The 57671-nt window shown below is 69.4% G+C and carries 49 protein-coding genes (2 of these 49 cut by a window edge); 19 read left to right on the forward strand and 30 right to left on the reverse strand.

Annotated elements, in window-relative coordinates:
- The 4 genes in view from ACFKCF_RS36085 to ACFKCF_RS36100 are tightly spaced (each overlapping or abutting the next) and all read left to right on the forward strand, a layout consistent with a single transcriptional unit that may run on beyond the window.
- Positions 1 to 167: the 3' end of a hypothetical protein gene (locus ACFKCF_RS36085; protein WP_394499777.1), read on the forward strand. 298 nt of this gene lie to the left of the window's left edge; 167 of the gene's 465 nt are visible here — the last part of the coding sequence; its start codon lies off the left edge, out of view; the stop codon is at positions 165 to 167.
- Positions 164 to 481, forward strand: a complete 318-nt coding sequence (locus tag ACFKCF_RS36090) for a hypothetical protein (protein WP_394499778.1) — start codon at positions 164 to 166, stop codon at positions 479 to 481. Before ACFKCF_RS36085 ends, ACFKCF_RS36090 begins: the two co-directional genes overlap by 4 nt.
- Positions 474 to 1070, forward strand: coding sequence for a hypothetical protein (locus ACFKCF_RS36095; RefSeq protein ID WP_394499779.1), 597 nt, complete (start codon positions 474 to 476; stop codon positions 1068 to 1070). The genes ACFKCF_RS36090 and ACFKCF_RS36095 overlap by 8 nt, the downstream gene beginning before the upstream one ends.
- Positions 1067 to 1330, forward strand: coding sequence for a hypothetical protein (locus ACFKCF_RS36100; protein WP_394499780.1), 264 nt, complete (start codon positions 1067 to 1069; stop codon positions 1328 to 1330). Before ACFKCF_RS36095 ends, ACFKCF_RS36100 begins: the two co-directional genes overlap by 4 nt.
- 695 nt (positions 1331 to 2025) lie before the next feature.
- Here the strand turns inward: ACFKCF_RS36100 and ACFKCF_RS36105 are convergent.
- A complete protein-coding gene (locus ACFKCF_RS36105) occupies positions 2026 to 2733 on the reverse strand; it encodes a GntR family transcriptional regulator (protein ID WP_394499781.1) in 708 nt (235 codons plus the stop codon).
- 175 nt (positions 2734 to 2908) lie between these two features.
- Here ACFKCF_RS36105 and ACFKCF_RS36110 point away from each other — a divergent pair, with 175 nt between their 5' ends.
- The 5 genes from ACFKCF_RS36110 to ACFKCF_RS36130 all read left to right on the forward strand — a co-directional run bounded on the left by ACFKCF_RS36110 (position 2909) and on the right by ACFKCF_RS36130 (position 9522).
- Positions 2909 to 3175: a hypothetical protein gene (locus ACFKCF_RS36110; protein ID WP_394499782.1), complete on the forward strand. Its 267-nt coding sequence runs from the start codon at positions 2909 to 2911 to the stop codon at positions 3173 to 3175.
- Positions 3172 to 4419, forward strand: a complete 1248-nt coding sequence (locus tag ACFKCF_RS36115) for a hypothetical protein (protein WP_394499783.1) — start codon at positions 3172 to 3174, stop codon at positions 4417 to 4419. The genes ACFKCF_RS36110 and ACFKCF_RS36115 overlap by 4 nt, the downstream gene beginning before the upstream one ends.
- 50 nt (positions 4420 to 4469) lie before the next feature.
- Positions 4470 to 6629, forward strand: a complete 2160-nt coding sequence (locus ACFKCF_RS36120; RefSeq protein ID WP_394499784.1) for a hypothetical protein — start codon at positions 4470 to 4472, stop codon at positions 6627 to 6629.
- A gap of 149 nt (positions 6630 to 6778) precedes the next feature.
- Positions 6779 to 7843, forward strand: coding sequence for a hypothetical protein (locus tag ACFKCF_RS36125; RefSeq protein WP_394499785.1), 1065 nt, complete (start codon positions 6779 to 6781; stop codon positions 7841 to 7843).
- A 437-nt stretch (positions 7844 to 8280) separates the two neighbouring features.
- Positions 8281 to 9522: a hypothetical protein gene (locus ACFKCF_RS36130; RefSeq protein WP_394499786.1), complete on the forward strand. Its 1242-nt coding sequence runs from the start codon at positions 8281 to 8283 to the stop codon at positions 9520 to 9522.
- 167 nt (positions 9523 to 9689) lie between these two features.
- On the opposite strand, the gene ACFKCF_RS36135 is transcribed toward ACFKCF_RS36130, so the two are convergent.
- On the reverse strand, positions 9690 to 10436 hold the full coding sequence (locus tag ACFKCF_RS36135; RefSeq protein WP_394499787.1) for a hypothetical protein: 747 nt from the start codon (positions 10434 to 10436) through the stop codon (positions 9690 to 9692).
- 72 nt (positions 10437 to 10508) lie between these two features.
- Between ACFKCF_RS36135 and ACFKCF_RS36140 the strand changes: the two genes are divergently transcribed.
- The 5 genes from ACFKCF_RS36140 (at position 10509) to ACFKCF_RS36160 (ending at position 13630) form a co-directional block, all read left to right on the forward strand.
- Positions 10509 to 11069 (forward strand): hypothetical protein, encoded by a 561-nt coding sequence (locus ACFKCF_RS36140; protein ID WP_394499788.1) that lies wholly within the window; start codon positions 10509 to 10511, stop codon positions 11067 to 11069.
- 59 nt (positions 11070 to 11128) lie between these two features.
- Positions 11129 to 11389 carry a hypothetical protein gene (locus ACFKCF_RS36145; protein ID WP_394499789.1) on the forward strand — a complete coding sequence of 87 codons (261 nt, stop codon included), beginning with the start codon at positions 11129 to 11131 and terminating at the stop codon, positions 11387 to 11389.
- 13 nt (positions 11390 to 11402) lie between these two features.
- The gene (locus ACFKCF_RS36150; protein ID WP_394499790.1) at positions 11403 to 11825 is read left to right on the forward strand and encodes a hypothetical protein; all 423 of its coding nucleotides are present in this window, start codon (positions 11403 to 11405) and stop codon (positions 11823 to 11825) included.
- Positions 11826 to 12002: 177 nt separating this feature from the next.
- Entirely contained in the window at positions 12003 to 12791 is a 789-nt protein-coding gene (locus tag ACFKCF_RS36155; RefSeq protein WP_394499791.1) for a ParA family protein, read from the forward strand.
- Positions 12788 to 13630, forward strand: a complete 843-nt coding sequence (locus ACFKCF_RS36160; protein WP_394499792.1) for a hypothetical protein — start codon at positions 12788 to 12790, stop codon at positions 13628 to 13630. Before ACFKCF_RS36155 ends, ACFKCF_RS36160 begins: the two co-directional genes overlap by 4 nt.
- 56 nt (positions 13631 to 13686) lie before the next feature.
- Here ACFKCF_RS36160 and ACFKCF_RS36165 read toward each other — a convergent pair whose 3' ends face one another.
- The 6 genes from ACFKCF_RS36165 to ACFKCF_RS36190 form a co-directional block, all read right to left on the reverse strand.
- Positions 13687 to 14028, reverse strand: a complete 342-nt coding sequence (locus ACFKCF_RS36165) for a hypothetical protein (RefSeq protein ID WP_394499793.1) — start codon at positions 14026 to 14028, stop codon at positions 13687 to 13689.
- A complete protein-coding gene (locus ACFKCF_RS36170; RefSeq protein ID WP_394499794.1) occupies positions 14019 to 14612 on the reverse strand; it encodes a hypothetical protein in 594 nt (197 codons plus the stop codon). The genes ACFKCF_RS36165 and ACFKCF_RS36170 overlap by 10 nt, the downstream gene beginning before the upstream one ends.
- A 273-nt stretch (positions 14613 to 14885) precedes the next feature.
- Positions 14886 to 15368 (reverse strand): hypothetical protein, encoded by a 483-nt coding sequence (locus ACFKCF_RS36175; protein WP_394499795.1) that lies wholly within the window; start codon positions 15366 to 15368, stop codon positions 14886 to 14888.
- 70 nt (positions 15369 to 15438) lie between these two features.
- Positions 15439 to 16146, reverse strand: a complete 708-nt coding sequence (locus ACFKCF_RS36180; RefSeq protein ID WP_394499796.1) for a helix-turn-helix domain-containing protein — start codon at positions 16144 to 16146, stop codon at positions 15439 to 15441.
- A 112-nt stretch (positions 16147 to 16258) separates the two neighbouring features.
- On the reverse strand, positions 16259 to 16810 hold the full coding sequence (locus ACFKCF_RS36185; RefSeq protein ID WP_394499797.1) for a hypothetical protein: 552 nt from the start codon (positions 16808 to 16810) through the stop codon (positions 16259 to 16261).
- Positions 16807 to 18141 (reverse strand): phage major capsid protein, encoded by a 1335-nt coding sequence (locus ACFKCF_RS36190; RefSeq protein ID WP_394499798.1) that lies wholly within the window; start codon positions 18139 to 18141, stop codon positions 16807 to 16809. The genes ACFKCF_RS36185 and ACFKCF_RS36190 overlap by 4 nt, the downstream gene beginning before the upstream one ends.
- Positions 18142 to 18329: 188 nt before the next feature.
- Between ACFKCF_RS36190 and ACFKCF_RS36195 the strand changes: the two genes are divergently transcribed.
- From ACFKCF_RS36195 to ACFKCF_RS36205, 3 genes are all read left to right on the forward strand, one after another.
- Positions 18330 to 18908: a hypothetical protein gene (locus ACFKCF_RS36195; protein ID WP_394499799.1), complete on the forward strand. Its 579-nt coding sequence runs from the start codon at positions 18330 to 18332 to the stop codon at positions 18906 to 18908.
- A gap of 308 nt (positions 18909 to 19216) precedes the next feature.
- The gene (locus tag ACFKCF_RS36200) at positions 19217 to 20167 is read left to right on the forward strand and encodes a phosphotransferase family protein (RefSeq protein ID WP_394499800.1); all 951 of its coding nucleotides are present in this window, start codon (positions 19217 to 19219) and stop codon (positions 20165 to 20167) included.
- 193 nt (positions 20168 to 20360) lie between these two features.
- A complete protein-coding gene (locus ACFKCF_RS36205) occupies positions 20361 to 21029 on the forward strand; it encodes a hypothetical protein (protein WP_394499801.1) in 669 nt (222 codons plus the stop codon).
- A gap of 131 nt (positions 21030 to 21160) precedes the next feature.
- Here ACFKCF_RS36205 and ACFKCF_RS36210 read toward each other — a convergent pair whose 3' ends face one another.
- From ACFKCF_RS36210 to ACFKCF_RS36270, 13 genes are all read right to left on the reverse strand, one after another.
- Positions 21161 to 21649 carry an XF1762 family protein gene (locus tag ACFKCF_RS36210; RefSeq protein WP_394499802.1) on the reverse strand — a complete coding sequence of 163 codons (489 nt, stop codon included), beginning with the start codon at positions 21647 to 21649 and terminating at the stop codon, positions 21161 to 21163.
- A 2-nt stretch (positions 21650 to 21651) separates the two neighbouring features.
- Positions 21652 to 23166 carry a 2'-5' RNA ligase family protein gene (locus ACFKCF_RS36215; protein ID WP_394499803.1) on the reverse strand — a complete coding sequence of 505 codons (1515 nt, stop codon included), beginning with the start codon at positions 23164 to 23166 and terminating at the stop codon, positions 21652 to 21654.
- Positions 23167 to 23255: 89 nt separating this feature from the next.
- The gene (locus tag ACFKCF_RS36220; RefSeq protein ID WP_394499804.1) at positions 23256 to 23735 is read right to left on the reverse strand and encodes a hypothetical protein; all 480 of its coding nucleotides are present in this window, start codon (positions 23733 to 23735) and stop codon (positions 23256 to 23258) included.
- 77 nt (positions 23736 to 23812) lie between these two features.
- Entirely contained in the window at positions 23813 to 24445 is a 633-nt protein-coding gene (locus ACFKCF_RS36225) for an IPT/TIG domain-containing protein (RefSeq protein ID WP_394499805.1), read from the reverse strand.
- Positions 24446 to 24637: 192 nt separating this feature from the next.
- Entirely contained in the window at positions 24638 to 25510 is an 873-nt protein-coding gene (locus ACFKCF_RS36230; protein ID WP_394499806.1) for a hypothetical protein, read from the reverse strand.
- A 405-nt stretch (positions 25511 to 25915) separates the two neighbouring features.
- The gene (locus ACFKCF_RS36235; RefSeq protein WP_394499807.1) at positions 25916 to 26167 is read right to left on the reverse strand and encodes a hypothetical protein; all 252 of its coding nucleotides are present in this window, start codon (positions 26165 to 26167) and stop codon (positions 25916 to 25918) included.
- 4 nt (positions 26168 to 26171) lie between these two features.
- Positions 26172 to 26363, reverse strand: coding sequence for a hypothetical protein (locus ACFKCF_RS36240; RefSeq protein ID WP_394499808.1), 192 nt, complete (start codon positions 26361 to 26363; stop codon positions 26172 to 26174).
- Positions 26364 to 26376: 13 nt separating this feature from the next.
- Entirely contained in the window at positions 26377 to 40056 is a 13680-nt protein-coding gene (locus ACFKCF_RS36245; protein WP_394499809.1) for a helicase-related protein, read from the reverse strand.
- A gap of 69 nt (positions 40057 to 40125) precedes the next feature.
- On the reverse strand, positions 40126 to 41007 hold the full coding sequence (locus ACFKCF_RS36250) for a hypothetical protein (protein ID WP_394499810.1): 882 nt from the start codon (positions 41005 to 41007) through the stop codon (positions 40126 to 40128).
- 61 nt (positions 41008 to 41068) lie between these two features.
- A complete protein-coding gene (locus ACFKCF_RS36255) occupies positions 41069 to 43411 on the reverse strand; it encodes a phage portal protein (RefSeq protein ID WP_394499811.1) in 2343 nt (780 codons plus the stop codon).
- Between the two features lie 15 nt (positions 43412 to 43426).
- Positions 43427 to 43645: a hypothetical protein gene (locus ACFKCF_RS36260; protein WP_394499812.1), complete on the reverse strand. Its 219-nt coding sequence runs from the start codon at positions 43643 to 43645 to the stop codon at positions 43427 to 43429.
- Between the two features lie 87 nt (positions 43646 to 43732).
- Positions 43733 to 44137 carry a hypothetical protein gene (locus tag ACFKCF_RS36265; protein WP_394499813.1) on the reverse strand — a complete coding sequence of 135 codons (405 nt, stop codon included), beginning with the start codon at positions 44135 to 44137 and terminating at the stop codon, positions 43733 to 43735.
- A 327-nt stretch (positions 44138 to 44464) separates the two neighbouring features.
- Positions 44465 to 47347, reverse strand: a complete 2883-nt coding sequence (locus tag ACFKCF_RS36270; protein WP_394499814.1) for an LAGLIDADG family homing endonuclease — start codon at positions 47345 to 47347, stop codon at positions 44465 to 44467.
- Positions 47348 to 47524: 177 nt separating this feature from the next.
- Here ACFKCF_RS36270 and ACFKCF_RS36275 point away from each other — a divergent pair, with 177 nt between their 5' ends.
- Complete coding sequence (locus tag ACFKCF_RS36275; RefSeq protein WP_394499815.1) at positions 47525 to 48136, forward strand: hypothetical protein; 612 nt, start codon at positions 47525 to 47527, stop codon at positions 48134 to 48136.
- Between the two features lie 49 nt (positions 48137 to 48185).
- Here the strand turns inward: ACFKCF_RS36275 and ACFKCF_RS36280 are convergent, their stop codons facing one another.
- The 5 genes from ACFKCF_RS36280 to ACFKCF_RS36300 form a co-directional block, all read right to left on the reverse strand.
- Complete coding sequence (locus tag ACFKCF_RS36280; protein ID WP_394499816.1) at positions 48186 to 49073, reverse strand: hypothetical protein; 888 nt, start codon at positions 49071 to 49073, stop codon at positions 48186 to 48188.
- 122 nt (positions 49074 to 49195) lie between these two features.
- A complete protein-coding gene (locus ACFKCF_RS36285) occupies positions 49196 to 49615 on the reverse strand; it encodes a hypothetical protein (protein WP_394499817.1) in 420 nt (139 codons plus the stop codon).
- A 426-nt stretch (positions 49616 to 50041) separates the two neighbouring features.
- Entirely contained in the window at positions 50042 to 50650 is a 609-nt protein-coding gene (locus ACFKCF_RS36290; RefSeq protein ID WP_394499818.1) for a hypothetical protein, read from the reverse strand.
- Between the two features lie 22 nt (positions 50651 to 50672).
- Complete coding sequence (locus tag ACFKCF_RS36295) at positions 50673 to 51344, reverse strand: hypothetical protein (protein WP_394499819.1); 672 nt, start codon at positions 51342 to 51344, stop codon at positions 50673 to 50675.
- 6 nt (positions 51345 to 51350) lie between these two features.
- A complete protein-coding gene (locus ACFKCF_RS36300) occupies positions 51351 to 51872 on the reverse strand; it encodes a hypothetical protein (protein ID WP_394499820.1) in 522 nt (173 codons plus the stop codon).
- Between the two features lie 333 nt (positions 51873 to 52205).
- On the opposite strand from ACFKCF_RS36300, the gene ACFKCF_RS36305 reads away from it, so the two are divergent.
- A complete protein-coding gene (locus tag ACFKCF_RS36305) occupies positions 52206 to 53561 on the forward strand; it encodes a hypothetical protein (RefSeq protein ID WP_394499821.1) in 1356 nt (451 codons plus the stop codon).
- A gap of 56 nt (positions 53562 to 53617) precedes the next feature.
- Here the strand turns inward: ACFKCF_RS36305 and ACFKCF_RS36310 are convergent, their stop codons facing one another.
- From ACFKCF_RS36310 to ACFKCF_RS36325, 4 genes are all read right to left on the reverse strand, one after another.
- On the reverse strand, positions 53618 to 55810 hold the full coding sequence (locus ACFKCF_RS36310; protein WP_394499822.1) for a hypothetical protein: 2193 nt from the start codon (positions 55808 to 55810) through the stop codon (positions 53618 to 53620).
- 272 nt (positions 55811 to 56082) lie between these two features.
- Positions 56083 to 56415: a hypothetical protein gene (locus tag ACFKCF_RS36315; protein ID WP_394499823.1), complete on the reverse strand. Its 333-nt coding sequence runs from the start codon at positions 56413 to 56415 to the stop codon at positions 56083 to 56085.
- Between the two features lie 90 nt (positions 56416 to 56505).
- Positions 56506 to 57405 (reverse strand): phosphotransferase family protein, encoded by a 900-nt coding sequence (locus ACFKCF_RS36320; RefSeq protein ID WP_394499824.1) that lies wholly within the window; start codon positions 57403 to 57405, stop codon positions 56506 to 56508.
- Positions 57402 to 57671, reverse strand: partial view of a hypothetical protein gene (locus ACFKCF_RS36325; protein ID WP_394499825.1) — the final stretch only. 1062 nt of this gene lie beyond the right edge of the window; 270 of the gene's 1332 nt are visible here — the last part of the coding sequence; its start codon lies off the right edge, out of view — the gene reads right to left on this strand; its stop codon occupies positions 57402 to 57404. Before ACFKCF_RS36325 ends, ACFKCF_RS36320 begins: the two co-directional genes overlap by 4 nt.

The raw sequence follows: 57671 nt of genomic DNA on the forward strand, positions 1-57671 counted from the left end.
CGATCGGTCTGGCCGCCCCACGCCCCGGCCAGCAGCCGCTCATCCGCTACCAGGCCAGCCGCTGCCCCGCATGCCAGGAGATGACCGTCTACCGGCGCGACAGGGCCGCCAACCTGCGCACCACCTTGACCGAGATCGCCTACCACCCGCCCCAGGAGCAGAGATGACCATCACCGAGGAGCCGCCGCCCGGCTCTGTCGTCGCCATCGACTGGGGCGGCCCACGCCAAGAGGTGTGGGTGGCCAACCGCTCCAACCTCGGCAACTGGTACACCACCGACGCCACGTTCGTCGGCCACCCCACGTGGTGGGACGTGCGGCACCGTGCCGAAGGCCGCACCCTCACCCTGCTCGTCGCGGCCAACGAGGACACCTACCGGACCGGCTACCGCGCCGGAGTCGACGCCGCCGGCCAGGCCGTCGCGGAGGTCCTCGACAACCTCCGCTACTCCAACCCGCAGAAGGGCCCCATCCGTGACTGACCGGATCGAGCTCGTCGTCCGGGCCGAAGGGCTCGCCCTCCTCGTGCCCGGCGACGACCCCGCAGAGGCTCACCGCCAGGCCCTGAAGTTCGCGGCCGACGACGACGTCACGGTGGACGACTCCCCGGCCGGCATCTTCATCCGGTCGGTGCGCGGCCTGCCCTTGTGCGGGCCGCTGTGCTGCGGGTGCGGCGATGACGTCCACTACGTGATGGCGCAGGACGGCGACGAGGGCGCGTTCCGGGCCGCGATGGTCGCCTGCCACGTCTGCACCGCCGAGGAGCGCGCCGCGCGGGAGGCGGCCGCCGAGGCGATCCGGCGCGAAACCCGGACGAGCTGGCTCGGCATCGACCTCGGCCAGTGCCACGCCTCCGGAGTCGCCATCATCCAGTTCACTTGCGGTCACGGGTGCGAGCGCGCCCCGCAGCGCGTCTGCGCCATGCACCGTGACGGCGCCATCGAGACGACCAAGGGCACCAGCGGCACCTCCATCTGCCGCTCATGCGAGGAGGCCGGCCGCGGAGACGTGCCGATCCGGCTCCTGTCCTGCAAGCCCCTCACTACCAACGACCAGGAGGTCACGCGATGACGATCATCATTCCCGAGCAGACCACTCCCGCAGCCCCCGCCGCCTCTGGGCGGCCCGAGCGGACTGAGGGGGTGGCGGGGTACGTCGTGGTCGACGCCAAGCAGATCGGCGACGGCTCCGGCTGGATGACCCCGCGCATGCGCGCCACCCGCGAACAGGCCGAGGAAGACCGCGCCTATTGGCGGGAGACCACCCGAACCCTCGACATGGGCCTTCGGGTGGCCGCGCTCGTGCTCCTCGATGAGCCTCCGCTTGCGTGACCATGCGCCTGCGCATCAGCGTCTGCTACGACTCAGAATGCCGTGAACACAAAATGTGATGCAGATCACAAGTCGATCACATCTCGGCCCTCTTAGATCTTGATCTGTCCATATCATTGCTGGTCAGAGCAGGAGGCGATCACAGCGAATTGCCTTAGCAGGCTGGAGAAGGAATGAGAACCCACCTTCTCCAGCTAGGCAACGTCTCTGCCGCGATCATTGCCACCGCCGCCAAGAGACTTCCTTTACCGTAGTGACCAAGCACCTTCTCTTCCCTCGTGCTGGCCGGCTCCGCGCGGGCTCGACCGACACAAGGGTCGTCGATCGATCCCACCCAAAAGAAGGGATCAAGATGGAGGAGAAGAGGCCGTGGTACCGGGACTGGGAACCGCCTAAGCCCCAGGACGTCGCGCTGATCGTAGTTCGCGTGATCCTGCTCGTGGTGGAGGTGGTTCTCAAGGTCGGGCGCTGAGTCGGGAGGCTGCAACCTCTCGACTCAACGCACCAAACCACTGGGGCGGTGTCGCGCAATGCGTCTGGATGGCCACCGGACTTGCGCGGCGCCGCCTCTCCGCCGTCCCGGAAGACGGGCTGGTCACCTGCCCACTAGGGCACCTGACTATCTTTTCGACTTTACCGCTTTGCGCGCATCCTCGTAAGGAGGGTTGCGCTGAGCCTTACGACTGCCTGCCGTTTCAGTCCTCCGTCCCTCGCAGCGGAATCAAGTCGTATTGCAGGCTGGTCCGGTCGCCGCGGTGCACCTCGACCCGCATCCCGATCAGTTCCCGGCCCGCGAGGCCCGCGAACAGCCACACCGTTTGCTCGAGCACCGGCGTAGACCGGGGAAGGCTCAGGAGCTTGGTCTCTTCGTGCGTCGGCATGCGCGCGACCGCGTGAGCCCTTCCCCGGATCGGCTGCAGGCCGGCGCTCACGAGCAGCAGCAGGTCCCCCGTCTCCAACGGGGCCGGCCTGGTCAGCTCCGGAATCCGGTCGGTGATCGTGCGGGCCCAGTAGGTGTCACGGATGCTGTCGCCGACGACGCGCCGCCGGAACACGCCCGGCTCCACCACGTCGGGGCTGGCGTCGGGGCGCTCCATCACCGGCGGGGTATCTACGACGGTGACCTCCACCACGGCGCCGAATTCCCGGTTGATCGCGTCGAGTCCCACCGTCCGCACCGTCCGGTCATAACCTCGCACGAACACACCCTTCTTCGGCACGGTCACCGCCAGGCCCTCGGCGACAAGGTCTTCCATCGCCCGCTGAACGGTGACCCTCGACACCTGGTACAGCTCGCGTAGCGCGTTCTCGCTTGGCAGGGGATCGCCGGGCTTTAGCTCGTGGCGCAGTATGCGTGACCGCAGGTCCTTGGCGATCTCCTCGAAGGGGTGCCCTGCGGCCATGAGTATCCATCCCATCTCTGTCGGTGGTGTCGGCACACCAAGGGTGCCAGCCCTACGTGCCACCGGGATACCGGTCGTGGCTATCACCGTCAACAACCCCCTCTTGTTGATCTACACCTATATAGCTAGCTTGTAAGGTGTAGATAGCCAAGAGATGACCGGAAGGGGCGAGGAGATGAGCGTTCTAATCCCGCCGCGCGAGCCGTGCCCCATGTGCCAGGGCGGCGGCTCCATGAACTACAGCGGGGCGTTCATCGCCCGCTGCTGGGGCTGCTCCGGCAGCGGGCAGACCCGCGATTGGCATGCGTTCCAGCTCGTCGCCCTCCAGGCGTTCGCCCTCCTGGCCGCGTCGGCGGCCGGCGGCGCGTTCGTCGCGTTCCTGAACGGCGACCTCGCCGCCATCGCCAACGCCATGGCCGCGTTCCTGGCGGTGACGCCGTGACGTACGTGAAGGTCGAACCCCCGGAGAGCAGCGCCGACGACGAGGTCATGGTGGAGGAGCACGTACCCGCGTCTCCCCCGGCCGAGGAGCCCGAGCCCATCACCGACTACAGCGCGGCCGCGCCGATGGCGGCGCCGGGCCGGACGCTGCTCGTGGGCGGCCTGGCCACAGCGACGCTGCTCGTCACCGGCCTCTACCAACTCGCCGGAATCGGCGGCCTGGTCGGCGGTGGCGCGGCCGTCGCCGGAGCGGGTGCCGCGTACGTGGCCCACCGCCGCGGCAACCTCTTCCGCAAACGGCCCGGCCGTGGCGGCGCAGGCGGAGACTCGGCCACCGCGGGCGGTTCGCACCGAACTCGTCGCGGCGGCCGGTCCGGCGGGGCGCAGGCTGCGCACCCCAGCGGTGCAGGCAACAGCCGGTCACGCCGAGGCGGCAAAAGCCGCGACGGATGGAACTTCCCACGCGGTAAGTCCAATTGGCCCGGTTTTCGCCGTTCGCCCGCCGGTGGCGGACCCGGCTCCGCGTCGACGACGTCCCGCCACGGCGGCGGCAGGCAGAAACGGTTTGGCCGTGTCCGCGCCTGGGTGGACCGCCGCACCGGCCGCGCGGGCGGCTGGCAGTTCCGGTTCCGGCCCGACTGGTCCGGGACGGCGGCCCGCTACCACGCGTGGGACTCCTCCACCCGGATCGGCCTGCACGCCCTGCTCGCGCGGCTGGTCACGCGGGCCCGCCGCCTCCTCGGCAAGACCGCCTCCCCCACCGAGCAGCCCGACAACCAGACGGTCGCCGGCGCGCAGCCCGGTGAGGCCTCAACCGCCCAGCAGCAGACCAGCCAGCCCACCACCCCCAACCCGACCCATCGGATCAGGAGCCCCCGCATGGACCACGTCACCTACGCCGCCACCGGCGAAAACCCCCTCGTCCTCATGTCCGTCGAGATCCTCAACGCCGCATCGCTGTACGACGTGCCGCGCATGATGACCGTCTCCGAGCACCTCGACTCCATGTTCCAGGTCCCCGAAAACCTGGCCCTCGCCTTCACCCGGTTCGGGCAGCGACTCCAGGCGGCGCACCCGATCCACGCGGTCGTGGTTCAGGAGTTCGCCGAGGTCGTCAAGGGCTTCGCCGCGGTGATCCCCGCGACCAGGCAGCTCGCCGTCACCTTCAAGGGCGTCCACGCCGACGACATCGCCAAGCACGACGCTCCCCGCGTCAACGAGCACAAGTGGGACATCAACGCCTGACCCCGTCCCGCCCGCTCTACCCCCGCGCACCAGCCAAGAAGGAGAAGCACGTGGCCACCACCCCACAGCGCACCAGCAACGGCCGGCAGCCGTCCGCGCTCCAGGGTGTCCTGTCGGCAGCCACCCAGGCGACCGCCGTCCTCGCGACGACGGCCGCCCTCGGCGACGTCTTCGACGTCAATCCGTTCTGGGGGGCCGCCACCACCGTGGTCGGCGCGGGCGGCAGCTTCGTCGCCGACGCCGCCCGGGGCGTCGCCCCTTCCGCCCTGCTGTATCGGCTCGGCTGCTGGTGCGCGGCAGGGTCCTGGCTCACCTGGACCCTGTTCACCAAGTTCTGGCAGATGGAGAGCTTCGCCGCCCTCGGCATCGGCGCGCTCGCCGCCGTCGTTGCCTCCCCGCTGGCCGTCCGCGAGCAGCAGCGGCAGGCAGTAGCAGCGGGCCGAGGCGCGCTCGTGCTGCGCTCCTCCGTACGCCTTGCCCAGGACTGGGAGCGTCGCGTCCTGGCCTGCTGCCAGATGAACGTCCAGATCGAGGAAGTCCGCTGGTGGCCCGGCCGCACCGGCTACGACCTGCTCACGCGGCTCGTCACCCCCGGCCGGTCCCGCGCCGACCTGGAACGCGGCGCCGACACCATGGCCACCAACGCCAAGCTGCCCAACGGCTGCGGCATCGAGGTCACCAAGGGCCCCGACCGGGGCTCGGCCTGGATGCGCGTTGGCATCGTCAACCGGCTCGCCGAGGTCATCCCCTACCCAGAGGACTACAGCGCGACCAGCTTCCTGGACCCGAAGTTCTTCGGCGAGTTCCGCGACGGCTCCCCCGTGCAGGTCGTCCTACGGCAGAAGGCTGGGCTCATCACCGGTCAGCGCGGCTCCGGCAAGACGCTGCTGCAACACGTCCTCACCTCCGAGGCCGGCCGGTCCCGCGACGCCATCGTGATCCACATCGACCTCAACGGCGGTGGCCTGTCGCAGCCATGGCTCGACCCGTGGATCGAGGGCGAGATCGAGCGGTCCCCTCTCGGTTGGGCGGCTTCCAACATCGACGAGGCGCTGCAGGTGTCGCGGGCGATGCTCGCGATCGCCAAGGACCGCAAGCGCTCCACCCGCCGCATCAAGAAGGCCGCCAACTCCCAGCTCCTGCCGATCAGCGCCGACCTGCCCGCGTACGTGATCGTCGTGGACGAGTCGGCCGAGGCGATGGGCCAGTCCGCGGACCCGCGCTTCGCCGAGCTCCGGTCGAACCTGGCCGAGATCCAGCGGATCGGCCGCAACGAGGCGGTTGAAGTGCACTTCTCCGGCCTGCGCGCCACGCAGGACGTCATCCCCGTCAACGTCAAAAAGCAGTCCAGCCTGCGGGTCGGCATGTACGTGCAGGACGCCGAGGAGATCGCCTACCTGTTCGGGTGGGGCAAGGGCCTGTCCCTGGAGGACCTGGACGGGCCGGGCTGCGGCTTCATCCAGTTCGACCAGGAGAAGCCGCGCCCCTTCAAGGCCCCGTTCATGGAGTTCCTGCAGATCACCCGCGCCGCCATCGCGATCTCCCGCATCCGGCCGGAGTTCGACCCGGCCGCCGAGCGGGCCGCCCGCTCGGCGATCGGGTCGGCGTTCGACACCCGGTTCGACCGGATGCGGGCCGCGTTCACCGAACTCGACATTGACGACGACTACGAGGCGCAGGAGGAGGACATGCTGCCCGCGGTCCACACGCCCGCGCCGGCGCCAGCCGTCCCGGGACAGCGGGACTTCACGCTCGTCCTGGGCGGGAACATGGCCGACTGGCCGCACCCGTCCGAGATCGCCGCCGCGCTGGAGAACCGGCCCGTACCGGCGCAGGCGGTTGGTGTGCGGATCGCGCCCGGTGCGCTGCCCGCCAACGACCATGCGCCGGAGCTGATCCGCCGCGCCCTGGCGGTGTTCGAGGCGGCGGGCGACGACCGCATCCATTCGGAGGACCTGGCGGCCGCGCTCGGCTTCCCCAGCAAGACCGAGCTGGCCGCCGCGCTCTCCGAGCACGGGGTGACGACGCTGCCGAACGCGTTCGAGCGGAACGGTCAGCGGCGCCGCGGCTACGACCGCGCCCACTTCGCGGCCGCCACCCAGAGTGGCCGGCAAGTGGGCGGAGACGGGCCGGGGAACCCCCACAACCCCCACGTGGGAGACCCCCACACCCCCACACCCTCCCACGTGGGGGCCTCACACCAGCCCTGACCTACGAAAACGAGGTCGCCGCGTGCGGGTCGTGTGACCCTCACACCCCCTCCCCCGCACACGCCTCCAGCCCTGCCTATCACTACTCTCCCCGACTCCCACACCCCCACAGCCGCCCCGCACACAAACCCCGTTGAAGGTGACTGACAGTGACTAAGGCTCGTGAGTTTGACCGCGACATCCTCGGCGACGTGCTGTTCCTCGGCATCGGCGCCGTGGTGCTGTGGGTGTCGTTTGACACGCTCACCCACCTTGCCGAGCTGGCCGGATGGTCCACCGTGTGGGAGCTTCCGAACGGCTGGAAGATCCGCATGGCGTGGGCGCTGCCCGTGGCCGTCGACTTCTACGCCATCGCCACGGCACGGGCCTGGCTGATGCGACGCTGGTGGATCACCCAGGCCACCCGCGATCACGCCCGCGCCGGCGCCTGGTGGGCGATCGGCGGCAGCGTAGCGTTGAACTCCATCTCGCACGCCCTGACGATGCTCCGGTACCACGCCGAGTCGTTCCACGGTGTGGTCCTGGCGGTACTGATCGGTGCGGTACCGCCCGTGGTACTGGCCGCCATCGCGCACCTGCGGGCCCTGCAGAACCAGGACCGCGCCGAGGCCGCGGACCGGGACCGGACCCGCGCCGAGCGGATCGCCGAGCAGCAGGCCCGCCGCGCCGAGGCCAAGGCCGGTACCGGCAGGCCCGACGCCCGGCCCAAGCCCGGTACCGGCGCGGTACCGGCACCGCTAGGGGCCGGTACCGCTTCTGGAGCCGGTACCGCGCCCGGGAGCACCCTTGTACCGCCGCGCCCCCGTCCCCCTCGGCCCGCCCCGGCTCCCAGGTCCCAGCAGGAGCAGCAGCCCGACCCCGGCAAGACGACGCTGCTCACCGCGAAGGACCTCGACTTCGCCGAGCAGTTCATGGCCGACAACCCCGGCCGGACGCCGACCAAGCAGGACCTCATGGACTGCGGCCTGGGCAGCGGCCGCGCCCTGCGGATCCGCGCCTACATCGAGACCGCCAACGCGGCCGGTCCTGCCGGTACCGCCGCCCAGCCCAGTACCAGCGGTCCCGGGCCCGACTCCGGCAAACCGGTACCGGCCGACGCCGGTACCGCAGCCAACCCGCTCCCCGGTACCGACCCCGCCGGTACCGAGGCCGACTCCCCCGCCGCTGGTACCGAATCGGCCGACGCCGGTACCAACGCCGCCGTCAACGAATGACCCCTCCCGGTACTGCGCGAACGGTACTGGGACCGCCCAGGAAGGAACCCGCCATGCTCAACCTGATCCCCCACAAGCGCACCTCCGCCCCGGCCGTCGAGCCCGCCGACCCGGCGCCAGATCCGCCCCTCTCGGCTCGCTCCCCGACATGCTGACCGTCCGCCGCAAGGCGCTCAACATCGCCACCCAGAACCTCCTCACCACCAGGCCAAAACACCCTGAGCTGCTGATCAGCAAGCGGGCCGCAGCTCAACGTCTGGAGGTGCACTCGGGGTGGCCGCAATTGGCCACGCTCGCCCCTTGCACCAGGCCCTGCGCGGGCGCACCATCAGCGGCGGGCGAGCCGACACCGAGACGGGTGACGTCCACTCTCGGAAGCGCATCGCGAACAACCTGCTCGAGAAATGTGCCAGCCGTCCGCAACCACTGGAGGGGTAATGGCGTACACCATCCAACTCATAGTCTTTGATCGGGGCGATCTCTACACCGCGGGCTTTCCGGCGTTCTCTGGCGTGCTGACCAATATGCCGCCGATCACGACGCTAGTCGCCACCACGACGCCCAAGTCGCTGACGTTGTCGTACCCATCAGCGCCGGACCCGCCGGGCACGCTGGGCCTCCTCCATGTCACCGACCCGACCGGGCCGGGCGACTTCTTCCGCTCGGGCCCGATCACCGCGTGGCCGCCCAGCCCGGCCCTGCTCCAAGTTGGCACTGGCCGCGTGGGCATCCCATTCGAGCGCATTCGTATTCCGATCCCCCCTCCAATCACCATCAACCTCCCCGGCCATGTGGCGGCCATAGTCGGTGCCGCGACCTCAGGAATGTTCATCCCGTTCAAACTGACCATACAGAGGCTGAAGTTAGGCTCGTCGCCGACAGCCGGCGCCATACGCGCGAGGTTCTCCGGCAAGATCTGGTACACCACGCTGATCTTGCCCCGCAAGACTGACTTCAGCGGGACGGTCGATCTAACGCTCACGCCCTCAGGCGATGCCGCAACGCCGACCACGTTCGTCAACGTTACGGCGAGCAACCTGTCGCTCTCGCCCGATTTCATCACACCGCTGTCGACGGGCGCGCTCGCTGCCCTCGCGCCGGCTTTCTCCGACACGCTGTCGGGCCCGCTGACCACACGGATCAACTCGACGATCAGCGACCTGGCGGCGTCGGTGCGCATGAGCGTCCCACTGACGCCATCCGGTCTGCCGCTGTTTTCGCCCGCTGCCACGATCAGCGTCCGGCGGATCGCCGTTGTGCGCAGTGGGCTGGTGGTCGACGCCGTTTTAGGTGAGCTAACCGCCACGCCGGCCAGCCCTCCTGATCCCGCACCCGAGCCTGAGCCTGAGCCTGAGGCGAGGCCGCAGTTGCTGGTGAGGATCGAACCGCAGCCGGAGGAAGAGGTAACGCAGACCTACATGGTGAGCGTCCGGAACGCCGCCGATGGGTCGCCTCTAAAAGACGCCACGATAACCATCACCACGTTCACCCCAGTGATCGGCAACACCGTGACTGCGTCCGCGCTCACGGACGTGCAGGGCCTGGCGGCACTTGAGGTCACGCTGCGCTCGCGGTTCCGCCCAAGCAGTGACCCGACACACACGGGCGAGTTGCAGCGCACGCCGCCGACGCTGCTGGTCACCAAGCAGGGCTTCGAGGACTTCCTCCTGAAACTGTGACCTCTTGGAAGGCCTACACCCAGTCGATCTTCACCGTATGGCGTCGGCGAGAATCACGGTGATCCGCACCAGCCGGGTACGCCCCTAATGAGACTCATCGCCGAGTAACACCACCAGCAGGAAGGGGCGGCAACCCGCGAGGGTGCCGCCCTTCCTCATGCCCAGGGTCAGGCTGCCGGCACTGTCCGAACCGCCACGCCCGCGGCCTCCAGCGCGGCCCGCAGCCTTCGGACGCTGCACCCCAGCTTCGCGGCCGTAGCTCGGCCGCCCAACATGCGCACCATGGCCTTCAGCTCCGCCACCTTCGGGAGCCGCTTGATGCCGTCGCGCTCCAGCGCCGTCTTCACCCTCCCGGCCGAACAGCCGAGCTCGGCCGCCAGGCGACGGATCGAGCTGGCCCGGTCGTACGCCATCGCCAACTCCTCCCCCGCAGGGATCTGCTTGCGGCCGTACCCGAGAGCACGCAGCTCCCGCCGTACGTGCCCCTCCGAGAACCCCGTCATGATGGCGATCGCCGCCGCCGGCCAGCCCTGCGCCGCCAGCGCGGCCGCCCGGCCCCGATCGAACCGGCGCCGCCCACCCGGCGGGCACCCGCCCGCCCGCAGCGGCACCCCAGCCTCCGCCACGATGTTGCGGATCGACTGAGCCGCCACCTTGTGCCGGGCGCGCAGGACGGTCACCCGCTCCCCCGCCACATACCCGGCCACGATCGCCGCCCGCGCCTTCGCGGGGATGCGCTTCACGCGGGAGCCTCGCGGGCGCAGCTGCACGCCAGCATTCACAAGCGCGTCATGGACGGCGGTGTGGGAGAAGCCGAGCCGTTGCCCGACCTGGCGGACGGTCAGCTTGTCATCGAGGTACAAGCGTGTGGCGGCAGCCACGTCGAGAGCCAGCCGGGCAGGGGAGTCGTTCACGCGCACACCATCCCGGATCCGGGCGTTAACGTCGCGCGACCCAAGCGCCCGGCCCGGCTACCGTGCCCACCCATGGCAACCCGTATCAACCGCGGCCTCTCCAAGAAGGTGGCCGCCATGGTGGCCCGCCGCGTCGACCAGGTGGCCGACGACGTCGCCCAGGGCGCCCGCGACAACGCCCCCGCCGCAAAGACGTGGGTCACCGACGCCGACGTGCAGGTCCGCCCCTCCCACCGGAAGGCGCACGGCCAGACCATCCCCGGCAACGTGGACTTCCGGCTCCCCGCGATGGAGTACGAACGCAAGGGGCGCGGACGCAACGGCAAGGCCATCAACGCGGGCGGCGGCTGGAAGCTGCTCGAAGGGGTGTGGGACGTGGCCGACCGGCCGCGCGACCCGCGTCTCCCTTACCACCAGACCGTGGAATGCCGCTGCCAGGCGGCCAACCTGCCGGGCGCGGTCGCCGCCGGCGTGCGCTCGACCCCGGCCCGGCCGAACGGCAAAGCCATCACCGCCACCGTCAGCGTGGAGTTCGAGCGGGTCGCCGAGTCCGAGCACGCCGAGCACGGGGGCGGCTGGCTGGCCGAGGCCGCCCGCGCCGCCGCGGCGAAGCATCGGGCCAGGCGACGTTAACGCGCCCGCCGGGCACCATGTGCCGCGAACTGACCGTCTCACCGATCTCGGGGGAACCGATGTCCGAGCAGTACCACACCCTGACGCTTGCCCACCCGCTGCGCACCGTTGACGCCGAGGAGCTGTGTCTGGAGGCGCGAGTCCACAATGCGGGGGAGAGGCTCACCCTGCTGAAGCGGGATGCCTGGCGGCTGGCCGGCAACGGGCTCGTGCTCGGCGCCGACACCAACAACCGTGCCGCGTGGGCCGATGCGATGCCGCCGGTCAAGAGCAGCCCGTCCAAGCCCGCGCTCAAGGCCGAGTCCGGCAAGGCCGAGTAGGTCGGAGCCTCGCATGCACTCGATCGCTGACGCCGACCCAACCCCGCCCGCCATTGACGTCTTGACCGGCAGCGCCCGCCTGGCGGCCGAGCTGGGCGGCACGGGCCGGGTCGGCGCGCAGCATGTCCCGCCGTACCCGCGTCTGCGGGTACGGCCGACGCCGGGTGGTAGCGAGAACCTTCAGACTGGCGAGATGGTCGTCCGGTTGAAGCTGGAGGCCCTCGATTCGGTCGAGGCGCCGGTGGGGGAGTTCCGGTTGCGTCGCATCCTGTACGTCGCCCTGGAAGAGCTGACCACCCTGACGGGGCTGCCGCACGAGGAGGGCCAGGTCGTCGTCACCGAAGTGCGGTCGGCGGTGGGCGGCGGGCCCGTAGCCGAGGCGGACGGCCGCAGCCGCTACATCGCCACGGCGTCCATCTACTGCCATCCCGGATAGGGCTGTCCCAGATCGGGACGGCAGAAATTCGTGCATCGGGGCGTGTTTTCGTGCCCGATTTGGGGTGTCGGCATTACCAGGAGCCTCTTGGACAGATAGCGTTTCGGTCGCCCGCCCCTTCGGTTCGACGGCCAAGGGGCGGGCGTGGAACACCTAACCGAAGAGAGGCTACACGCCATGGCTGTCACCACCTTCGCCAATCACAAGGGTGGCGTCGGCAAGACCGACGAGGTGGAGGGAACCGCCGCCGAGCTGGCCATACGCGGTCGGCGCGTCCTCGCCGTTGATCTCGACCCCCAAGGGAACCTGTCCCGGCGCATGGGCTACCAAGAGCACGAGCTCGCCGAGCGGCCCACCATCGCCGAGGCCATCCGAGACCAGTCCGAGCGCACCCTCCGCGCCTCGCTCCTGCCGTGCCAGTGGGAACAGGACTGGGCCGCCAACATCACCCTCGTCCCTTCCCGTATCGAGCTGGAGGAGCGCATCAGTGAAGCCGGGGTGCCGCTGTCCTGGCAGCGCCTCGCGGCCTGCCTGACGCCGCTCATCGGCGAGTACGACGACATCCTGATCGACACGCCCCCGACCATCGGCCATCTTCTGCACCTCGCGCTTGTAGCCAGTGACAGCGTGGTCGGCGTCACGACGCCTACCTACGACGCGGTCCGTGGCATCTACCGGCTGAAGGCGTTCATCGAGAACGAGAAACAGCGCGCCGGGCTGGGGCTGCGCTGCCGGTTGATCGGTGTCGTCGTCAACATGAAGCGCACGAACGTCGTGACCCACGAGGAGCGCACCGACGCACTCATCAACAGGTTCGGCGACCTCGTGTGGCAGCCCGCCCTGCCGTTGCGCGCGGCCGTGGAAGACGCGGGGGAGCGGGCCGAACCTCCGCAGAACGCAGGCAAGGAAGTGCGGGACATCTTCGTGGCGCGCGTGGACTCCTACCTGAAGGCGACCGCGGCATGAGCCGCCGCCCCCTGCCCGCGGTAGAGGAAGACATTCCCCTTGACCGCGGTGTCGGCCCTACCGCCACCACCGCGCTGCACGCCCCCGACGCGGAGGAATCTGCCGAGCCTGAGCCAGCACCTCTCCCTACTGAAACCGAAGCGAAGACCGGCGTCATCGTTGAACGTCCGACAGCGCTGTTCGAGCCCCCCACAGGGCCGCAGTTCCAGGCCGCTCCCGAAGGGCTGAACGAAGAGGAGCAGCGAGCCCACTACGAGCGGATCGTGCGGGACGCTCACGCGGCGCACGAGTCGGCCAGCCAGCGGGCAGACCGATACCTGGCGCTGACGGCCGGGCAGGCCTTCCTGGAGATCCGCGCTAGGCGCCTGTACGAAAGCCTCGGCTACCAGAGCCTGGAGGAGTACGTCGAGAACCACCTCGAAATCTCCAGGATGCACGTCTACCGGCTCATGCGCGGCGTGGCCGTGTACCTGGCACTCCCGGAGGTGCTGGAGCTGTCGTTCCGGCAGAAGGATGTCCTGGGACGCGGGAAGGACGCCAACGCGATTCAAGCGATCTGGGAAAAGGCGTCCGCAGCCGGGGACACCAGCCCGGCCGGGTTGAAGGCCGCGCGTGACGAGCTCGCTATCGAGCTGGCGCCGGCCGACAAGCCCGAGAAGGCGGAGGCGGCATCGACAGCGGTGACGTTGCCAAAGGTCCGCAAGGCGCTGGAGCGGTTCTTCAGCGTGGAGGCGCTGGAACGGGTCGCGGCATCAGCCAAGAAGCCCGAGGACGTGGAGGAGATCGCCGCCGCGCTGGAGGTGGCCGCAGCGAAGCTGCGCGAGGCTGCTGGCCACTGAAAACCGCGAACGGGGCCGTGTAACACACCGTGTTACACGGCCCCACGCATGAGAACTCACGCTTGCACGGCCAGGGAAGCCTCGACCCTGACGTAGTCCACCGCCGGGTCAAAGTCGCTGCGTAGCGGCTTCGCCTTCATGACTGTCCACGCTCGGCTTGCGCCCTGCTCGACCACCTGATCGGCCGCCGCGAACGGCCACCACGACGCATCCACCGCGAGCACCCACAAGCCCGGTCCCGACTCCCCGTCCCCGTCCACCTCTGGGCGTGTCACGATCCGGCCCGGCTTCCACTCGCCAACCTCACCAAGCACACCAGCCACAGCAGTCCCATGCGCATCAACACCCGCCGTGCGGCGGCGCAGGCCGAGCATCCGGTTGGCGCCGATCACAGCCATGCGGCGCCCGTCTCGATCGGGTGCGGCGCGCGGCCCGGCCGCTGGTACACGGTGTGGCCCACCCACTCGTCCAGGTCTGCCAGGGTCGGGGGAGCCCCCGCAACCCCCGACCCTGCCGCGGCCTGGCCCGACTCGTAGGTGACGCCCTGGCCCTCGACGTTCACGGACGTGATGAGCCGGATGCCCTTGTCCTGGGCGATCCTGCGGACGATCGGGCTGGCCGATGCCGACCAGGTGACGAACCGGCGCAGCACGCGGCCGTACCGGCGGTCCGACTCCAGGTCGAGCCCGGCCCGGTAGACGATCGTGAACGCGTCTGTCGTCACGCCGGTCACCGGGTGCGTCTCCGGCGTGGCCGACAGGACCTCGATCACCGGCTCGTGGTCGAGCAGCCAGCCGCCGCGCCCATCCGGGACAACCCCCCGCTGCGTGAACGTCTCCGGGACGGGGGAGCGGCCCAGATAGGTGGCCGCCTCATCGAACGCGTCCTGGATCGCTTCCTCAATGGCCGCCCGCACGTCCGCGTCCAGCGGAGTCGGCAGCCCGGCGCGCACCGCGACCTTCTCGGGCGTGACCACATCCATGCCGTTCCCCCGTGATCCATGCGCGCCAGGCTGCCAACGTCTCCGCTCCCGGGCCGGTCAACCAGCCCCGCGCCCCCGATGAGCCGATCGCGTCCGGGGTCCCCACCGTCGAACACAGGAGAGGTCTCGGGTTCGGCTCGCGCTGGGACCGGCCCAGGAGCGTGCTTCCGCGCGGGCCCGGCCGTGTTCGACGCGAGCGCGAGGTTGGTGCCACCCCCCAGAGACACCAACCCTGTGCTGCTCGTCGCCGTCCGGCCAGGCCCGCGCGAGTCTCTATTCGGCGGCGCGCACGGCCGCCAGGTCCTCCCGGATCTTCACCGCGTGGCCACGGTCGATCGGCACACCCGCACCCTTGAAAAGCTGCTCGCCGAGGGTGCCGGCCGCGCCGGGCATGTGGAACAGGCGCACCAGCGGACGGGCCACGGTCACGTACGAGAACTGCGCCCCCGGGTCGTGGAACAGCTCGTCCGGCTTCGCCTTCTCCATCGGCTGGCCGGGAGCGTGGTCACCCCACAGCAGGTCCACGAACTCCGCGCCCGGCGTAGCCAGCATCCGGATCTGCGGCGCCGGCCCAGGGTCCGGGGCGGGCTCGGCAAGCTTGGCGGGTGGGTCGATCGGCGCAGCCTGCGTCGGCTCTGCCGCCGGGCCCGCCTTCACATGCTCGTCCGCATGGCCCTGCTCGGCGTCGGCCGGGGCGGTGTCCGTCGCCTCCGCGCTGCTGCTGCGTGTCTTGCTGCGGCTGGTGCTCGTCGTCACCGCTGCCCTCCCTGACCTGTCCTGCTCGACGTCGCGGCAGACTCAAGCACAATCCGCGCCTTGCGTCGCATCAGCTCGCCACCTGCGCGGGGCGGCCGCCGCGGCGGCCTCGCTTGACGTACGACTTGAGGTGCGAGCCGTTGAGGATGGTCCACACGTATTGCGGGGTCGTGCCCTGGTCAGCGGCGATCCGTGCGAGCGTCCAACCCTCGTCGTCGCGGAGCTTCTTGATCAGCCCGTGGTCGTACTTGCGGGTCGGACGGCGCGGGTCGAGACCGGCCTCGCTGACAACCCGGTTGATGGTGGCCGAACTGGTACGGGCCTGCGCGATGATCTGCACGTGCGACCGGCCCGCCCGCCACGCCTGCACGATGGCCCGCCGCTTCGCCGGGGTGATCCGCGATGCGCGCGGGTGCTTGACGGTGCGCATCTTCACGCCCGCCTCCACCAGGAGCACATGCACGCGGGACCGCGAGTACCCGGTCTTGGCGGCCACCTCCTTCAGCGTGTGCCCGGCCTGGTACAGGGTGGCCGCCTTCGCCACGTTGAACGGGCGGCGGGCCCGCTTCCCCGTCCTGGGCACAGCCTTCGGCACGGCGTCGGCGGGGCGGGTGCTGGGACGGCCACGCGGCCGGAGCTGTACGCCGGCGGCGATCAGTTCCTCGCGGGCGCGGCCGTAGCTGAGGTTGAGGGTGGTCGCGATCTCGCGAATGGATGCGCCTGCCTGGTAGAGCGCGGCGGCGCGGGCCCGGACTTCGGGCGGGAGGGTCGTCGTCATGGCCGGGGACCGTAGCAAGATCCTTCGTTAACGTCTTTCGGGCCGCGGCCTGCGCCGGGATGCCGATCCCCCCGCCGTGGCCGTCCACGATGGGGAGATCGGTGAGCCTGCGTCAGGCGTCGTCGGCGACTGGCGCGGACTGGCCCGCCGGGACGCCGACCGGCCCGTCGAGTTCGTCCTCGAACCCGATGCGGACCCGGCGGGCGAACAAGGTCAAGGTGACTGCCGTCGCCTCCTCGGTCCCGGCCGTGACGGTGATTCGCGAGTCAGCGGGCAGGTACACCGGCTGGTCCTCGATGACGACCTTGGACGGGACGTTGATCGTGTGCGGGCCCTTCCGTTCCTCCGGCGGCGGCGCGGGCCCCTTCTCGTAGATGTCGATGCTGATCGCCCGCACGGACGGCAACTCGACCGGAGCCGGTGCAGGCTCCTCCGCGCTGGGCTCGCCCAGCTCCTCGGCGGCCGGTGGGGCCTCCTCGCTGGCCGTCTCCTCGGGCGGGGTCTCGCCGTCCTCGGCGACAGCGTGCACGTCCAGGTCCGACTCCTGCGTGTCCGTCGCCGTGGCGGGCTTGGGCTTGATGCAGCGGCAGTTGGCTGGGTGCTTGGGGATGGCAGCGTCCGCCCCCGTGGCGGGGGCGGACGGCTGCTCTACCTGCTCGCTCACGCGGCCACGTACGGCGTGAACGTGCCGTACACAAAGCTCTCGGGACGGTCGCATGCGAGGCCAATCCGCTCAGTGGCCTTGATCGTTACCGTTCCCTCGATGAAATTCTGGCCGTGTTCCGTCGAGGCTTGCACCGTCACGGACTCGCGGTCGAACAGCTTCGCGCCGTACCCCCACGCGCCGAGCAGGTATCGGCCCTGCACCATGGCCGGGGTGTCGATCACGGCAAGCCGCCACACCCTCTTCTCCGCGCCGATCGCGACGCTGACGGCCACGCGGAAGCCGCCCTGCTTGTCCTCCTCCAGCTCGATGTCCTCGAAATCGAGCGGGTGCATCACGACGCCCGAAGGGTCGTAGTAGCTGAGGATGGCACGAGTGAGGGCGCGGCGGACCTGGGCGGTCTTCTTGTCCGAGGGGAGACCCGTGTAGAGCTGGAGGCCCGGCGTCTGCGTGATGCCGAGCAGGTTCTCCCCGACGCCGTTGCCGAACAAGATCTGCTCGTCTTCCTTGAGCTTGACCCCGTCGATCAGGTCCCGCTCCAGGATGCCGCGAAGCTGCGACTCGTCAGCCAGCGTATTTTTGTGGATTGTCTCGTAGTGTCCGATTTCGCTGATCGGCCGCGTGTACGGCTCGAACGAGATCTCGGAGCGCTGCAGCCGACCCCACGTGTCGGTCGGGCCGCCCGTGGGCGGGGAGACGCCGTCAGCGGCACGCCGCTCCGGCACCATGCCCGCGTTGTTGACGAACCCGGTCTGCCGGACACCGGAGATGATGTTGGCCGTGGTGCGCGCCGCCGGGAACAGATCGCGGACGCGGTTGGGGCGGCGCTGCCGCTCCGAGATGCCCACCGACTCCTCGTGGCCGAACGCCGGCATCGTGTGGGTGCCACCGCTGAGGGTGAACAGGTCCTTCTGCTCCTCGAAGCTGTAGAGGCCCTGGTCGATGGTGACGACGCCGCGAGGCTCGCGGAAGTCGCGCGACTTCATCTCCTGGTACGCCTCAGACTCGAAGAACGCCTGCGACAGGCTCTTACGCTCCAGACCGCGCTGGCGGTCGGCCGCCATCCGGCCCGCCACAGGCGTGCTCTCCGGCTCGGCCAGATAGGACAGGATGCCCGCGGCCTTCTGCTCGGTGACAATGAACGCCTTGATCTCCTCGGCGCGCTCCACCGACTTGAGGTAGTCGGAGTGCATCTCCTTGGACATGACGAAGTGGCCACGGCCCGTCTCGTCCTTCATGCCGTTCTGGATGCGCTCGATCTTCGCTGCCTCTTCAGACAGGAGCCCCTTGAGCTCCCGGATGCGCGCGTTCTCTGCGACGGCAGTAGTCATCTGCCTTACCCCCCGGTTTGGCTGACACTCGGTGTGCGGTTTTGCGTGATCCGCGCCCGGTCAGCACCGGGACACCCCCTGATCGAGGCCGCAAGGTAGGACGAAACGCCGCTAACGTCGCGCCGCCGCCGCCGCTAAGGTGATCAAGCTCGGGGGAGTGGAACGATCCGAAACCCTTGGAGGTCCTTGTGCGCCTGCACCGTCTCGCCGCACTGCCCGTCGCCGGGTTACTCGCCACGGCCGCCCTCACCACCGTCCCGGCGCCGGCCAACGCCGCGGCGGCGCCGAAGGTGTTGAAGTTCGGCCAGTCGATCCGCATCGCGGGGGAGAAGGGGCGCCCGCTCCGCATCGCTCCGGTCGGCGTCTACTACCACCAGCCCAGCCAGGCGAAGTTCGCCCAGCCGCGAGAGAAGTGGTTCGTCGCCATCGCGGTCAAGGTGACGGCCCTGTCCAAGCCCGAGCGCATCCCGGGCCCCCCAGAGGGCAGCGACTGGCGCATCCGGATCGGCGGCCGCGCCTACACCACCACCTCCGGCAACGCGACCAGTAGCCCGTGGGTAGGCCGTACAGACGGCCCCTGGATCACCATCCAGCCGGGCAGCCCGGAAGTGCTCTACTACTCATTCGACCTTCCCAAGACGGGCGGCACCCTGGAGTGGTCGACGCCGAAAGGCGTGACCCGCTGGAAGATCCCCACCGCCAAGTACGGCAATGCCGCCGTGATCAAGCCCGTCCTCGACGCCATCGCCGACTACGAGGGCAACTAAGAGGGTGTTGCTGAACTTTTGATCTTGGGAACCCGCTGCCTCCGGGATGGGTGAGATCGGGGGCGAGTGCAGTCGTGGCCTCAGAGCGCTGGTGTTCATGCTGAGGGTTGGGTCAGTGTGCTGGTGTGCCGGTGACGGACGGGCGGTGTTGCCCGACCTGTGGGACGCGGCCGTTCTGGATGTCAGCCCCGACACCGCCGCCCGCCGCTACCGCACCTGACGGCGAGCTGGCACCTCATCGAGCGGCGCTCACGCACTGATCGAGAAAGCCTTGGCGTGTGCAGCCGTCGGGATGGTGAGATGGCACGATGATCAACCACGACGAGGCGGCTGTCCGACCGTTGACATTGGCTTGGGTGAGCCGGCATCTGGAGGTCGGCGAACGGATAGTCGAAACCGAGGCGCTGCACGGCGGCATCAATGCCGAGATGCGGAGGCTGACCATCGGCACGCGGCACGGAGGCACCCGTGACCTGGTGCTGCGGACCTTAGTCAACATGGAGTACGCCGAGGACTGGCTGAACAGGGAGGCCGGCGCCCTGACCCTGCTCACGGGGACCGACGTGCCGGTTCCTGGACTGGTCGCGGTTGATCCGACCGCCGCGCATTGCGAGTATCCCTCGCTCCTCATGACACATCTGGCGGGCCGAACGGTCCTCGACGATGAGGGATTGGAGACACGCGTCCCTCTGCTGGCCCGTCAACTCGCGGCGATCCATGCGCTGCGGCCCGCCGAGCGGCCCCGGAAGTATGTGACGCTGACGACCGCCGACACCGTCGTGGTTCCGAAGGGCGCCGACGCTGCGGTATGGGCCGCGGCGATCGACGTGATCCGCAAGCCCGCGCCGCCCTATGAAGGGCGATTCCTGCACCGGGACTTCCAGCCCGGCAACGTGCTGTTCGCCATGTCGCCCCCAAGCCCGGCAGGTGCCCGGATCACCGGCGTCGTCGACTGGGCCGCGACCTCCTGGGGCCCGGCAGACCTCGATGTCGCGCACTGCTCCACCAATCTCGCGCTGCTGCACGGACCGGCGTGGGGTCTGCGGTTCGCTGAGGCGTATGAGGAAGCCGGCGGGGTGCTGGCCGCGGCCACGAGCGAGCGGCTGTACTGGCAGGTGCGGGACGCGCTGGCGGCTTCAGAAGAGGTGCAGGTGGTGTCGCAGCCATGGAGGGAGGCAGGAAGGGCAGAGTTGACGACGCGATCCGTGGAGGAGCGGCTGGACGCCTATGTCATCGCCCTGATGGACGCGCTGGGCTGAGCCCTGGCGGTCCGGCTGCAGCCCGACCCCATCGGAGGTTCGAAAACACCCTCTAAGCCGCCGGGGGTGGTCCGTCGTGACCGCGCCTGCCGCCCGCGCCGGACGCACTCGATCAAAGATACGACCTGCCTGCCGCCCCAACGGGAGTGCAGGCATGCACTACAAGCAACTTCCGTCATGAAAGGAGCCATTTGTGAACATCAGGATTGGTAGACGCGTGACCGCCCTTACGTCATCGGGCGTGCTGGCAGTGGCCCTGCTGTCGGTCGGTGGAGTGGCCACCGCCTCGTCGGCCTCACCGGAAGTCCATGCCTGTGTCAGCAAGGTGACCCGTCTCGTCCGCATCGTCGACTCGGCAGGCTCGTGTCTTCCCACCGAGGCCCACGTCGCATGGGCCGCCGAAGGACCCGCAGGACCGGAAGGCCCTGAAGGGCAGCGCGGCCCCCAAGGAGAGCAGGGTCCCCAGGGCGACACCGGTCCTGCCGGGCCCAAGGGCGACACCGGAGACACCGGCCCGCAGGGACCGCAGGGCGAGCAAGGCACGCAGGGACCGCAGGGACCGCAGGGACCGCAGGGACCGCAGGGACCGCAGGGACCGCAGGGGCCCAAGGGAGACCCGGGCGGCATTCGGGGCGCCGAGGTCAAGACCGGCTTCTTCAGCGGTTCGACGGGGGGAGTGATGTGTGACCCCGGCATGATTGCCACAGGTGGTGGCTACAAGGTCAACAACGGGAATGGGACGGTCTACCAGAGCCTCCCCGTCTTCGGGACAGACATGCGGCCGGACGGCTGGGAGATCATGGTCGGGAGCAGCGGGAGCGCGTCCGGAACGATCTACGTCATCTGCGCGCCATGGGGCTAGCCCTCTACAAACTCCAAGGCGAAACGGCCGAGAGCTGGCTCCTCCGTGACCGCGACTGAGCTCACGTCGGCACGTCCGGCCTGACCAACCCCCGGAGGCCCTCGCCGACTGTCCGGCGGAGGCCTCCGTCACTAAGCCGAACCGGGCGCCTGCCACAGGGTGCGCCCGATCCGCTCCGCGTCCTCATCGCCGCGCGGCCTCGATGGGCAGTTCCACGGGCCGCGCGGCCGCCGCGCCGCGACAGCCTCCCAGCCCGCCGCCTTCAGCGACGCCCCGTTCTCATCGGCCCGCGTGTAGGTGATCATCCGTGTGAAGCCCATCGGTCGCGCGGCCCGCCAGGACGCCGAGTACAGGGCCGAACAGGCGTTGCGGGTGCCATCCGTCGCGCACCGGGTCACTTCCAGCGTCCGGCCGTTGTCGAACAAGCGGGCCACCGGACGACCGACGATCGCGACCCCGACGAGGCTTTCGCCCTCGGCCAGCGTGCCGGTCTGCGGATCGAGCTCATCAACCACAGCGCCGATGGAGAACTTGTGCCCGCGCGGGGCCCGTAAGTGCCGGTGCTCGCCGTCCACGAACGCGCACGCCTGCGCGAACGTGACCGGCACCAGCCGAAGCACGTTCACCCCGCAGCCGCCAGGAACTCGAGGATCGCCTGACCGGCGTGCAGCTGCTCGGCGGTGAGCGTCTTCACCTCTTCTGGCAGCGCCGAGGGGGCGGTCGAGTCGGGGTGAACCATCGGCTCGGGCGGCAGCTCGGGCGGCTGGCGGCGGGTCGGGTCGTGCTCGTCGGGGACGTCGACGCCGGCCTCTCGCATGATCTCCTTGAGCATGTCTACGGCCTGCTGCATCCGTCGCAGGTTGCGGTCGGACAGGACGCGCCCGGCTTTCACCTCCAGGCCGGGGGAGTGGTGTTTGAGGGCCAGGCCGTCATCGTCCTCCGGCGTCTCCAGGTCCTCCACCGGCTCGGCAAGCTCCGGCGCGGCCGCGGGCTGTGCGGGCTCGGCTGGGCCTGCGAGGGGGAAGTCCTCGTGATCGTCCTCGACCGCGAGCGTCAGCGTGCCGAAGGTGACCGGCGTGACCTCCACTGGGGCAGGCATGGGGTTGCCGGGCTGGAGGTAGGTGAGCGTCATGTGCGGGGTGAACCCGTGATCGCCCGCGTACCAGATCCCGGCCTCGTCCAACGCGGCCACGACCTTCTGCCGAAGCTCGGTCAGGCCGGGCACGTCCACCGGCACCCACGCCGGGATGCCGTCGTCGCCCTCGGGGAAGACGCCGACGCCGCCGATGATGCCCGACAGCGGGCCCGCCTCGGCGGCCACCTTCTCCACGATCAGCGCCGCCTCGGCCAGCGCCGCATCGTCCAGGCCCTCACCGAGGTAGGCGAGCGTCACGTGCAGCTCGGCCGCCGGTAGCCCGCCATCGACGGCCACCTGCTGGGCGACGTCGGCGGGGATGGTGAGCGACACCATTGACCGCAGCTCGTCCACGCTGCGCGGCTCCTCGCCCTCGTCGGCGGCGGGTTCGTCGTAGCCGTCGAGCAGGTCGCCCCACCCGTCATCGGCGCCCGGGTCGGCCTTCCGCTCGGTGTCGGGCAGGCCGGACTTCACGCTGAGCGTCATCGTGTGCGAGGCGGCGCCGAACAGGACCTGCGAGTACTCGAACCAGTCCAGGTCGTAGATGCGTCTGATGCCGGTCTTGGTGTCCTTGCGGGCGCCGCCGGGCGGCACCGAGTAGCCGATGCTCCACTCCTGCTCATTCGTCTCGGAGTAGAACTTGGCCTCTTCGTACGCCTGGCAGCCGCGCTTGGTGTTCAGGTTGTAGAACGCGCGTACGAACATCGCGCCCGCCCCCGCAGGCCACGGTTTGCCGTCCTTCGTCTCCTTCGGCAGCCGCGGGTCGCCGGGGAGCCACTCCTCGTACTCCTCTGCGCGGGACACCCACGCCTTGGTGTCGTGGGAGTGGATGCCCTTCGGCTTGCGCAGGGCGATCGTGCGGGAGAACGCGCCGGGCATGATGATGTCGCCGACGTTGTCCTCGATCCCCGTGATCGCGACGAGGCAGCGGATTGTCCCCACGGGGTCATCTGCTGCGGCGGCGATCGGCGAGACCGCCACCGACTTCTGTTCGAGCTGCACCTGCACCTTGGGCCCCCTCCCGGCGTATGAACCGGGGCAGAGTGCCTGAAACCGGCGCTAACGTCGTTTAGGGCACACCTGGAACTGCGTCAGGCTGGCAGGTGTCCTCCGGTAGTTGTGGCGTCGATGAACCGCTCCACTGTTCCCCTGACGTCTCCCGACCGAGTTACCAACTCGTCAAAGGTCTCGACCATGTGCATGTACAAGACAAGATCCATTGCCTGATTCGCGAGTGTGAGTATCGTTTCGTCATCGGTGACCAGTCGAACTCGATAGAGGGCTTGATATGCCGCCACGCGACTGGAAGCCTGCGCCGTTTTCGCCTCAGCGTAGGCGGACGGATTGGAGGAGGACTCCAGGCGGGCCGCCCACTGGTCGGCCTGCCGCGTCCTCAGTTCTAAGACAGCCCCGGCGAAGGCGCTGTACACAGTCATCCGCTCTTGCCGGATTCGCTCGTTGCGCGCGAAATTCTCGTTCCGTACCAGAGTGCGGCCCTGGAAGAAGAAGGTCATTCCGGAGCCGATAAGCGTGCCGAGGACTGCGATGAGCGAGGAGTAGACGGCCTGCATAGTCCGAGTGGAACACAGACTCGGGGAAGGGACGAGAGCGCAACGCACCGCCCCCTTCCCCGAGTACGGGTGTCGGATCAGGCGTAGGTGAAGCCGTTCGCCTTCGATACCGGACCGGCGTCCGTGGTGACCTGCACGGCCACCGCGCCAGCCGCCTTCGCTGGCGTCCGGCACGTGATGGTGGTGTCGTCCACGACGACCACGTTGGTGGCGGCCGTGCCGCCGAACGCCACCGCCGCACCGGGCGTGAAACTGCTGCCCTTGACGGTGACCTGGGTGCCGCCCGCCGCCGCGCCCGTCACCGGAAACACGGACTCGATCGCCGCCGTGGGGAAACACCGGTTGAACACCGACGCGCGGACAACCGCACCGGCTGGGAACCGCAGCGACATGCGGCCTTCCGGGAAGCTCGTGCCGTCCGGCCGGGACCCCTCGTACAGGTCCTCACTGATCTTGATGAGCGGGTCCACCTCCGCGTAGGCGGCCGTCTTCGCGGTGGCCGCCGTCTTGGTGAGCTGCGTGTAGGTGCTGCCGCTCTTGGCGTACAAGGTCATCTCTACCCCCAGTCGTGGTGTGGGGATGGCAGGCGGGTCGGCCGGCACCAGGACGACCACGCGCGGCGCCCACAGCGTCAGGTACAGCAGCAGGAGCGCCGCGCCGAGCATGACGCCGATCATGAAACCGACACGCCACCAGATCCCCGAATCCATGAGGCGGGAGGATGCACCGCCCGGAGGCTTAAGTCATCTCGGCAAGCTCCTCTAAGTGTCCGGACCGACGAGCAAACCTCTCTCTGGTCCGCCTCGATGCCGTACCCAGTTCGGCCAACAATGATCCCGGATGCGGAGAGCGGGGAAATCGGCACTTGCTCGCCACGGTAGACGCCGGACACAGCAGATCAATTACTTGCTGGTTCGCGGATCATCGCTAAGTTTGAAGGTCCTTGGATTAACTTCAAAGAACCTTGGACCATATCTGACGTCGGCAACATACACCCGGTCGAGCGCCTTAAATGACCCAAAGTTCTCCGGCTTATCGCCACCCAGACCCGATATTTTATACCAACTCCCATTATTGTCTATAATTTTCCGAACGATCTTGTCTCCATGCAGGATCACAAGGGCCAATCTGAAGTTGCAGTAATTCTTGTGCGCCATTACAAAGACTTGGAAAACGACCTGCTCACTCTTCTTCAGGCTAACGCTATTCTTCTCGAAATAAGCACCCTGCCACTCCCTCTCTGCGTCCTTATGATACATTTGCGCTAAGGGCTTGGACTGGTCCAGGTCGAAGCCTATACCGATGTTGCCCTCACCGCCCTGCTCGAAGGCGACGAAGGCTGTACCATGGACCGGCACGCACGTCTTTTCCACCTGCATATCAAGTATTCGCACCGGCGACTCGCTACGTCCTTCAACGACCAGCTTCAATGCAAGGCCGCGTGGAATCACTCCGCCAATCTTGGGCATAAGCGCGTCCGCTTGGTCGCTGAAGAGCTTTTTGGTGATCGAACCTACATCCGTTTTGGAGAAATCAGTTCGATCAGGGAAGACCCAAGAGTAATCTCCAGCCTCTTTCCGTTCCACAGTCACAGGCTTGATCGATATAGGAGCCTCCGATGTAGACACCTGCGGAGATGCTGTAGCACCAACTGCTATGCTGGCGCTCGCACGAGTCGTGGGCTCTTCGCTGCCAACAATCTTCTTGGCGGTGTCAGAGACCACCGTTGTTACTGCCGCCGTGATGGCAGCAGCCAATATGCCCGCGAGCCACACCAAAGGCTTCCGCAGCAAGCGTGCCCACGTACTCTCGCGCCTCTTCGGGCGCCGCGGGGGAAGCCTGGCCGAATTCTTCTTCAGGCGCACAGGGACCTCGATCGATGGAGTGAACGCGACTCTCTCACGATCAACTCAAGCACTCTAGATCGCAAGCGATTCTGAGAAAAACAAAATGATCTCTAACGATTCGACTACTACGCCCATGATCGAGACCTTCAGCAGTGCCCTGTCACACAGAAACACGCGCTGACCTGGCAAACCTTATGGCTGTCCCATTTTGGCTGAATTAGGAAGCCTCGATGTGCGACAGTCTGAACCCCACATTTTGGATCTCCAGGCATCAGGCAACGGCTACCGGACTGCTCGGCTTCAACGTTAAGCACCGACGGTTGCAGGTCTGCTTCAGTCCTCTGTCACGTCTACTACCTCGGTCCATGCAGACAATGCAGCCAGCACCGAGGTCGGGTTGTTGACGTCGAGCCGGATCATGGGCCCGTGCGGCACGTCGACCAGGTCGCCGTCGCGGACGCGCAGCAGCGACACCGCCCGAGGGGAGCCGGACACGACGCCGACCGTGTCGGCCGCCTCCGGACGCGGTTCGCCTACCGTCACCGCGTAGGCGACGCCATCGACGTACCCGTACACCTTTTCCACCTGCTCATGCCTCCTGCTCGTCGTAGGCGACCGCCCCGGCCGCCGGGGGCCGCACCTGAAGGTAGGCGTCCACGAACGCGAACCGCTGCGGCCCCTTCGGGTAGGGGCAGGCCGTGATCGGCCGCCCGGCCCACGCCGTGGTGCGGCCCGCGGTGCGGGCGGCGTCCAGCGCCACCCGCGACACGCCATCGCTCATCTGGTCAGCTCCCTTACCGGTTGAAGTCTCGTGCCGCGCGGCCCGCCTGCGCGGCCCGCCGATCCCGTTCCCTGCCGAGCATCTGCGCCTTGAACTCGGTGAAGTTCATCCAGCCGTGCGCGTCGAACCAGCGGCGCAGTTCCTCGGACGCGTACTTGCGGGCGCTGTCGCGGCGGCCCGAGAACAGACTCTTCTCATCGATGCCAGCCGCGACGCCCTGCGGGTTGAGCAGGTAGCCCTTGGTGTCGGCCACCGCCTGAAGGTACTGGTCGTGCACCCACAGGTCATAGTGCCGCCTGGCCATCTGGTCGCGGGTCTCCCCGGCCGCCCGGTCGCCGGCCCGCACGTCGCGTTCCACCTGCTCGTACGACAGGCCGTGAACCTGTGCCCACGCCTCCAGCTCCGGCACGCCCTCGGCGATGAGCTGGTCGACGCGGGCCGACCGCTCGGCAAACGCCCGATCCTCCTCATCCTGCTGGCGCCGCTCGGCTTCCCACGCCTCCATCGCGGCGCTGATCCGGGCCACGCTGTAGTCGTCGTCCACCTGCCCGAGCAGCGCCACCAGGTCGCCAAGGTCCAGCCGTTCGAGCTCGACCCCAGCCAGCGGGTCACCCGTCTTGGCGTCGAGCCGGTCGAGGGCGGCCATCACCTGGGCGACCTCGTCCGGGTTGCCCCACACCTTCGCGAGCAGCACGCGAAGCTCGGCCTCCGACAGCTCCGACAGATTGACGCCGGTCAGCGGGGACCGGCGCGGCCCATCCTGGCCAGTGCCGAGCAGCGCCAGGGCGCCGAACGTGAACGCGCGGTGGTCGGCGTCGTTGTCCGCGTACGTGGACCCGGCCATCAGCGTCTCCACGCCGACCGTGAACAGCTCGAACGAGTTGTCGTTGTATTCGCGGGTGCTGTACGCGTCGTCAAACCCGCCTTCCCGGTAGCGGATGGTCTCGGCGCCGTTCGGCTTCTCCTGGATCGGGTGACGCTCCCGCTCGCCGACAGGCCCGGTCGAGGTGCGATCCCACAGGAACGCCCGCTCGGCCGCCACCAGGCCCGGCACGATCTTCTCCATGTGGTGCCCGAGCTCGTGCACCGATCCGCGGGTCGCGGAGTTGTTGCCCACCATCTGCGACCCGGGCGTCTCTTCCTCCACCCACTGGCCGTTGACGGGGACACTGTTCCGCGCCGCCTCCCACGGCAGCGTGATCCGCGGCTTGCTGCCGAAGATGCCGCGCTCGGCGTAGTTGCCGATCCCCGGTTCGAGGTTGATCGGCCCGTCTTCGCGGGCTAGCGCCAGCCAGTCGGACGGGTAGCCCGCCTCGGCGATCCGCATGGCTTGCAGGAGCCGGTTCGAGTCGAGCAGAGGCACGCCGTACGTGAGGTAGGAGGGACCTTCGCCGCCGAGATTACGCACGCTTGACAGTGCCTCGATGGCGGCCTGGCGGCGGGCCTCTCGGCGGGCGCGCATGTTCGCCATGACGTCGTCGGCGGCGGCCCGGTAGGCGGCGATGGCGTCGTCGCGCTCCTTGGCCTCGTCTGCGTATGCCTCCTCCCACGCCCTCGCGGCCTTGCGCTTCACGTCCGGCGGTGCGCCCGCGTTGAGCGCCCTCATCGAGGAGAACCCGAACTGCTTGGCGACCTTGGTGCGGGTGCGCTTCTTCGCGGCGATCAGGTTCCGGTCAGCGACGTAGGCGTCTTCCCGCAGGGCGCGGGCCCGCTCCGCGATCTCCTCGAACTTGGCCTCGATCCCCTTGGGATCGGCGGCCGCGAGCCGGGCGCGGTAGATCTCGTCCAGGTCCGCGCCGGCCGCGCGCATCACGGCGAGGTGCCGCATCGCGTGCTCGCCAGGCCCGCCATCGGCGGCGACGTCGTCCACCCACGTCGTGACGGTGTCGGCGGTAGGCGCCTGCCCGGCCTCCAGGTTGGCCAGGTTGGTCGGCTGGAACACCGGCCGCTGCACCTGCTTGCGACCCACGTTGGCCAGGTCTTCCGGCAGCGCGGCCCGGTAGGCGGCCATCCTGGCGGGAAGGTCAGCCTCCTTCACGGCGGGCACGTCCGGCGTGGCCGTGTCCGTCACGCCCGCCAGATTGGCCTTGGCCAGGGCCTCGCCCGCCCGCGTCAGCGAGTCGGACGGCGGCATGTCTCGGTACTGGACCATGACCCGGCGCAGTGCCTGATCCCAAGACTCGCCCGGTAGCGGGTCGATCTCGCCGATCGCCGTGACCATGTTCGCCGCGGCCCGGTCGCGCACCTCTGCGACGACGGGCTTCAGGGCGCGGACGATCTCGGCGTGCTGCTCGTCGGTGGGCGGGTTGAGCGCGTCCGCCACCTGCTCGGCCAGGCCCTCGGGTTGCCGCTGCCACACCTCCTCAAGGCGGGTGAGCGCCTGCGAGTACACCTCGTCGTCGCCCCGTTCGCGGGCGGGCACGAGCGGCCTGGTGTCGAGCTCGCCCAGCAGCGTCGCGGCCACCTGCCGGTACAGGCCGGTCTCCGCGTCCGCGAGCGCCCGGGTTACGGCGCGCTTGCGGGCGCGCTGCCCCTGCGCCTCCATCTCGGCGCGAAGCCGCTCCTCGGCCCCGGCGCCGCCCTTCGCCTGCCGGATGATCTCCGTTCCGTCGAGCAGCGGAGCCAGGTCCGTGTCGCCGTCGTAGCCGCGCAGGAATGCCGTGTTGCCGATCTGCAGCCCATCGTCGTCGTAGACGCCCATGAGCGCCGTGACAACACCTGCCTGTGTGTTGCCGGCGGCGTCGGTGACGGTGATCCGGTCGCCCACCTCGACCTGTGTGGGGCTGATGATGCCGTCGCCGCTGCTGTTGTCGATCGCCGCGTCCCACGGCTGCGGTCGAGACAGTTCGCCGCGCCAGGTACGCACCACGGAGGGCCCGCCCCGTGAGGACAGGGTGACCCGCTCCTGCTGGAGTGGGCGGTCGTCGTCGTCCAGGGTGGCGAGATCCACCTGCCACTCTTCGGTGTCGGCGAACGGCTTCGATGTCTTGCGGATCGCCATCACCCGCCCGATCGGGGAGTTCCCGACCGGGTGGCGGATCGCGTCGCCGACCTCCAGTCGGTCCGGGTGGATGTGCTCCTCTGGGTCGAACTCGTCATCCGGGGTGGGCGGCACGTCCACGTCGTCGGGCAGGTCAGGCATCAACCAGACGTCCACCCCGGCGGCGAGGATGCGCTGCTCGCGCCGACCGTCGCCGTGCTCCACCGTGGCGACCACGAACGGCATGCGCGGCGTCGGCTTCACGTCGACCACTCGCACCGGCTGAATCTCGCCGCCCGCGCTGTCCGGGATGGCGATGATGTCGCCGGCGGTCAGGTTCTCGGGGTAGGCCTTCTCCGGAGCGTCACGGTGCGGCTCGTGCGGCGGCGCCGGGTATCCGGCCAACCGGGCGTAGGAGGCGTCCACCCAGGACGCGGCCCGCTCCAGCGCCCGCCGCTGCACGGCGGGCCGGTCCTGGGCGGCCAGCGTGCGCAGGTACTGGCCGAGGGCCCGCATCTGCTCAGCGCTGACCGGTTGCGACGCCCGCAACCGGGCGGCCGCTGTACGCGCCATCTCGGGGGCGTTCTCGTCGTCCTCGATCGCCAGGCCGAGCACCCGCTTACGGATGTCCGACCGGAGCCGCACCCTGGTGGCGGGGGTGCCGTCATCGAGCGCGGTGATCGTGGAGCGCGGCTTGCGCTCTCGCGGCGGGCGCGGCTTGCGCGGCCTCTTTATGCGAAGCCCGCGCCCGCGCGTCACCGTCTCGCCGGCGTCCGCGTCGACCAGGCTGGGCCCGTTGGGTCCGAGCACCTCGAACGTGATCCGGTCGCCGTCCCAGTCGATCGTGGTGACCTTGGCGGCGGTGCCGTCGTCGTCGATCAGCCACTCGCCCACCACGACGTCGGCCGCGGGCACCTGGCCGACCTCCGGGGGTTTCCGGCCGCCGGAGCGCTTGGTGACCTGCGTGCCTTCCTTGCGGGCGCGGATCGTCCGCCGGTCCTGGCTGTCCCGCTCGGTGGTGAAGGTGATGTCACCGGCCTTGGTGACCTCCTCCACGACGACGGTTTCGTCACCGGCCGGGGTGTCCACCCGGTCGTCCGGCTGGAGATCCTCGGCGGGCGCGGGCTCCGGGGTGCCGTCGTCGGCGATCCGGTCGGCGTCGGCCTTGGCCTGCTCCCACTCGGCCGCGCGGCGGCGCGCGTCACCCTCACGCCCGCCTGCCATGCGCAGCCGGTCGGCCAGGGTGGAGCGGAGTGTCTTGAGCTGTGCCTGACGCGCCCAGTGGGTGGCGGTCTCTTCGGCCGAGGCAAGCTCGGCGTCGGCGCGCAGCCATGCGTCCTCGATCTCGCGCCGGGATGCGCCGCTGCCCCGCTCGGCGGCGGCCTCGAACGCCTCGACGGCGTCGGCCAGGCTGGTGCCGCCCTCTTCTTCCAGCATCTGGCGGCGCCGCTCGGCCTGCTCGGCGCGGTTGGCCTCGCGGGCCTGTTCGCGGCTGTCGCGCAGCCTGGCGGCCTCGGCCGCCGACGTGGCCGCCTCATCCGTACCGAGACGATCAACAGCGTCTACGAGCCGTACAAGGCCGGGATCGGCCACGTAGCGGGCGGGCTGGTTGCCTTCCGTCTCGACCACGTCGCGGAGCCGTACGGCGCTTCCGGGCCGGTAGTTGTCCGGGACGGTGCCCTCCCACACCCGCCCATCGGGCTGGGCGAGCCGGGTGCCGCCGCCACGGGTGCGGACACGACGCACGCCGTCGCTGGTGCGGACGATCCGGATGCGGTCGCCCGGCTGCAGGGCCTCCGGCTCCACTGTCTCCGTGCCCCGCACCGCGTCGGCCGCAGGCTCGTCCGCCGGAGCGGGCTCGTCCACGTCGGCCGGCGGCGCGGACTCGACGTCCTCGGCGGTGTCAGGCGCAGGCTCGGCCGGAGCGCTGGCACGGGCCCGCCGTTCCTGGGTGCGCTGCCGCCGCTCCTCCGACGTGGACGACCTCGGCCGGTCGTACCCCGCGTCACGAGCCATGCGTCGTACCTGGGGGATCAGCTCCGACAGCCAGTCGCGATTGGGGGAGTACACCTGCCGCCCGTAGCTGTCCCGCCAGCCAGGCTCACCGGCCAGGCCGTCGCGCACGTCCTCGATCTCGTCCTCGGCGAGCTGGACCATGTCACGGACGCGCGCCATGTACGCCTCGAACTCATCATCACCCTCGGGGCCATCACCGAATTCGGGGAAGCCGTCGTCAATGACCGCCAGCAGGTCGCCGACCGCGTCGGCCGCCGTAGACGCGTCGTACCGGTCGCGCAGTTCGCGCTCCCAATCGGCGGGTGCCAGGTTTGCCGGGCTCGCGGTGGGCGCGGTCGGCCAATCACGGTCACCCTCCGACTGGGGCTCGGGGGCGGGAGCCGACTCCTGCACCGCGGCTTGGCCGACGTCGCCCACCGGCTCGGGCTCATCCATCAGGGTCGGGCCTGCATCGTCGGGACTTCCCGCGCGGGAAGTCCCGTCCGTCACGGACTCGTCTGGTTCATCCACGTCGGGCAGCACGTCGGCGGCCTGGCTGGCTGCGACGTCGGGGGAGTCGGGCACATCCGAGACGGCGAACCCGTCGTCGTCGGCGTGCACGGTGGGCGTCGGGTCGTCCAGGGTGACGTTCAGGTCCGGGTCCGGATCGGTCGCCGGGTCCGGCATCGGCGCCGGGCGCAGCGAATCGAGTTGCCCCTTCAGCAGCACCAACTCCTGAGCCGCGGCCTTGTACGGGTCGCCGTCCGGGTTCCCCTTCAGCTCGTCCAGGTGCGACTGGACGCGGATGATCTCGCCGAGGAGCCGCGATCGCTCCCGGGCCTCGGCGAGCTGCCCGGCCTTGCTGAACGGCCTGCCGACCGCGCCCCGCATCTTCGCGGCCTGCTCCTCCAGGTGGGCGATGCGCTTCTCCGCAGCCTCGATCTGCGGCTCCAGGCCAGCGAGCCGGTTCTCCAGCGCGCGAAGGATGCCGTTCCCGGACCCGTCCGTGAGCTGTTGCCCCCGATAGGAGGAGACGCCGCCGGAGAAGTCGAACCCGACGTCGATCACCCGGTACAGCTGGTCGCCGTAGTAGCGGCGCGTCTTGGTGGCGTACACGGTGTGCCCGCCGAGTTCGCCGATGGGGATCGGCCGGTCCTCGGCGGCGGGCCCGTCCCGCACGTCGCGGATGGCCTTCAGCAGCGGCTCGTAGATGTCGGTGCGCTTGTCGGTCTCGAGGTCGCCGACCTTCATGACGAAGTTGTCGCCGCGCGTGTCCACCCGGGCGGCGATCGCCTCGTGCCACTCGCCGATGTCGGCGGTGAGTTCCCTGACCATCTGCTCGGCGCGGGTGATCTGCTGGGACAGGTTGCCCTGGTTGCGGTCGTGGGCGCGGTCGAGGCGTTCCAGCCGGTTCAGCTCCGTGTCGGCCTTGGCCTTGTCCATCAGGTACGGGTTGCCGGTCGCCAACGCCTTCACCTCGGCGAAGGAGAGGGCGGCGTCGCCGATGTCCTCGATCTCGCGGACGTCGAGGCTTCCCTTCTTCATCTGGGCGATGAACTTTTGTTTTCTTTCGACGGTTTGCCAGCTATATCCGTCAAACATCCCCTCCGTCACGTAACGGAGGATTCGGACGTCCTTGTCGTGGTGGTCCAGGTTGAAGTTGCCCTGACGCTCCACGCGCCCCTCGCGCTGGGCGAGGTCAGCCGGCCGCCACGGACAGTCCATGTGGTGCAGGGCGACCGCGCGCGCCTGGACGTTCGTGCCCGTGCCCATCTTCTCCGTGGAGCCGAGCAGGACGGCGATCTTGCCGTTGCGGGCGTCCTCGAACAGCTTCGCCTTCTGCGCGTCGGTGTTCGCCTCGTGGATGTAGCGGATCTTCTCGGCCGGGACACCCCGGGCGACGAGCTGGGCCTTCATCTCGTCGTAGGCGGCCCACGTCGACGTGTCGCCGTCCCCGGACGGGGCGTCCCCGGGCGCGTCGTCCACCGCGCCCTTCGGCTCGGGAATCTTGAAGACCTTGTCGCCGGGACGGACCTCCAGGAAGTCGGCAGAGCCCTCAAGGTCGACCAGGAACATCTCCGCGTTGTCGTCCCACGTGACCTTGTTGACGCGGCGCGGCACACCCCTGTCGCTCAGCCAGTGACCGGCCTTGAGCTTCTCGACCGTGATGTTGGACCCTCGGGGCTTGCCGGGCTTCTTCTTCGGCGTGCCCTGGTCCATGAAAACGATCTGGAGCGCGCCCGGGGTCGGGTGCAGGTCCTCGGAGTCCTTGCGGACGGGGTACTGCCAGTCCTTGGAGTGCTGGTAGATCTCGGCGATCTTCTCGGCGGCGATGTCGAGCTTGCCACCGGACTGCTGCATGTTCGGGTCGATGAGCCGCATGTCCAGCGCGGCCCGCTTGCCGTCGCCGGAGATCTTGAGCATGTTGTCCTCGACGATCCGGGTGTCCGGGTCGTCGGCGTCTGGCTCGCCGTTCTCGGCGATCCACTCCTCTTCGGGGACGCCGTTGATCCACCGGCGCGGGTTGCTCGACCGGACCGCTTCGGCGCGCTGGCCGAGGTCCTGGATGTAGTCGAGCTGCTCGGTCGAGGCGGGGACGACGATGGTTTCGCCGCGGTTGCCGTTGGCGTCCTTGCGGACGGGCGGCGTCGGCAGGCCGAGGTCGTCGGCCGTCTTGACGTCGGCGAACACCCGGTAGAGGCGCAGCAGCTCCGGAACGTTGCGGAACTTCGCGAAGCGCGCCTTCTGCCGGAAGCCGTTGCCGTCCGGGTTGAGCTCGATGTCGGTGATGACGTCGCCGAACGTGGCCGCCCACGTGTCGAAGTCGTCGATCCCGGCCTCTTCGAGCAGGTCCGGGCGCAGGTACCGCATCATCACGTACGCCTCGGTGACGCTGTTCGCGATATCGGTGCCGGTGGCGAACGTGACGACCCGCCCGGACTCGGTCTTGCCGCGCAGGTGGTGAAGCTTCATGTGCAGGTCGCTGGCGCGGCCCGAACCGTCGATCCCCGCGCCCTCGATCCGCGAGGGGGTGCGCAGGTTTTTGTACATGTGGGCTTCGTCGACGAACAGGTAGTCGATGCCCGTGTGCTCGAAGTAGACGTTGCCCTCGTCGCGCTTGGCGCCGGCGAGCTTGGCTTTGATCTTCTCCTCGGCCTGGACGAGCTGCCGCATCAGCCTCTTCAGCAGGCGGGAGTCATCCCCGAACAACTTGGCCCGCTCGACGGCGTCGCGCAGCTTCTGCAACTCGTCGTCCCGGTACGCCTGCTGCACGTCCGGGTGCATGTCGATCTTCTCGAACGCCTTCTGGGTGAGGATGATGGCGTCCCAGTCGCCGGTCGCCGCCCTGGCGACGAACTCGCGCCGCTTGTCCTTCTCCAGGTCCTTCGTCCCTGCGGCGAGAATCTTGGCGTTCGGGTACAGCTCCAGGAACTCGCGGGTGAACTGCTCCAACATGTGGTTCGGGACCACGATGCTCGGCTTGCGCGCCATGCCGGTGCGGCGCAGCTCCATCGCGCCCATCACCATTTCGGCGGTCTTGCCAGCACCCACCTCGTGGGCGAGCAGCGCGGCCGGCTCGTTGACGATGCGGGCGACGGCCGCCTTCTGGTGCTCGCGCGGCTTCCAGTCGTGCGCCAGGCCGGGCAGGAGCGGGTTCGCCCCGTCGTAGGAGCGGAGCACGATGCTGTTGAAGCGGTCGTTGTAGATGCGGGCCAGGCGCTCGGCGCGGTCCGGGTTCTCCCACACCCATTCGCTGAACCGCTCGCTCAGCTCCTGGGCTTTCTGCTGTGCCTCGATCGTCCCGGCCGGGTCGGCAACGCTGCCGCCGCCCGGCGTGGATGCGGTGACCTTGATCGTGGACTGGCGTAGCAGCGACTCGGCGATCTCGATGGCCGACCACGACTTACGGTCCGTGCCGTACGTGTGGCGGGCCTCGTACCCTTCCTTGTTGCCGTTGACCTCCCACAGCGACCCGCCCGCGTGGTTGACCTTCACGCTCGGGTCGTTGAGGACTTCGCGCAGGAACTCCTGCACAGTGTCGGCGTTGATCCACGCCGCACCCATGCGGGCGTCGATCTCGCCCGGGGTGAGGTCGCGGGGGAGGACCTCCTCCAGCGCCGCGGCGTTGAGCGCGAACCTCGGGTCGTTCTCGGCCGCCTGCCTCGCGATGGCGAGCTTCTGCCGGACGTTGCCGGACAGGTAGTCGGCCGCCGCCACGTGCGGCTGCTGGCCGGGCAGGAAGTACGGCTCGCCCGACTCGGTGTAGAACGGCGGCTGGTCGTAGACGCGGTTGCCGAGACGCTGTCGCGCCGTCGGCTCGTCGACGCCGAGCAGCTTGGCGACCTCGGCCATGCGGAGTTCGCCGAACCGGTCGATGACGACGGCCAGGGCCTCGCCCGGGTCGTCCGTGGACGTGATGGGCTTCTTCGCGGCCACGACCCGCTTGGACAGGATGTCGGCCTTGCGGGCGTTGCCGGTGTCGGCGTCGTAGTCGTCCAGCGCGAACACGATCGCGCCTGCCGGGTCGGACCGCATGAAGCCGACCGCGGTGGAGGCCTTCTCCGACTCGGCAACGTTGCGGCCTTCGCCGTCCGCCTTCTCCTTCGCCTCGGCCGGGGTGAATCGGCGGTTGGCGCGCTTGGAGATCGCCCCCCACTTGCGGGTGTAGGCGTCGTAGCGGCGGTTCAGTTCGGCGCGCAGCTCGTCCATGCGCGGCGTGTCCGTCTCGGACGCGTTCTCCTCTGCGAGGAGGGCGCGGGCGACGTCGCGCAGCCCCACCAGCGCGGTGAGCTGGTCGACCTGTGTGGGGTGGATGTTGGCCGGGTTGGCGGCGCCCCGCTGCACTTGGGAGAACGAGCCGTCGTCGTTGAGGTGCAGCGCCCCGTCGTGGCCTTCGTGGCGGGAGACGAGCTGCAGCCGCTCCACCGGCTCGGCCGACTGCTCGAACACGTCGCCGCGCTGCTGGGCGTCGGCCACGATCCGGTCGAGCGCTTCGCGCATCGCGGGGGCGGCGTCGCGGTCGCCCTTCACGATGACGTCGTGGTCGGTGAACTGGCCGCGCCCGGTCGTCTGCTCGCCGAGGATGTTCTCCGGGTGCGCCTGGAAGTAGGTGTTGATCGGGTGCTGGCTGCCGTTGACGTCCGTCTTGGGCGCGTTGATCCACGACGTGTCCCCGGCCGGTTCGCCCTCCCCGCGCTTGCGGAAGACGAGCAGGTCGGTGACAACGTCGGTGCCTGCGGCCTTGCGGTGGGCGCCGGACGGGAGACGGACTGCGCCGACGAGGTCGCCCATGCTGGCCATCTCGCGCCGCGCCGAGGAGTCCTCGGAGTCCATCGTGTAGCGGCTGGTGATGACGGCAACCAGGCCGCCGGGCTTGGTCAGGCCGAGGCTCTTGAGGATGAAGTGGTTGTGGATCGAGTGCTTCCGCTCGGGGTTGTACTCCTGGTCCACGAGCCAGTAGTCGCCGAACGGCACGTTGCCGACGACCGCGTCGAACGAGCCCGCGGGGGCGCGCGTGTCGGCGAACGACTCGTTGCGGACGACGGCGTCCGGGTACAGCGCCTGGGAGATGCCCGCCGTGGTGGGATCGAGCTCCACGCCGGTCATGTGCGCGCCCTCGGGCGCCAGGCCGATGAACGTGCCGGAGCCGGAGCCGGGTTCGAGCACGTTGCCGCCGTCGAAGCCCAGCGCGCGGACGGCGTCCCACACCTCCGACACGATGGCGGCGTCGGTGTAGTGGGCGTTGAGCGTGTTGACCTCGGCGTTGCGCCACTCGGCGTCGCTCAGCATCGAGCGGAGCTCGGCCCGCTCGGGAGCGAACGACTCCCACCGTTTCAGGGCGCGGTCGAACTTGGCCGGGTCGGGGTTGCCGTCGTCGTCGCGGAACCGCTTCTTCTGCGGCAGCGGCCGCGACTCCAGCACGATCGGGAGCGAACCCCAGCCCGACCAGCGGGCCAGGATGCGCCGCTCCTCCTCCGTCGCCGGGCGGTCCTCGGCCTGGAGCGTGCGCAGGGTGCGGACGGCCGCGATGTTGGCGCGCGCCTTTGCCTTCTCACCCGCCGGGGCCAGGTCCTCCTGGGAGGAGGGCCGGAAGTTGCCGGAGGCTACGCCGGCGGCAGTTCCTCGTTCTCCCTGCCGGGCTCGGGCGTCAGGTACACCTCTTCGTCCAGCACCATCGCCCAGGCTGTCGTCTCGGCGTTCCGCTTCCTGCCCAGCCGGTCCTCGAAGCTCTCGCCCTCGATCGGCTTGCCGGCCAGTTCCTCGGCCCGCTCGTCCACCAGGTCCTCCACCCGGTACGCCAGCGCCAGCAGGTGCTCGTCCGGATCCTCCAGTTCGGCGTACGCCTTCGGCAGGTACGTCTCCCAGTACCGGCGGGCGAGACTCACTAGCTCGTCCGTCGTCATCGCCATCGGTTCCTCCCTCGGCCGGGCTTCCTTCGGTCGGCGCTGGCCCGGTCTTGGGGGCGCCCATTGTAGAACTTACAGTAGCAGATTCGTCACTCTCTGTGCCAGCCTGTGGCAGTTTGTCCGCCGGATGGGCAGTCTCCCATTCCTGCCGGGCACGCCCAACGGCGCGGTTCGTCTTTGTGATCTCGTCCTGGGCGATGTCCCGCCTCGGCATGTGACGGGGCAGCCCCTGGTAGGCGGCGTTCAGCTCCCGCTGATAGCTGGAAGTGGCCTGGATGACGGCGTCCCGGTCGTCACCGCCGAGGGCCTCCACCAGGCGTCCGCGCGCCGTCGCGAGACGCTGCTCCACGTCGCGGGGCAGCAGGCCCGGACGGACCGACAGGTCACGCTCCAGCCGCCGTCCCTCATCCGGCGCGGCGGCGCTGCCGTCGTCCTCGGGCAGCGGCTCCCAGCTGCGCAGCACGGTCAGCTTGGCGTTCCACGAGCGGGCTTCCGACGCGCGCCGCCCGTCCTTCATCACGTAGGAGATGCGGCCCCGTGCCCGCGGGCCCGTCCCCACCTTCTCCGGAACGCCGAGGATGATCACCTCTCGACCGCCGCGCCCGCCCGGGTTCGGCAAGAACACGCGGTCGCCTCGGTCGAGGTCCTTCAGCAGCGGCGTGAACTCGTCCGTGTCCGGTTGGCCGCGCAGCTCCGTACGCGCCCACGCCGCCAGGTCCTCGTCACTGCCCTTGCGCCGCCAATGCGACTGGATCACCTGCCGGTTGCGTTCCATGCGCGCCCGGGTCGCGTCGTTCATGTCCGGCCACGCGTCGAACACCTCGCCGGTCAACCGGAGCGCGCGGCCGTAGTCGCCGGCCTCGAACGCTTCCTTGGCCTGCTTGGACAGCTCTTTGGCGCGCTCCTCACCTCCGGCGTCCGCCGTGGCGGTGTCCGTGGCGGTCTCGGCCCGTTCCTCAGGCTCGTCGGCGCGCTCCCGCGCCGGCCCGCCGTCCTCCTGGGCGGCACGGTCGCGCTCGCGTCGCTCGGGCTCGGCCTGGGCGCGCTCAGGCCGCTCCGGCTCAGCCTGGGCGGGCCCAGCCGCCGTGCTGGGCTCGTCCTCCGGGTTCCGGTCCCGGTCGCGCTCGTGCGCGGTGAACATGTCCTCAGTACCCTGCGCCTCACGACCGACGTCGGAGAACAGGCCACCCTGCGGAGCGGTCCGAACCGGCGCGGCACCGCCACGGCGCTGCTGCTGGGCGTCGGCCTTGCCGGTCTTGTGCACGGCGTGGTCCTCATCCAGCGGCCAATCAAGACCGTCACCGTCCAGACGGCCGCCGCCGCCCGCGCCCTGCCATTGGGCTCCATCCCGCCGCAGGTGCACCGTGGAGCCGCCGAACATGTCGGTCTCGACGCCCTCGACCACGCCGCGAACGGTCACCGTCGCGCCCGGCCTGGGCGGGTTCTTCGCCCCCTGCCCCGAGAACTGCTCGACGTTTGCGGCCGTGACGGGGATGTCGAATGTCACCCGATCCCCGGTCTCGAGGTCGCCCGGCACCACGGTGCTCGGCGTGGCTGGCGTCTTGGCGGGCGGCGCGTCGGCCTGAACGGTCTGCGCGGTGGTGTCGGCCCTCCTGGCGGGCCTCTCGGTGGAGCCCGACTCGCGGTCGTCATCCGCGAGCACGTCGGAGATGAGGTCGCGCGCCATCTGCTCCGCGTTCGGGTCGCCGTTGGCGATCGCCTTCGACACCCGCGCCAGAGCATCGGTGGGGACCAGCCGGACCCTCGGGTCCGTGTCGGCCGAGTAGACCGTCTCGAACTGGCCGCCCCCAACGTTCAGCTCGACCTTGTGCCCGTAGACGCCGTCCACGGGCACGCGGTTGACCTTGGAGATCAGGCCGATCCGCGCTACCTCATTGCCGTCTTCGTCCTGCCCGTACATGAGGATCGTGGCGTTGCCGTCCGTCAGGTCCGCGAGCCTCATGCGGCTGGTGTCGGCCGGGGTGACGTCCTCGGCGTCCGGGCTGGCCTGCTCGACCTGCATCGCCTTCGGCGCGGAGTCGGCCCGCCCGGTCGGCTTGCCGCCGCCGGGCCGCTTCTGCACGGTCAGGTAGTTGCGGTGGATCCGCTGGAGACGCCCGTCCTCCATGCGGACCTCAAGCCGGCCACCGCCCACGTTCTTGACAACGGTGCCGCGGCCGCCGCCCCACACCGACACCAGGGCGTTCGTCTCAATGAACCGGCCCTTGCGGTCGCGCGGGTGCAGGTCGTCATCGAACTTGACGCCGAACCCGCGGCGTGCCTTGACATCCCAAGCATCGTAGTCGGACAAACCAGCCCCCATGCCCCCGGCGTGTGCGTGCGAGGGTGCAGGGTGCCGACTTGCGGCGTTAGTGTCGCGTCAGCCAATCCGGCCGAGGTCTGACAGAGCAGCGTCCGCCGCGATGGTGACCTGGTTCAGGTGGACGCACATGCTGTTGGCCTGGCGTGCTAGGCCGTCGGCCTCGCGCGACAGGCTATATGCCTCAAGGTGATGTGAGCCTGGGCGCATCAGCAGCCTTTGTTCAACACGAGTGGGCCACGAGGTCACAGCCTCCGCGATGTCTTCGGCGTCCAGCCTGACATCTACATTGAGCTGATCGATCTCACCGTCCAGGCGCCACTCTAAGCCGAGCTTCAAGAACTGTGGTCGGACAACCTCGCGCAGGCGGGTGACTATTGCCTGGCTCCTCCGTATTCCCTCGGCAAGGCGTTGAATCGTAGGAGCACGTTTCCACATGTCGATTACGTCCGTTAGAACTTCTCGCGTCTCCGGTACAGCGGAGGCTTCCACTGCTGCGGTTAGCTGGGCGATCGCACCTCTTAGGGCTTCAATGGACACCGGTGCAGAATCGCTATCCCGGCCTTCAGAGATGGGCGGATGCAGTAGGGCGAAGATGCTGGCCAACTCATTCGTCGCGTCCTCCAGAACGGCGATGGCAGTCAGCCGCTCCGCTCGGCCAGCTATACGCTGCTGCACGTTCTGAAGGACGAGCAAGGCAACGGGCACAGCGAAGAAGAAGGCCGTCAGGCTCGTCAGAAGGTTGGTCGCGAACGGGCGAGTCGCCCAGAAACCCGTGCCGTCCCCCAGAAAGCCCAGGATGGTCGAGGCCAGGCCAAGCACCCACATGCCGAGAGTCGCTCTGCGGAGCGATCGGTCGGTGGACCGCCAGGATTGGGACAGGAACGCGACCGCCGCATTTATGTCGCCCAGGACGCCGCGCCGCTGCTTGTCCTCGCCCATCGCGCTCCTCAGCCCAGCTCTCTTGGGGTGTTGTGCATATCGCCCAAGGCGGCCGCATGTGTTACTGCCCCGGCGAGACGATCCAGCTCAGCCGGCACCGGCAGTGGATGGTCTCCTCGATCGGGGCGGCAAAGTCGCCCGGCCACCGCAGTTGAGCGTCGCCCACATCGAACGGCACCCCCGCACGCCGGACCTGCCCATCCGCGTCCCGGTGCGTCGCCCTGACGTCGTCGTCGCCGCGCGTCCGCCACATCGCCGACACCAGTCCGGCCGCGCCGACCGAGTCCATCACGACGACGTATTCGACGGCATGCGTGAGGCCGGTCGCGGCCTGAACGCCGGCGCGGGCCGCCCACTCCTCCAAGCCCGGGAGCTGGGCGCGCACTTCGGACACGAGTCGGTCAATGTCAACGCCGGTCGTGTCGAGGGCGCGGATGAACACGCCGAGGCGGCGGGCCGCGCCCACGATCCCGGCGACGAGCCATTCGCGGGCCTCGCTGACCGGTGCCGACGCTGCGCCGACCGAGGCGGCGTCGGGACCTGCTGCTGCGGCGGCGGCGGCCGCCACCAGGACGGGCGTCAGCACGGCGGCGGCTTCCTCCCGCCACTGTTCGACGTCGGCGACGCGTTCGGCGTCGAGCGGCTCTCTGCCGACGCGGGTGTCCTGCTCGAACTCAGGCGTGAAATGGCGGGTGTGCTTGCGGATCTTGGGGGAGGCGACGCGGGCGGCGGTGCGCTGCACCAGCCTGCGGACGAGCTGCTGCAGCGTGGCCCGCAGGTCCTGCTCGATGTCGTCGCGGACGTCGTCGCCCTGCTCGGGCGCAGGAAGGGCCTTGTTCTCGGTGCGGCGCCGACGCCTCGACCGCACCTCCTCCTCATCGTCTTCGTCGTCCTGCTCTTGCTCCTGGCCCTCGGCGTCGAGCATGCCCTGAAGCATCGCGAACGCCTGCCCGGTGGCCGGATCATCGGCGTCCACGTCGCCGCCCGCCGGCGCGGTTGCGCCCGCGGGCTCCGGCGCGGTCTCGCCCGGCGGCATGTCTTCGCCCGGGGGCGACTCCTCCCCGGGCGCCCCTGGGGGCGCGACGGCCGCGTCCGGGGAGGCGAGACCCAACGCTTCAGCGTCCTCCGGACGGGTCGGGATCGGCGTCTTGCCCTGCGCCACGTAGATCGCCCTCGTGTGCGGCAGATCGAACGGCTCGTACTCGGCGATCTCCCGATACTCGTCCGGCGAGATGAGCCCTTCCTTGACCTCCTCGCGCGCCTCACGGCGGCGGGCCTCGGCCGTACGGCGCAGCACCTCCACGGTCGAGGTGTCGAACTCCCCGCGGACTCCCTTGCCCATGTCCGGCCCGAACCCGGTCGAGACGATCCGAAGGTGCCCCTTCATCGTGATCGTCCAGAACGTAAACAGCTCTTGTTCTGCGTTATCCCAGGTCCGCCTGGACGAGTTACCCAGCACGGTCTCGCCGACGCCGTACGCCGCCAGGACCTCCTCCTTGGCGCGGGCAGCCATATCCCCGTACGCCATATCTCTCGGCGTCGCGGCCAAGTCCACGTAGGACAACTTGCCGCCGCCGATCACTGTCAGCTTGCCGGCCTCGGCGGGCCCGCGCCCGAACCGCTCCTCCAGCTTCGCCGCGTCGGCCGGGTTCGTTCGGCCCTCCACACTCAACACGCCGCCGGGGCGGCCGTCGTTGAGCATGAACGACGAGTTGTAGATCTTCGCTAGGAAGTCCTGGTCAACCGCCAGACCGGCCGCCTGCAGCGGGGTGATGCCCATGTAGGCGTCGGTCGGGTGCGGCTTGCGGAACCAGCGCACCCGATCCGGAGGGATCGGCACGCGGATCCCGTCCGGCGTCATCGTCTCGAAGTGGCTGAGCAGCTTGCCGTTCAACCCGGGGACCGGCCGCGTGCGGCCAGGCGGCAGCAGGTCGAGGCGGATCGGCCGGCCCCGCCGGTCCTGGGTGATCTCCACGAACGCGCCCCGCGCGCTGAGCAGGATCTGCGCCGACAGCCTGTACCGGAACTGTCGGCCGGTCTCCAGTTCATTCGCCTGCCCATCGTTCAGCAGGTCAAGTAGCGGGTCATACTCGATCAGCTCACCCGTCTTGCGGTCGCGCTCCACGAAATCGAGATCGGCCTGATGCTCCGCGATCGAATCGACCGACTTGAACACCCACACCGTGCGCTCGAACGCCTCAGCGACAGCGCGGTCCACCGGCCAGGCGCGACGCGCAGCCGCCGACAGGTTCGACGACCAGTCGGACACCGCCACGGTGCCGAGGCCCGGGACGAGCGCCTTGAGCTCCATCTCCATCAGCTCACGACGCTCGCCATCGGAGAGCCGAGGAACGTGCGCGACCGTCTCGGTGGCCCGGATGCCGGGCAGGAATCGGCGTGCCATCAGGGCGCCCCCGGCCTACTTGGACGAGTCGGAGGCGACGAACCAGCCACCGACCATCATGTAGACGCCCAACAGGCCCACCCCCACCAGTTCCTGCCACGCCATGACGGCCGCCACGGTGGCCACGGCGCCAAGGATCATCAGCAGCAGACCGGCGAAGTCGCGCCGCACACGGCGCAGCTGCGCCCCCTGGTCGTGGCGTTCGCGCTCATGCTCGTTCTGGTCGTAATACACCTGGGCCCCTCCGTGCCGGTCGCCGCCCTGGTGTGGTGGCGGGCTCCGGGGCACGGTAGGGGCCCAGGGGGTTTATGTCATGCGAGGCTAGTTGAGGCCGTCCAGGCGGCTGGCCTGCATGAGGGCGACTGCCTCGCGGCGCAGCTTCTTCTGTCGGGCGCGGGCCTGGCGGGCGGCGACCTCGGCGGCCGTCGTGCCCGGGGCGGGCTTGCTGCGAGCGGCGCGCTCTGCCATGACGCCGCCGTGCAGATGATGCTGGGGGGAGGTGTCGGCTGCGCACGGCTGCCATATGGACATGTCGAAGCGCTGCCAGCACTTCACGCACACCCGGTCCAGGACCTCGAACACCAGCCCCTCCTCCTGGTCGGGGAAGTGCTTCAGGTCATCGGGCAACGTCACATAGGGGCGGTCAGCCAACCGCCACATCAGTTCGGGGTCGGCCGGTTCGAGGAACAGCGCGAGGCCCCACGCGTGGCCCTCCGGGTATGACATGTGGTTATCTCCCCCAGCTATAAGGCAGCACTGAGCCGAGCCCACTGGCGGCACCACCCCCGATCGAGAACCCTTCCGGGAAGGACCCGCCCGCGGCGGGTTCTCGGAGCGAAACATGCCAGGCGCACGACTCTGTGCGATGACGGTTGGGAAGCTTGCGTCCTCAGATGCTGCTGTGAGAACGGCTCAAAAGGTAACGATCACTCCCAGTGGCCGTAAAGGGTTTACGGCCACTGGGAGTGACACCCCGCGTGAACCTTTGGACGGTAACAATCCGATATACGCGCAAACCGAAACCTGCATGCGCGCGTCCTCTACGCCCTTAATTCAGGCGATGATGCGCCAGGAATCCTCTTCCTCCGGCTCGTACACGGACAGCAACACGCCCTCTCCGCGGTCCGGGGACGACACCCCGCGCTTACGCATCTCCTTCTTCGACTCCACCTGCGAGTGGCCCGAGGAGCGCGTGGACAGCTTCGGCGCCGAGAGCTGCCCGGCCGTCATATCGTCCACCCGCAACCGCAGCCGCGTCGCCCCGTGCTCGTCCGGCCGCACCAACGCCCGCGTGGCCAGCCACATCTCGTCGCGCTTCAGGAACGGGCGCAGCGTCGCCTCGTCCGGCTCCCGGCCGGGCGACTCCGACACCAGCACGGGCACGATCTCCGCGCCGTGCTTCCCCTCGCGCCCCCACGCCGCCAGCAGGCCAGCCACACCCCAGCCGAGGCCGTTGCCGTCGACCTTCACCCTCACCGGGTCAGCGCTGCCGATCGCCTTTGCGAGCGCCTCGGCGCGGCGGATCTCCTTCAGGATGATCCCGGCGACCGCGACCGGGTCGGCGTTCTCCGGCCCGCTCGACGTGTGCTCAACCGTGGCCAGGTCGCCAACCAGGCGAGCGACCACCAGCTCGTCACCGCCATCGCTCGCGACGTCGACGCCGAGCCGCACCCACGCACCGGCCTTGACGATCCATTCGGCGTCCTCGTCGTCCAGGCCGAGGTCCCGCAAGCGAGCCCACCCGGGCCGCAGCTCGGGCTCGTCCATCTTGACCGCGGCCTCGATCCAGTCCGAGGGGATGACGACGTTGGCGAGACCCTTCGGGAACAGGGCATGGATCTTCGCGCGGACATAGTTCGACTTCGGCCCGTGGACACGCGTCGTTCGGTCGATCCACGCTTTGTCGACCATGTGCTTGGCGGGGCTGTGCCCGCCGCCGGGGCACGACTGGCACTCCCCGAAATACTCGCTGGTCAGATTGGGGGTGTCGAACGCCGAGATGGGGATCGTCTCCACCTCAGGGTCCCCGCACAGCTTCTCGAACCACGTGTTGACCTCGTCGGTCGGCGGGTTTCCGATGGCGATCATCTTCGCCCCCTCACCCACGAGCAGGCCCGCCAGGTTGTCGCCGATCGTGTGGGCGATGCCGCCCGCCTCCTCCACGATCAGCAGCAGCTCGGCCTTATGTATGCCCTGCACCGCCGCCTCATTATGCGGGGCGGCGGCGATCCCATACGCGACGGTGGTATCCACGCCGTTGGCGTCGGGCAGCTTGTACTGCGTCATGTCCACGACGCCGGGCAACTGGGCCCGGGTGTGCGCGGCCCGCACCTCCGGCCAGAGCTGGCGAGCCACCTGCCTCCACAGCGGAGCCAACGTGACCACCAGCGCCGTGCCGACCGGGTGGACGAGAGACGCCCACAGCACCATCTGCCCGCAACTGAACGTGTTGTGCTCCACGAAGAGATCGACCCACGTGTGATCGACGTCCACCTCGATCGCGACCGTCCGCTCGTCGCCGGGCAGCCGCTCGATCTCCTTCACCTTCTCCCACCGGTAACCGGCTGGTGCGTTGCGGTGCCGCCACAGCTCGGAGTGGCGGCGCTTCTCGGCGGCGGCGAGCGCGGCTTTCATGGCCTCCCGCTTCTCGGGCACGTCCAGCACTTCGACCATGCGGCGCATGTCCTGCGCCGAGGTGACGAGGAACGCCCAGTACGGGAAGCGCTTGCCGTTCAGGCTGGAGTACGTCTTCGACACCTTGCCGCAGACGCCGAGCCGCAGCATCGCCCGCTGGATGTCGCGGATCAGGCCCTCGTTGGACAGGGAGATGCCTATCGCCGAGTTGTTTGGGCGATTCTTGGTCCGGCCCGAGGTCGCCCAGCCATCGCATGCCCACAGGCGGCTGAGGATGACGGCGAGGTCGTCGGGATGGAGCTGCCACATGAAGTCCGGGAAGCGCTTCTCAGTCGCCTTGCAGCCGATCAGGCCCCAGTTCCGCGCCAGGTTAAGCACCGGGTTGACCGGGTATTGGCGGCCCGGCTGCCGATAGCCGCGGACGGCGATCTCGCGGTGGCGGCGGCCTTCCCGCACCTGAAGGTCCACAATCCGGCTGCCGAGCTTCTCCGCGCAGGCGATGAACTCGTCTAAGGCTTCGCCCGGCAGGTGGGAGAACGTGACGAAGCCCGCGCTCGTCCCGCCGTCGCCGAGCAGGTAGCCGAGCAGTGCGGCTTCCTCGAACGGCATGCGCCGGGTCGCCTCTGGGCTGACCTTCTCCGGAACGAGCACAAGGTCCCCCGGCTTGAGGTCGTTTATGGTCCGCCAGCCGATGTTTTCCGGCGTGCGGATGATAGTGCCCACTTGGCCGCCAGAACGGACGCGCCGCACATTGTCAGCCGCGTACAAGGGATGGTGACCGTTGCGGACAATCTCCCGCCCCCAGTCAGTGGTCACTCGGTAGACGGGTTCGACGGCGTTCCATTCGGCTCGGGCGCGACGGATCGTCTGGGTGCCGTCCTCCTGCCATCCGATCATCTCGAATTCGCTGCCGACCAGGGATTCGGCGCGCACGACGCTGCCATCAGCAAGCATGATCACATCTCGACTGTATACGCACTTCGAGGACCCAAAGCAGCTCGGGACGGCGACTTGCTTGTGCTCGGTGAGCGCGGTCATGAACCGGCGCGGCACGCTCCAGACGGCGGCGCCGAGTACCTGCTCGACAAACCCCACCGGATCATCCCGCCACAACGCGAACGACGTGCCGGCAACCCGGTACGCGGCCGCGTACACCTCCCGTGCCTCATCGTCGCCCAGGTTCTCCAGCAGCAGCCGCCGATCCTCCGGCGGGAGCTCCATCAGCTCCACGAACATGGTGTTCGCCAGCCGAGACTTCGGATCGCCCGGCGGATTGACGCCGGCCGGGAGGATCAGCGCCACGGCGGCCGCCCCAGCGCGACAGCCCCGGGCGCGGACAACTCGGCGACACCCGTGCCCGTTTCGAGCATCAGGTGGCGAGAGCAGGCACGCGCGCCGGGACTGGTGATCACGGCCCGGCATGGTGAAGCCCCGGCGAACTAACGTCCAACCGGGCGCTCCCGGTCTACCGTGGTCGGTGTGGATGCCGATACCTGGGCCGCCATCGCCGCCATCGCCGCCATCGCAGCCGACGTTGTGGCTGTCGTAGCGCTCTACTTCGCCGTCACATCAGCCAGGGCGGCGAAGGAATCCGCCAAGCAAGCCAAAGCCGTCGCGAGGGTCGAAGAGGAGCGAAGGGCTGAGGAGCGCGAGCGCTGGCACGAAGAGCTCAAGCCGCCGTACCCCGGCAAGATCGAAACCGAGGTCCACGGCGCGAGCTTGTACGGCTACTTACCGGCCCTGCCTCGTGATTACCTCATTCGCGTCGGCCTGTGCGACGAGAGGCGGTCGGGCAGCACGTTTCGGTTCCAGCCTCAAGTCCGCGTCACAGCGGACTTGCGCCATCGCTTCCCGATTGACGCCTGGCCATCGAAGGTGCCCTCTCGGTTCGTAGCAGCCGTCAAGTTCTGGTGTCCTGACCTCGACGACGACGACACCGGGCCTCTGTCTTGGACCTGTCCGTGCGGTCGTTCGGGCCTCAGCAGTTCCTATGTGCTCGATGCCGACGATCAGTTGTCCGGCAACGGGCACTGGGAATGGTGGGCGGTGCCGATCGAGCTTCCGTCCAACGAGAAAGCCCCGGCGGACTGACGTCCAACCGGGGCTTTACCGACGTACAGCAACAGCGGCTACTGGAAGATCAGGCTGGCCTGCTGTCCCACCACGCGGCCAGCGGTTCCGGATCGTACAGGTCAGCGCCGCCGTACTCGTCCGTGCGGGTCAGGTCCAGGCCGTGCCGGGTGCGCGCGTAGTGGAGCCGCGCGAACACCTCCTCGTAGGTGGACCCTCGGCGCTCGGCGAATTCGGACAAGGTCATCCACCCGAGGTGGAGTCGCTCCCACCAGGCTGTGAACACGGCAGGGTCGGCCATCATGACGCGGCTGCCCACGCGCGACATGCCCTCGATGGTGCCGCCGCTCTTACGGACGGCGGCGACCCTGGCCAGGATCCGCTCGACCGACGTGCCCAGCCGCTTGGCCATGTCGCGGAGGGGGATCATCTCCGGCGACTCCGCTTCCTCGGCGCCGGCCTCGGCCGCGTCGTCGGCGACGTAACCGCGCTTGGCAGCCTCCTCGAGGTCGGTGCCCACCATCGTGGCCGACATGTTGGTCGCCTTGGCGATGTCGGCGTTCGTCAGCGGCTCCCCGTCGATGCGGGCCTGCGACAACTTCAGCACACCGCGGATGCGGCGCTCGCGCGCGCTCTCCTCCTCGACGGCGATCTTCGCGATCGTATCGACCTGCTTGGCGACGACTGCTTTGGCTTCCTCCAGCGACATGGGCCGCAGTGTGGAGGGGACGGGCGCCTTCTTGAGCAGCTTGTAGAAGTCGACGCGGTTGATGGCGGCCAGGCGGCTGAGCGGGGCCACCTTCTTCTGCTCGTGCACGTGGTAGAGCGTGAAGACGGCGAGGTTGCGCCGCTGGGCGGCCTTGTTGTGCTTCTTCCGGGCCTTGGTCACCTGGTCGTGGGCGGCCGCGGTCTCTTCGGCGATGCGCTTGAGTGCGCTCGGTAGGGTGCTGGTGCTCATGGTCGTCGCAGTTCCTTAGTCCTGGGGCTGTACTATCCTCCCGCTCAAACGATCGGGTGGGTGTGCACACTCACGCGCACACCCACGAGTGTAGGACATCTTTATTTTTCTGTGAACTCCTGCTACCCCGATCGGTCTCGGGGCGCGGTGTCGCTCAGGTCGTAGATGAACAGGACGAGCCTGCCCTTCGGATGGACTTCGCCCAGCTCGGGGTAGGGGCCTTCCAGGTACTTGGAGTTGTCGTCCGGGAGCACGCCGGCGTCCACGACGCCGTCCACGACGGCCTTCCAGGAGGGCGCCCAGTTGGCGGGGTCGCGGAGCCGGTTGTCTGGCGGCTCGAACACGCCGACCATGCGGGCCTTCCGCATGTTGGGGATCTTCGCCGCGCGGGCCAGCCAGCACGCGGTCTGACGCAGGTTCTTCTTGATGGGCCGCTCCTTCGTCCAGTGGAGGCGGTCGTTGGCGTTGAGGAGCTTCGTCCCGGGCGGGAGCTCGATCTTGTAGACCGGCGGCGCGGGCTCGGCGGCGAGCGTAGTCGTCACAGGCTTCCTTTCAGGTTGGAAGGCTCGCGGGCGGCGGGCGAAGTGGGCCAGCACCGCCCGCGAGCCAGTTCAGGTGACCGCGATCGAGACGAATTAGACTTCCCGCGTGGGAAGTTCCCTGAGCCGGAGCCTTGCCTGGTAGCGAAGCTCGAACGGGGAGCGTTCCGGGAACAACAGGGTCTGGCCGTCGAACGCGGGGACCGCGTCGGCCGGGTGGAGATGGGCGCACGCGCAGCCGCACGACCCGTCGCACCATGCCCCCGGCGCGACCGCACCGGCCGCACAGCCCGGACCACTCGAACCAGTCGACGTCGCCCCCGTACCTGACGTGGTCGGGGCACGGCCGCGCCTCGACCGGGACGCGGCACAGATTGCACACCAGGCCGGTGCCGGGGCGTTCGTCGTCGGGGATGGGCTCGTACCTCATCACCAGTCGGTCGCCGCGTCGTCGGGGATGCCGTCGCGGTTGGCGTCGGCGGCCGGGTCGCCCTCGACGCCGGTCATGGTGCAGCCGTACTCCTCGGCGTAGCCGACCGGGTAGACGTAGATCGGGTACCAGCCGACGTAGCCGGGGTACTGCCGGTAGGTGCCGTGCCAGGCGGGCGACTGCTGGACGGGGTAGGTGCGCCACGGGTTGCGCGAGTAGGGCGTGACCGTCTTCGGCTTGGCGGGCATGTACTTCGGCACGCTGGTGTTCGTCGGCACCGGCCGGTACGGCTGGCTGGTCTGGCCGGTGGCGGGCTTGCTCTGGGGCTGGACCGGCTTGCCCTGCGTCTGCTGCTGGGGCGGCTGAACCGGGGTCCGTGCCTGAGGCTGGCTCTGGCCGATGCCCGTGCTCGTGCTGGTCCGGCCGGTGCCCACGCTGGTGCTGCTGCTGGTGCTGGATCGGCTGCTGCTGTTGCTGGAGGAGGAGCCGGGCGGGCCGTACACGGCTGCGCAGGCCGGGGCGGGGTCGCTGGAGCAGGCGACCAGGAACGCGGCCGCCGCCGTGGTGAGGACCACGGCCGCCCGGCCGGCGTTGGTGGGGAGGGACATGTGGTCTCCTTCGGAGGTTGGGTCAGGCGGCGCGGGTGCGCCGGTTCTTGGCCTGGTAGAGGTTGCGGCGGTAGGTGCGTTCGGCATCCCGGCACGGGTCGCACAGCGGTTGGCCGTGCTGGCGGTGCCGCCTCGCGGTCGTGGGCGTGGCGGGCACGCGGCAGGCGACGCACATCCGGGTGCCGACCTGGACGGGAGCTCCGGCGATGGGGCGGCCGTGCTCGTCCCACGTGATCCACTCCAGGAGTTCGTTACGCGGGCGGTCTACGGGAACGAGTGCGGCGAGGATGTACGGCAGGGCGGCCTGCTGGTCGCGGGGGAGCGACTGCACGAACTTCTGGCAGGCGTCGGCGTCCTCGTCGCGGATCATCACGGCCAGGGTGAGGGCGGCCTCCAGGGTCCGTTCCGCCACACCTTGGCGGCGGCGCAGGCTGAACTTCCTGGGCGTGGTGGCGGGCACGGGGGGAGGCTCCTCGATCGGCGCGGGAGAGGGGTCGGGGGTGGGGGAGCGGGAGGCGGACCGGTAGCGTTCGACCGTCCGTACGGACGTGCCGAGGTCGCGGGCGATCGCCTCGGCGGTGACGCCGGGCCGGTCGAGCTGTAGGAACCGCTCGTACCGTTCGGCGGGGCCGCGGCTGGTGGGGATGGGGTTGTGGCCCGCGCGTCGCGGGCGGCGCTGGGTCGCGCGGGCCACGTTGGGCTACCTGGGGGCCGGGGCCGGGACGGCGATGCGGAACACGGCGTCACCGCAGGCGCACGTCACGTCGGGCCACCGCGAGTCGTGCGTCCATCCGCCGTGGTCGCCGTGCCCGGCCTGGTCGAGCAGGTCCCAGACGATGCCGGGGTCCAGTTCGATCGTCTGGGCGCTGGTGCCGACCGGGTGGAAGGAGTCGGCGATCTCGCGGGCCTGCGCCGAGGTGACAGCGAGGTTGATGGGCCCGATGTCCGCCATGACCTCCGCGAGCATCCGCTTGAACAAGCGGAGGTGGCTCTCCCTGCTGCGGGCGTCGTTCTCGGTGCCGGTGTAGCCGGTCTCCAGGTCATCGGCGATCCGGAGGCAGGCGATGGCGAGCGTCCCGAACCGATCGCTCTGCGGGGTGCCGCTGATCGAGGCGGGGATGGCCCAGTCGGCGATGCAGGGGACGGCCACCCCTTCGGGGATGGGGACGAGCCGGAGGCCATCCGAGTCGGGTTCGGGCGCCTCGACGGTCGTGAGGGTCATAGGGGGTTGCCTTTCTTCCTGGGGCTTATGGGCGTGTTGCGTGCACCGACGCGAGTCGCAGACGAGCCGTTACACAGGTAGAAGTGTAGGGCATATTTATTATCTCCGCTACTCCGGAAGATCTGAAAGGCTGGAGGGAAGCACATATCGCCGCTAACGTCGCGCGACCCCTGCCAAAGATCCCGAAACGGCCGAAATCGGACACATGATTTCGTCATTTCATTTCGTCATTTCGTAACGTCACCAGTGACGGAATGACGGATTACGGAATAGCCCGGCGCGGCGCCCGGCGACCGGCTGACAAAGGCGTCTGAACAGGCCAGGATGGTCGGCATGACCGAGCCCGGCGCCGTCGCCGACGCGAAAACCTGCAACTACCCGGACTGCGAAGCGCCGCCCGCGCCCACCGACCCGGAGCAGCCCGGCCGGCCACCCGAATACTGCGAGGACCCGGAGCACAACCGGCAGTCCGCTTACCGGGAGCGGCTACGGCGACGCAGGCAAGCCGCCCGAGACGCCGGGGAGCAGGTCCCTGAGGACCTCGGCAGGCCGGTCACCATGAGCACCGCCCGTGCAGCCGAGATCCAGCGCAAGACGGCCGAACAGATCGACGGCCTCATCTCCCACCTGGAACGACTCTCGGCCGAGCTCCAAATCGCCGGCGACCCAGAGGCGGCACAGGTCGAGGTGGAGAACATCGGCTCCGAAGCCCGTGCGCAGATCGCTGCGGCCGACCACCGCGCTCAGCAAGCCGAGCAGCGGCAGCGAACCGCCGACCAGCGCGCACGTACGGCCGAGGCCGAGCGGGAAGAGGCCGACGCCGTCGCCGAGGACGCGCTACGTCAGGCCGAGGAGGCGAAGGCCCGCGCCGAGCAGTCCGAGCAGGAGACCGAGGCCGCCCGCGCCGAAGCCGAGCGCGCCCGGCAGGAGTCCGAAGCCCTGGTGGCCGAGGCGCAGCGCCTCGCACGTGAGCAGAGCGAGCAGGCGCAACAGCAGGCGGCCGCGCAAATCGAGGACGCCCGCCAGCGGAACCTGGAGAACATCGCCGCGGCCAGGAAGGCCGCCGAGGCCGAAATCCGTACCGTCCGGGAGGAAGCCGAGCAGCAAGCCGCCCGCGCCGACCGGCTCGTCAGGGACGCCGAAGAAGGGGCCGCGCAGGATGTGCGCCGCGCCCAGGATGAAGCCGCTCAGGTTCGGCAGCGCGCAGACGACGACGTACGCCAGGCCCAAGCCGACGCCGCGGCGGCCCGCGCCGAGACCCAGCAGGCCAAGACGGCGGCCGCCGATACGGTGCGCACCGCCCAGGAGCAGGCGGCCCGTGACGTCCAGGCCGCCCAACTCGCCCAGGCCCGCGCCGAGCAGAGCGAGACCGACGCCCGGCGGGCGCTCGAACGCGCCGAGAAGACGGCCGAGCGCGAACGTACGACCCTGCTCCAGGCGCACGAAGCCGAGATCCGGGCGCTCACCACCGCCAGCGACGCGCACGCGCGCCGCGCCGACGCCGCCGAGCAGGAAGCCGGCCGCGAGCGCGCCGCCCGCGAGGACCAGGCCACGCAGCTTCGCGCCACCCGTGCCGCGCTGCAGGAGGAGCGCACCAAGTTGGCCGAACTGGGCGGGCAGCTCACGGAGGCCCGCGCCGAGGCCGAGCAGCTGCGCGCCGCCGAGCGTGGCCGTGGCAAGAGCAAGTAGGCCTGGTGGTAAGAATCGCGTCGCCCGGCCCAAACGAGTGGGGGGCCGCCCTTGGTCTACCCGCCGAGCGGACCGGTGCTTGACGCTCGCGCCCGGCGGCGCGGCGGCCGCTCCGGCTCAGTCGAGATGATCACGGCGCCGAGCATCTGTTCGAGCAGCACGATCGCCTCGATCTCGCTCGGGGGCGGCTCGACCGCCGGCAGGCCCGGGTCGTCGGGCGGGACCGCACGGCCCTCGATCTCGTCGGTGGGACCGGTCGGCCACGGCACCCCATCAGCCTCTGTGCGGGGCTGAGAACGATCTTGGCGGCCGTTGCCGAGGCGATCATGGTCCGTCGCCGCCGGGAGGCTCCAGGAGGCGATCACACCCCACCATTCCTCGCGCTCGGCACGGTGCTCGGCCAACGTCGCCTGATACTCGTCCTCCCTGCCGGTCTCGATGGCGACCTCCTTCAGCGGCCGGTCGCGCCGCACCCACCCGCCCGCGATTCGCTCGGTCAGGCCGAGGGCGGCGAGCGTGCGCAGCGCCTCCACGGTCGACGTACGCGACAGCAGAGCCAGGCGGGCGACGTCGGCCGCGCTGGTCGGGGCGCTCGACAGCGCCTCGAACGTGAGCGCGACGCACGCCCCTTCCAGGTTGAGGGCCTGGTGGGTCGTCTCGATTCGGCCGCCCCGCCACATCCGGGCGACCGCGTCGGCCCGGTACACGTCAGGCACGACGAGCATGTAGCGGTCGCCCTGCTTGCCGCGGCCGACGACGATGCGTTCGATCAGCGGATGCGCCTCCTCCCTGAGCCTTTTGAGGTGCTTTGCGACGGTCGTGTGGTCGTACCCGGACATGCGGGCGAGCTGCCTCGTCCCGAACGCTGGCATGGTGTCCTGGTTCAGGCGGGCGGCGACGGCCATGGCGCGCAGCAGCATCCGGATCGCCGGCCCGGCCCGTCCCCAGTCGGCTCGCCGGTCTTCGTCCCGTTCCGCCACCCACACGGCATTCAGCCACAGCAGGATCTCCTGCCACGGGTTGAGGAGGGATTGCCCAGGACGGGGTGGGTACGAATCTACGTCGTAAAGATCACCGCCCTGCACAACCGGCTCAGGATCCGGGACGGTCACCGCGTCGACGGGGGAGAGCGGGGGAGAGGGGAGGGGGGGCGAGGATTTCGACGGGCTAGTGTTGAAGTTGCGATCAAGGCTTCCCGTTGCGTACCCGTCGACGCTGGTGACGGCCTCGCGCCAGTCGGCTCGCAGGGCGCGCTCACGGTCGCGGGCGGCCTTCTTTTCGAGCAGCACGGCCAGGCCGCCGAAGATGCCACGCTCCATCTCCTCGACCACCTGGCAGAACCTCCAACCCGCCGCGGCGAGGCTGTTCAGGATGGCCAGGCGGCATTCCGAGCGGGAGTCGTAGCCGGACCAGTCGCCCGTACGGGCGCGCTGCCCGAGATCAGGCCGGGGAGCACGGCGGCCGCGCGGGCGGGGGAGCCACGGCATCCCGTCCTCGTCCTCCACCATCCAGCCGCCGCCGGCCACTACCGGGCGGCCCGTTTCGGCCGTACTCCGGCCGCCCGGGGTGGGGGAGTAGGCGCCCAGTTCGACGGCGAGCTCGTCGTGCAGCAGCTCCCACACGCGCATCGAGCACGGCTGTTCAGCGATGGCGACGGCCTCGGCGAGGGGGATGGTGAGCCGCATGAACCCGGTGGGGCGGCCGTCCTTCACCTTGTGGGGGGAGCCGGGGATGCGGATCTGCCCGGCGGGGTTGTTCATGGGGGCGACGTCGATGGTGGGGAAGCGGACGGCGAGCGCGCACGCCACCCGGTGCAGATCCGTCCACGGGACCGGCCGGGCGAACAGCACGTAGGTGTGGCGGCCATCGGAGGGAGAGACGTCGGGGATGGCGCGGCCGCCGCACCGCTCGACCGCGGCGATGGCGGCGGCGGCTTCGGCGGCGACGCGGGCGGCCGGGTTGGCGACGCCGAGAGCGTGGGCCCGGCTCACGTCGTGGTCGAGCACCAGGAGGCGGCCCGTTCCCGTGCGCCGGTCGAACGTGGGCACGGTGGTGGGGCGGTTCGGGTGCCGTGTGGTGAGCGGCCGCTCGTAGCGAGCGGGAAAGTTGAGCCCGCCGTCCGCCGAGTGGCGGACGCGCGGGGCCTGCGCGATCAACGGCGCGAGCGCAGCCCATGCTTGGGCGGCCTCGGCGCGGAGCGCTTCCCACTCGGTTGCCCCGTGCGGGGCGGGTATGACGTTGTGCAGCACGGCTGTGCCACTTTCGCCCGGTTCGGACACGCCGAACCCGGGTATGAGTGGCAGAGCCGGGGGCCCATCGATTACTCTGGCTCCTAGCTTCTGGTTAACCGGCTCCAGGCATGCAAAAACCCGCCGGGAACCGGTGGCCTCTAATCGGGGGTCCTTGCGCACAAGCTTTGGTCGGCGAATGGCGCAGGGGCCCTCGTGGCTTTATGGAGTTGTCCGCCGTCCTCGGCGGGGCTACGTCTCCTGTTCCATGCGTTAGCGGGTGGCCGCGGTCATCACGCGGCGGTGGTCTCCATGAGTGGCAGAGTGGCCTCCGCGGCCTCCACCTTGCGACGCAGATGCGGCGGCGGCACGGTCACTCCACGGTGCACGGCAAGCAGGTAGTCCAGAGCTTGTTCCGGGTTCTCGAACCCGTACTCCTTCCACCGGCCATGCGCCAAGTTGAACGTGAAGTCCGCGTACTCACTGAAGCTGTCGAAGCCCAGCGCCTTGAACCGCTCGTGCTCGGCCCACTCCTGGTAGAGGTCGGGGTCGGTGAAGCGGACGCTGTGCCGCGCGCCCCCCTTGGGCTTGCGGCCGCGGCCTCGGTTGATTCTGCTGGCACTCATAACTCGGGAGACTAGCTGAATCTGAATCAGTAATTCACTGTCTTCCCCGGCGTGTCGCGCATCGTTGCCGAGAGTTGATCTTCTCAGCGGTTACGGCACCGCTCTCCACGGCCAAGGGCGCGGCCCACGATCACCGCGCAGGCACGCCAGCCGCAACACGATCTCGTCGTGCCGTGTAGGGTCCTCGGCGGCAACCTGGGCGGCCATGCACGCCATCCGGAACTCGCGGATGTCCCGCAGAGTCTCGAACCCGGCCCACGCGGTGACATCGTGCCCGTACGCCCGCACAAACTCCTCGTACTCCGCAGCCGTGATGCCGGCTACGGTGAACGCCTTCACCGCGGTGGAAGTCAGGTCCCATTCAGGCAGCCCGACAGAGCAACGCTCCAGGTCGAGCAATATTGCCCGCCCGTCATCGGTGGCGGCGATGTTCCCGACCCATGCGTCACCGTGCACTACGCACTCTGGTAGGCCCTCGGGCAGTTCCGCATACCGCGCCTTCAGCTCAGCAAGATGGCCGCGCATCCACGCCCGGTCCGACTTGTCGAGCGTGCCCGCTCGGTCGATCCGCTCAGGCAGCCGCACGAACGGATCCAGCCTGCCGATGTCGAACTCTGCTGGCGCAGGCAGGTCATGCAAACGGCGCAGTGCGATCGCCACCTGCAGCACTGTCCCGTACTGGTGTGGCGGCAGTTCCCGCCACCAGGTCACCGCGCGCCCGTCCACATCGGCGGGCTGGCGAACGTCTGGCCACGGCTGGACGGCGGGCACCATATTGACTTCCAGCCACCTGGCCACGGCCACCTCGCGCGCCGCGGCGGCGAGTTGGCCGACGCGAGCGACCCGGGCGATGATCCCGCCAGGCAGCCGAAAGAGGACATTCTCGCTGGCCCGGATTAGCTTGGCCCCGGCCGGGTCGAGCCCGACGCGTCGGCTGGCCGCGTCGAGCACCGCACGCGCGGCCGCCTCGGCGTTGTCGGGCTGGTTCATGGCCGAGTTGCCTCTCTGATGCGGCGCCGCAGCTCAGCCACCTGTGAGTGCCTCTGATGAGGGTGAGCGAAGCGGGAAAGCTCCTCAAGGTCGGACTGGGTGCGGCGTGACCGTACCGTGCCTGCGTCCGCGAGCGCGCGGACACCGATGTGCGCAGCTTCTTGCGGGTCACCGTTCACCATGGTCAGTGACGCCAGTTTGGTGCCGCTGATTGCCCGGGACCGTACGTAGGCGGCGCCGTGCCCTTCGACTGCGCTGGCCAGCCG

The organism is Nonomuraea sp. JJY05 (assembly GCF_043496855.1).
GTDB lineage: Bacteria > Actinomycetota > Actinomycetes > Streptosporangiales > Streptosporangiaceae > Nonomuraea.

Bases quoted from the DNA above. Each gene is read 5' to 3' on its own strand.
- ACFKCF_RS36090 (WP_394499778.1), top strand. From the start codon at position 164: ATGACCATCACCGAGGAGCCGCCGCCCGGCTCTGTCGTCGCCATCGAC.
- ACFKCF_RS36100 (WP_394499780.1), top strand. From the start codon at position 1,067: ATGACGATCATCATTCCCGAGCAGACCACTCCCGCAGCCCCCGCCGCC.
- ACFKCF_RS36105 (WP_394499781.1), bottom strand. From the start codon at position 2,733: ATGGCCGCAGGGCACCCCTTCGAGGAGATCGCCAAGGACCTGCGGTCA.
- ACFKCF_RS36110 (WP_394499782.1), top strand. From the start codon at position 2,909: ATGAGCGTTCTAATCCCGCCGCGCGAGCCGTGCCCCATGTGCCAGGGC.
- ACFKCF_RS36130 (WP_394499786.1), top strand. From the start codon at position 8,281: ATGGCGTACACCATCCAACTCATAGTCTTTGATCGGGGCGATCTCTAC.
- ACFKCF_RS36140 (WP_394499788.1), top strand. From the start codon at position 10,509: ATGGCAACCCGTATCAACCGCGGCCTCTCCAAGAAGGTGGCCGCCATG.
- ACFKCF_RS36145 (WP_394499789.1), top strand. From the start codon at position 11,129: ATGTCCGAGCAGTACCACACCCTGACGCTTGCCCACCCGCTGCGCACC.
- ACFKCF_RS36150 (WP_394499790.1), top strand. From the start codon at position 11,403: ATGCACTCGATCGCTGACGCCGACCCAACCCCGCCCGCCATTGACGTC.
- ACFKCF_RS36155 (WP_394499791.1), top strand. From the start codon at position 12,003: ATGGCTGTCACCACCTTCGCCAATCACAAGGGTGGCGTCGGCAAGACC.
- ACFKCF_RS36160 (WP_394499792.1), top strand. From the start codon at position 12,788: ATGAGCCGCCGCCCCCTGCCCGCGGTAGAGGAAGACATTCCCCTTGAC.
- ACFKCF_RS36165 (WP_394499793.1), bottom strand. From the start codon at position 14,028: ATGGCTGTGATCGGCGCCAACCGGATGCTCGGCCTGCGCCGCCGCACG.
- ACFKCF_RS36170 (WP_394499794.1), bottom strand. From the start codon at position 14,612: ATGGATGTGGTCACGCCCGAGAAGGTCGCGGTGCGCGCCGGGCTGCCG.
- ACFKCF_RS36180 (WP_394499796.1), bottom strand. From the start codon at position 16,146: ATGACGACGACCCTCCCGCCCGAAGTCCGGGCCCGCGCCGCCGCGCTC.
- ACFKCF_RS36190 (WP_394499798.1), bottom strand. From the start codon at position 18,141: ATGACTACTGCCGTCGCAGAGAACGCGCGCATCCGGGAGCTCAAGGGG.
- ACFKCF_RS36200 (WP_394499800.1), top strand. From the start codon at position 19,217: ATGATCAACCACGACGAGGCGGCTGTCCGACCGTTGACATTGGCTTGG.
- ACFKCF_RS36220 (WP_394499804.1), bottom strand. From the start codon at position 23,735: ATGCAGGCCGTCTACTCCTCGCTCATCGCAGTCCTCGGCACGCTTATC.
- ACFKCF_RS36225 (WP_394499805.1), bottom strand. From the start codon at position 24,445: ATGGATTCGGGGATCTGGTGGCGTGTCGGTTTCATGATCGGCGTCATG.
- ACFKCF_RS36240 (WP_394499808.1), bottom strand. From the start codon at position 26,363: ATGAGCGATGGCGTGTCGCGGGTGGCGCTGGACGCCGCCCGCACCGCG.
- ACFKCF_RS36250 (WP_394499810.1), bottom strand. From the start codon at position 41,007: ATGGGCGAGGACAAGCAGCGGCGCGGCGTCCTGGGCGACATAAATGCG.
- ACFKCF_RS36255 (WP_394499811.1), bottom strand. From the start codon at position 43,411: ATGGCACGCCGATTCCTGCCCGGCATCCGGGCCACCGAGACGGTCGCG.
- ACFKCF_RS36265 (WP_394499813.1), bottom strand. From the start codon at position 44,137: ATGTCATACCCGGAGGGCCACGCGTGGGGCCTCGCGCTGTTCCTCGAA.
- ACFKCF_RS36280 (WP_394499816.1), bottom strand. From the start codon at position 49,073: ATGAGCACCAGCACCCTACCGAGCGCACTCAAGCGCATCGCCGAAGAG.
- ACFKCF_RS36290 (WP_394499818.1), bottom strand. From the start codon at position 50,650: ATGTCCCTCCCCACCAACGCCGGCCGGGCGGCCGTGGTCCTCACCACG.
- ACFKCF_RS36300 (WP_394499820.1), bottom strand. From the start codon at position 51,872: ATGACCCTCACGACCGTCGAGGCGCCCGAACCCGACTCGGATGGCCTC.
- ACFKCF_RS36305 (WP_394499821.1), top strand. From the start codon at position 52,206: ATGACCGAGCCCGGCGCCGTCGCCGACGCGAAAACCTGCAACTACCCG.
- ACFKCF_RS36315 (WP_394499823.1), bottom strand. From the start codon at position 56,415: ATGAGTGCCAGCAGAATCAACCGAGGCCGCGGCCGCAAGCCCAAGGGG.
- ACFKCF_RS36320 (WP_394499824.1), bottom strand. From the start codon at position 57,405: ATGAACCAGCCCGACAACGCCGAGGCGGCCGCGCGTGCGGTGCTCGAC.